The organism is Erwinia sp. SLM-02 (genome assembly GCF_037450285.1).
Classification (GTDB): domain Bacteria; phylum Pseudomonadota; class Gammaproteobacteria; order Enterobacterales; family Enterobacteriaceae; genus Erwinia.
Map to the genome: position 1 here is coordinate 1 of NZ_JAQISN010000006.1, position 56,868 is coordinate 56,868.

Sequence of the window (56,868 nt, forward strand, 5' to 3'; positions counted from 1 at the left end):
GCCTGGCGGCTTTAGCGCGGTGGTCCCACCTGACCCCATGCCGAACTCAGAAGTGAAACGCCGTAGCGCCGATGGTAGTGTGGGGTCTCCCCATGCGAGAGTAGGGAACTGCCAGGCATCAAATAAAGCAGAAGGCCACCCTTACGGGTGGCCTTTTTGCGTTTACGCACCTGATAATCCCCGCTTAATCTACTTTCTTTGCACCGACAGCCAGCGCTCAATGAAATCAGCAACCTCAGCGACGTTGTTTAAATCCAGACAAGGCATATCGAGCTTAATATTGACGTCGCTGGCAACAGCAATCGTCCATTGATCCAGCGGCAGGGGCAGCGGTTTACCCGAACCGGATCGGTGCAGCACAATTTTGGCGACCTCTTCCTGCTTAAATCCTTCCACCAGAATAAGATCTAATACCGAGGCATCCATTCTGCTGGCAAGATAATGTAGATCGAGCCTGTCCTGCTGTGGTGTTTCTGTCATTAAAGCCCAGCGTAACTGACTGGCCACCAGCACCTGGTCGGCCCCGGCTTTGCGCAACTCATAGCTGTCCTTCCCCGGTGTATCAATCTCCATCTGATGATGGGTGTGTTTGATCAGTCCGCAGCGGATACCTCGTGATTTAAGTTCGGGAATTAACTGTTTCAGGAGCGTGGTCTTACCCGTACCGCTCCATGCGGAGACTGACAGTAGTGGGATCGTCATACGAATTCCATTCAGTTTTTAAGATCTTCAGGGTTGTTAATATTATTGAAGGCTGCACCGGCGTTGCTGAACAGAACGCCGTGCCCACCGGCCTGCCGTAAAAAAAGCAGCAGTCTGCGTTCGCCGCGTTCAAGATACTCTCTAAGCGGTGTTGCCAGGCTGCGATGCATCAGAGCCAGTGCCGGATGATCCCGTTCCTCTGAGCAGGCCCACACGGCCAGCGCACAGTTTTTATTACGCCATAAATGCGTAACCAGATTGTCGGGTAGCAGCGGGGTATCGCAGGAAGAAAAAACCACCCATTCGGTCTCGGCCTGTTCCAGTGCGGCCAGCATCCCCGCCAGGGGACCGGGAAAATCAGGTAGGGTATCGACGATAACCGCAAAGCCACTCTGTTGATATGCCGCAAGGTTACGATTGGCATTAATCCATACAGTATCAACCTGGGGCTTTAAACGCTGTAGTACGTGGTGATAAAGCGGCTGCTGATGCCAGATAATCAGTCCTTTATCCTGGCCTCCCATTCTGCTGCCGCGGCCGCCAGCAAGAATCACTCCGGTGATAGCTGGAGGTTCAGAATTTGAGTTGATAGCCATTCTTTCTGTGTCCTATTCTCAAGTTTGGCGTGTAGCCTGATATCGTAACTGAAGTGCATTTATTCAGGGAACAACATTATGAAATGCCATCGTCTTAACGAACTTATTAGCCTGCTGCAGCCCGCGTGGCAGCAGGATCCCGATCTCAACCTTATGCAGTTTTTACAGAAAATGGCCAATGAAGCAGGGTTTAAGCAGCCGATTGAAGAACTTACAGATGACGTTCTTATCTATCATCTTAAGATGCGGGGCAGTGACAAAAGCGCGGAAATCCCCGGATTAAAGAAGGACTATGAAGAAGATTTCAAGACCGCCCTGCTTCGCGCTCGAGGTGTGATTAAAGATTAAATCTCCCCCTGTGGCCTAAGTCACAGGCATTTGATGATATTCTTAGCGGCTATACTCACGAACTTATCAATGAGCCTGCCGGATGACTGACGCTGCTTTTAACTTCCAAACGCTTACTCCTGATACCATCCTGGATGCATTATGGGAAACCGGCCTGCGGGTTGAATCCGGGCTAACAGCGCTGAATAGCTATGAAAACCGCGTTTACCAGTTTACGGATGAAGATAAGCGCCGCTACGTTGCCAAATTTTATCGGCCTCAGCGCTGGTCGCAGCAGCAGATTGAAGAAGAACATCAGTTCTCCGCCGAACTGCTGGCGGATGAAGTCCCCATTGCAGCACCGTTAAACCTGCAGGGGAAGATGCTGCATCAGCATCAGGGCTTCTGGTTCGCCGTTTTTCCCAGCCTGGGTGGCCGTCAGTATGAAACGGATAATTACGATCAGCTGGAATGGGTTGGCCGTTTCCTTGGCCGCATTCATCAGACAGGGCGCAGGGCGACTTTTCAACACCGGCCGACAATCGGCCTGTCGGAATATATCGATCGGCCTTTACAGACTCTGGCTAACAGCGCGCTGGTGCCGAGGGCGCTGAAGGACAGTTTATTAGTCAGTATCGAGCGGTTACGCACAACTTTACAAAACTGCTGGCATACTCAGTGGCGGCCTCTGCGTCTGCACGGAGATTGCCATCCGGGCAATATTCTGTGGCGGGATGGTCCACTTTTTGTTGATCTGGACGATGCACGTAATGGTCCTGCCGTGCAGGATTTATGGATGCTGATAAATGGCGACCGGCAAGAGCAGCGGATCCAGTGGGATATTCTACTGGAAGCCTACAGTGAGTTTTGTGAGTTTGATGCTCACGAATTGTCACTGATTGAGCCTTTACGTGCTATGCGGATGGTTTATTATCTGGCGTGGGTTGTTCGCCGATGGGATGACCCGGCTTTCCCAGGTAGTTTCCCGTGGATGACGGATGAGGATTTCTGGCGGCGTCAGATTTCCATATTTAATGAACAGGACAAGCTGCTGCAGGAGCCTCCTCTACAGCTGATGCCTGATTTCCAGGTGTAATCACCCTTTGGTACGCCTACTGAGTAGTAACTAGGAGAGAGTTTCACGATGAAAAAAATTTGGTTTGCACTTGTCGGTATGGTGCTGGCATTCAGCGCATCTGCTGCACAGTTCACCGATGGTCAGCAGTATGTCACGCTGGACAAACCCGCTTCCGGAGAGCCGCAGGTTCTGGAGTTCTTTTCATTCTTCTGCCCGCACTGTTATGAGTTTGAGCGTGTCTGGCACGTCAGCGATGCAGTAAAAAAAGGCCTGCCGGCTAATGCCAAAGTCACCAAATACCATGTTGAATTTTTAGGTGGCGACATGGGTAAAACCGTTACTCAGGCATGGGCTGTTGCGATGGCGCTGGGTGTTGAAGATAAAGTCACCGCGCCTATTTTTGACGGCATCCAGAAAACCCAGACGATCACCGATCCTGCCAGCCTGAAGGATACCTTCGTGAAAGCTGCCGGTATTAAGCCAGAGGATTATGATGCAGCATGGAACAGTTTCGTAGTGAAATCGCTGGTCGCTCAGCAGGAAAAAGCGGCAGCCGATGTGGATCTGCGTGGCGTTCCGGCGATGTTTGTTAACGGGAAATACATGGTTAACAACGGTGGTCTGGACACCAGTTCAATGGATAACTATGTTCAGCAGTATGCGAACGTGGTGAAATTCCTGATCGGCCAGAAGTAATTTCTCTTATTGAAGCGCCGGCGTTCATGCCGGCGTTTTTTTGCCTGTTTACTACCAACTATGACGAAATGAATTAAAATCAGTATCTGCCCGGTAACCCTCTTCCCCACTACCCCTTTAACTAATATCCACATAATAATAATTCCGCCAGGGCCATTTTCTTCTGTTGGAATTCATCGCAACATCATGATTAATAGCATTATATTTTTTTACTCTGTTATTCTTCTTTCACGAATAACAGTGAGTTATTGAATTTACACACAAACTTATCCACAGAATTTTTTGTCGAGGTATGACGCAAAACGGCAATTGTTCTGTGAATAATGACCATTGCGGTTTTATCTTTGATGTCGAGCTGTGGCATCCTTAACACCCATCCAAACTAATCAAGAACGTGACGACCTATGGCCCAAATTGCAGAAAACCCGCTGATCCTGGTAGATGGCTCTTCCTACCTGTACCGCGCTTACCATGCGTTCCCGCCGCTGACCAATAGTGCTGGTGAACCCACCGGGGCGATGTATGGCGTGCTGAACATGCTGCGCAGTCTGCTACTGCAATATAAGCCGAGCCATGTGGCGGTCGTCTTTGACGCTAAAGGCAAGACGTTCCGTGACGAGCTGTTTGAAGAGTACAAATCTCATCGTCCGCCGATGCCGGACGACCTGCGTGCACAGATAGAGCCGCTGCATACTATGGTGAAGGCTATGGGCCTGCCACTGCTGGCCGTCTCCGGGGTTGAAGCCGATGACGTAATCGGCACGCTGGCGCTGGCAGCTGAAAAAATGGGTAAACCCGTACTGATCAGTACCGGCGATAAAGATATGGCTCAGCTGGTTACGCCAAATATTACGCTGATCAACACGATGAACAATGCCATCCTCGGGCCTGAAGAGGTGAAGGAAAAATATGGTATTCCCCCCTCACTGATAATCGACTTCCTGGCGCTGATGGGAGATTCTTCGGACAATATTCCAGGCGTACCCGGCGTGGGGGAGAAAACGGCACAGGCGCTGCTTCAGGGGCTGGGTGGCATTAAGGATATTTATGCCAATCTCGATAGCGTGGCCGGTTTAACCTTCCGCGGTGCAAAAACCATGGCGGCCAAGCTGGAGCAGAATAAAGAGATGGCGCTGCTATCCTATCAGCTGGCAACCATCAAGACCGACGTTGAGCTGGATCAGACCTGTGACCAACTGACGGTAAACGAACCGGCGACGGAAGAACTGCTGGGCCTGTTTAAACAGTATGAGTTCCGCCGCTGGATCGTCGATCTGGAAGAAGGTAAATGGCTACAGGCTAAAGCGGGCGGCACCTCTTCGCCGAAAGCGAAAGCTGCGGCTGTAGCGGCAACCGCTGTTGAGGAGCCGCCGACCAGCGTACTGTCATCGGACGGTTACGTCACCATTCTGGATGAAGAAACCTTTGAAAGCTGGATGACAAAGCTTCAGCGTAGCGAGCTGTTTGCCTTTGACCTTGAAACGGATTCGCTGGATACGCTAAGTGCCAATATCGTGGGCCTGTCATTTGCCATTGCACCGGGAGAAGCGGCTTATCTGCCGGTGGCACATGATTATCTTGATGCTCCCGATCAGCTGGATCGCAACACTGTCCTGTCACGCCTCAAACCGCTGCTGGAAGATAATAATGCGCTTAAAGTGGGACAGAATCTCAAATACGACCGCGGCGTATTGAAGAACTATGATATTGAATTAAAAGGCATTCGTTTCGACACCATGCTGGAGTCCTATGCGCTTAACAGCGTTGCAGGGCGGCATGATATGGATACCCTGGCTTCGCGTTGGCTAAACCATAAAACGGTCACCTTTGAAGAGATTGCTGGTAAAGGTAAAAACCAGCTGACCTTTAACCAGATAGCGCTTGAGCAGGCTGCACACTATGCGGCAGAAGACGCCGACGTGACGCTACAGCTGCACCTGAAAATGTGGCCGGAACTGGAGAAAGAGCAGGGACCCAAAGCCGTTTTTGAGCAGGTCGAAATGCCGCTGGTGCCGGTTATCTCACGCATTGAGCGTAACGGGGTGCTCATCGACCAGAAAATACTGGCCGCGCATTCAAAAGAGCTGGGTACACGGCTGGCGGAACTGGAGCTGAAGGCGCATGAACTCGCCGGCGAACCGTTTAACCTCTCGTCGCCTAAGCAGCTGCAAACGATTCTGTTTGAAAAGCAGGGTATCAAACCCACCAAGAAAACCCCGGGCGGCGCACCGTCGACCAGCGAAGAAGTGCTTGCCGAGCTGGCACTGGATTATCCACTGCCGAAAGTCATCCTGGAGCACCGCGGCTTATCCAAGCTGAAGTCGACCTATACCGACAAGCTGCCGCAAATGATCAATCCGCTCTCTGGGCGCGTGCATACTTCCTACCACCAGACCGTGACTGCGACCGGAAGGCTCTCTTCCAGCGATCCTAACCTGCAAAATATTCCGGTGCGAAATGATGAAGGGCGCCGCATCCGGCAGGCCTTTGTTGCTCCGAAAGGGCACGTCATTGTCGCGGCCGACTATTCACAGATTGAATTGCGTATCATGGCCCACCTTTCCCAGGACAAAGGGCTGCTGACTGCGTTCGCCAATGAGCAGGATATCCACCGTGCGACCGCTGCTGAGGTCTTTGGCGTGGCGCTGGATAAGGTGAGCGGTGAACAACGACGTAGCGCGAAGGCGATTAACTTCGGTCTGATTTATGGTATGAGTGCCTTTGGTTTGTCGCGACAGCTGAATATCGGTGCCGGCGAAGCGAAAAAGTATATGGATCTCTACTTCGAACGCTATCCTGGGGTGCTGCAGTATATGGAGAGTACCCGTGAGCTGGCGGCTGAAAAGGGCTACGTTTCGACCCTGGACGGGCGTCGGCTGTATCTGCCGGATATCAAAGCCAGTAATGCTATACGTCGTAAGGCCGCGGAACGTGCGGCGATCAACGCCCCTATGCAGGGAACGGCAGCGGATATTATCAAACGAGCGATGATTGCCGTGGACGACTGGCTGCTCCAGCAGGCCGACCCGGCTGTGAAGATGATTATGCAGGTACACGATGAACTGGTCTTTGAAGTCAGGGCGGATGCCGTTGACGCGGCTTCGGATAAAATCCGTCAACTTATGGAGAACAGTATGAAACTGGATGTGCCGCTGAGAGTTGATGTCGGCGTTGGCGACAACTGGGATCAGGCGCATTAATCACGCGCAGCCAGGGCCGGGACAGTCTGCTTCCCGGCCGCAATCAGCGATAAGAAAATAATCTATTTAATCGTTTCAGCTTCTGACCCCGGGCAGCCTGTAGTTACCCGCAGTGCTAACCATTTCAGCTTAAAGCATTTTTTAAGTAATTAAGCTACAAAAAGGCCGTCATTCTGTGACGAATGTTGGATCCTGACTGTCGTTTTCTGAAAATTAACTACAAAAAACCCTTTTTAGCGCTCAAAAAATCATGTAGAGTTTATCGCGTAGGGTACAGAGGTAAGATGTTCTATCTTTCAGACCTTTTACTTCACGTAATCGGATTTGGCTGAATATTTTAGCCGCCCCAGTCGTTATGACTGGGGCGTTTTTTATTGGGCGTCGTACAGGATTTTGCGCAATTATTGCGCTGGTACAAGCAGCAGACCAGCATAAAGCTGACCTGCCGAAAGACGTGCGAAGGTGGGTTATTCGCTGATTTCGTCTTCTTCAGTCGCGGGTGGCAGCTCGCTGTACCAGGTATCCAGCTTCAGCTTCAGTTTATCCACGCCAATTTTCTTCAGCGATGAGAAAGCCTCAACGTCCACCGTGCCGAGGAAGCTTTTCGCTTCTTCACGAACGGCATTCAGCTGCGCTTTACGCGCCCCGGAAGCCAGTTTGTCGGCTTTGGTCAGCAGTATCAGCACTTCAATTCCGCTCTGTACGGCCCACATGACCATCTGACGGTCGAGATCCTTTAGCGGATGGCGGATATCCATCAGCACCACCAGACCTTTCAGGCACTGGCGTTTTTGCAGATATTCAGCCAGCGATCGCTGCCATTTCAGCTTCATCTCTTCCGGCACTTCGGCATAGCCATAGCCGGGCAGATCCACCAGTCGGTATCCCTCAGCCACCTGGAACAGGTTGATTAACTGTGTGCGGCCTGGTGTCTTACTGGTACGGGCAAGGCTTTTCTGATTTGTCAGCGTATTGAGCGCGCTGGATTTACCCGCGTTAGAACGCCCGGCAAAAGCAACCTCGATGCCGGTATCGGCTGGCAGATGGCGGATATCCGGGGCGCTGGTGACAAAATGGGTGACGTGATAATTCCAGCCAGACAAAATAAAATACTCCAGGGAAAAAAGTGAATTGCGTTGATTATACCCTGTATGATCGAAAAGCGCCCGATAAGACATAATACCCCTGGTATTCTCTGTGAGATATTTGCCATAAACCCTGGTGGTACTCTCTGCTTTTTGATCTGGCTTTTGAAAAAACATGTTTATTTTCATCGCGTTGTTTTTTTCATATTCAAAAAAAAACTAAAAATCAACGCGTAGCCTTGATAGTCGGACTGGTTAGTCTACATTTGATGGCAGAAACAGGCTGTTTCACTTCAGGATGAAGCGCTCAGTGAGCATCATGATGATGATGAGCAGGGAAAGGAAAGTGCGAAGGCATCGCACAACAGGATGGGAGCTCACCGGGATGTGGGCGCTTTGCAAAGGAAAACCGGGATGTTGGCTGCTAAAATGGATGCTGACACCGTCAGCCCTTCTGTGGAAGGTGCGAAAAAAGGCGACAGGGTGACCTGCCGCCTTTTTTCTTTCTCTGCTTTCTGCTAGATTCCGCCGCAATTCTATACTGAAGATAAACGTCTGAGAGCAGAAACCATGAAGCAACCTGCACGCACGCCACAGGGACAAAAACCTGCTGCAAAAAATAAGCGCAAAACCCGCGATGAACTGAATCAGGAAGCGCGCGATCGCAAGCGTGACAAAAAACGCAGCGGTAACGCGACCGGCAGCCGGTCCAATCCTGTTGCAGAGAGCCAGAAAACCGGCAGCGGTAGCAAAACGAAAGATCCGCGCATCGGCAGCAAAAAGCCCATCGCACTGGGCGGAGATGCCCCTGTCGCAAAACCGGTTAAGCCTGCAAAAGCACCCAAGGCACAGCCGGAGAAAAAACCGCGTCTGACGCCGCAGGAAGAACTGGCGATGCTGGAGAACGACGAACGGCTTGATGCCCTACTGGATCGTCTGGAGAGCGGTGAGTCGCTGTCTGCTGAAGATCAGGCATGGCTGGATCAGGCTCTGGACCGTATCGATGTACTGATGGAACAGCTGGGCATTGCTTTGGACGACGATGTAGAAGATGACGCTGCGGAAGAAGATATGTATCGCCTGCTGAAGGGCGGGAACTGATACCGTCATAAATTGAGGCAGGGCAATTCTGCTCTGCCTGTAATAATCGGTTTCTCTGCTGATGATTTGGCCTGGATCAATTATTGCGCTGATTCTGTTGTGCTGGCTGGGGTGGTTGTTCGTTAAACTACAGCGGCTATCACGCCTGAAAGCACGGCTGCGTAGCAGGATCGTCAGCCGGCCTCTCCCTGTCCCGCGACGGTCTGTCCGAAAGCGTATAAGGTAGGCGAGCATGCAGATGCAGAAAGCAGAATGGGATCTCCCGTTAATTCAGAAGTACAACACCTCCGGCCCGCGTTACACCTCTTATCCTACGGCCCTGGAATTTAATCAGGACTACGACGAACGCGCATTTTTACACGCGGCGTCGCGTTATCCCGATCGGGCACTGTCTCTCTATTTGCATATCCCGTTTTGCCATCAGCTGTGCTATTTCTGCGGCTGTAACAAACAGGTCACGCGCCAGCAGCATAAGGCGGATGCCTACCTGGATGCGCTGGTGCAGGAAATTGCGGCCCGCGCGCCGCTGTTCAGCCAGCGTACCGTCAGCCAGATGCACTGGGGAGGCGGTACGCCGACCTTTCTCACGAAGGCCCAAATAAGCCGTCTGCTGACCACTCTGCGCCAGCATTTTAATTTTGCCGCTGATGTTGAAATGTCGATTGAAGTTGACCCGCGTGAAATAGAGCTGGATGTGCTGGATCATCTGCGAGAGGGGGGATTCAACCGTCTGAGCATGGGCGTGCAGGACTTTAACAAGCAGGTCCAGCAAAGCGTTAATCGGGTGCAGGATGAGGCGATGATTTTTGCGCTGATGGCCCGTGCGCGCCAGCTTGGGTTCACCTCGACCAATATCGATCTGATCTACGGCCTGCCGCATCAGACGGCAGAGAGTTTTGCGTTTACCCTGCAAAAGGTGGCCGATCTTAACCCGGATCGTCTCAGCGTATTCAACTATGCCCATCTGCCGGAACTGTTCGCGGCCCAGCGTAAGATCCGTCTGGAAGATCTGCCCGACGCACAACAGAAGCTGGATATCCTGCAGCAGACGATTTCTTTCCTGACCGCTCAGGGCTATGAGTTTATCGGCATGGACCATTTCGCACGCCATGATGACGAACTGGCGATTGCGCAGCGTGCCGGAAAGCTACACCGTAATTTCCAGGGATATACCACTCAGGGAGACAGCGACCTGTTGGGTATGGGCGTTTCGGCCATTAGCATGATCGGGGATAGTTACGCGCAGAACCAGAAGGAGCTGAAGCATTACTACGCCGCGATTGAGCAGGACAGAACGGCGCTCTGGCGCGGGTTGCAGCTCACTGATGATGACTGCCTCAGACGCGATGTGATCAAGAGTCTGATGTGCAATTTCTCGCTGTCATATTCAGCGGTCGAAACGCAGTGGGGAATCGATTTTCAGCGCTACTTTGCTGACGATCTGCAGCAGCTGGAGCCGTTGATCGCCGACGGGCTGGTGGATAGCCACCAGAAGGGCCTTGAGATAACGCCTAAGGGACGATTGCTGGTAAGGAATATCTGTATGTGCTTTGACAGTTACCTACGCCAGAAGGCCCGCAGGCAGCAATTTTCGCGGGTGATCTAAATCAGCCTGTAAAAAAAAGGCGAGCCGCAGGCGGCTCGCCTTTTATCTATCCAATCGTCACCGAAGCGCCGTTACTCCATTCCCAGCTCTTTCAGTTTGCGGGTCAGCGTGTTGCGCCCCCAGCCCAGCAGGCGAGCGGCTTCCTGCTTGTGGCCCTGGGTATGACGTAGTGCGGTCGTCAGCAGCGTGCGTTCCATTTCCGGCTGTGCTTCCGACAGCAGGTTTTGATGACCGGAACGCAGCGCCCTGTCGGCCCACTGCGCCAGCAGCGTCGCCCAGCTGTCCGGCAGGGACTGGCTCGGGCTGTCCGGCGTAGAGGTTTCAAACAGCTCCGGGGGCAGATCCTGAATCAGTACTTCCTGTCCGGCTGCCATTACCGTCAGCCAGCGGCAGGTATTTTCCAGCTGGCGTACGTTGCCGGACCAGTGCAGCCGGGTCAGGGCGGTTTCCGTTTCCGGGTGCAGGATTTTTGCCTCTACGCCCAGTTCCCGGGCTGCCACCTGCAGGAAATAGCGCGCCAGACGGGGAATGTCTTCACGGCGTTCACGCAGCGGCGGCAAATGTACGCGGATAACGTTCAGGCGGTGGAATAAATCCTCACGGAATTTACCTTCCTGCACGCGCATTTCCAGGTTCTGGTGGGTCGCCGCGATAATGCGCACATCCACCTTCACCGGGGCATAGCCGCCCACGCGATAAAACTGCCCGTCGGCCAGGACGCGCAGCAGCCGGGTCTGAACATCCAGCGGCATATCGCCGATTTCATCAAGGAACAGCGTACCGCCGTCTGCCTGCTCGAAGCGGCCCTGGCGAATCTGATTGGCACCGGTAAATGCGCCTTTCTCATGGCCAAACAGCTCTGACTCAATCAAATCCTTGGGGATCGCCGCCATGTTCAGCGCAATAAAAGGGGCTTTTGCCCGCGGGCTGTGGCGGTGCAGCGCGTGCGCCACTAACTCTTTACCGGTACCGGATTCGCCGTTGATCAGGACGCTGATCGAGGAGCGTGAGAGGCGGCCGATAATGCGAAAGACATCCTGCATGGCCGGCGCTTCACCGATGATATCGGTCGTTGGCCCGCTGGCAGGTTGATTGCGCGGCTGCTGCTGCTCCTGATAGTGGCTGATAGCGCGCTCAACCAGCGCCACCGCTTCATCGATATCGAAGGGTTTAGGCAGGTAATCAAACGCACCCTGCTGGTAAGCACTGACGGCGGCATCCAGATCGGAATGGGCGGTCATGATGATCACCGGCAGCATTGGATGACGCTGTTTAATCTGTTTAAGCAGCGCCAGCCCGTCCATGCCGGGCATACGAATATCTGATAATAAAACGTCTGGGGTTTTGGTTGCGAGCGCATCCAGCACTTCATTGCCACTCTCAAACGTGACACAACTTAAACCGGCTCCAGTGAGCGCGCGTTCAAGCACCCAGCGGATGGAGCTATCGTCATCGACGATCCAAACTATCCCTCGTTGCATAGAAACCTCACTGGCGAATAGGCAGATAAACTGAGAACTCAGTGTGTCCGGGCCAACTGTTGAAATCTATCTTCCCGGAATGCTGGTCTATCAGGCTGCGGGCGATCGACAGCCCCAGCCCGGTGCCGCCTTCGCGGCCGCTGACCATCGGGTAAAACAGGGTATCCTGCAGCTGGGCCGGAATGCCCGGGCCGTCATCTTCAATATCGATGCGCGCCACCAGGCGGTATCGTGTACCGTGCAGCGTCAGTTGAAACGCCGTGCGGGTACGTAGCGTAATGGTTCCCCCTCCGTCACCCAGCGCCTGTAGCGCATTGCGGACGACGTTAAGCAAAACCTGTTCGATCTGGTCGGGGTCGTGCGGCAGCTCCGGCAGGCTGGGATCGTAATCCCGTACCAGAGAAACGTTATCGGGCAGTTCCATTGAAACCAGATTCACCACGCGTTCAGCAACCTGATGGATGCTCTGAGTCACGTGCATACCCGGCTGCTGCGGGCCCAAAAGACGATCAACCAGATTGCGCAGGCGGTCAGCCTGTTCAATGATGACTTTGGTGTATTCGGTTAAACCCGGGTCAGGGAGCGCTTTGGCCAGCAGCTGTGCTGCGCCGCGTAATCCTCCCAGCGGATTTTTAATCTCATGCGCCAGACCACGGACCAGGTCGCGGGCAGCAACCTGCTGCGCGTGCTGCAGCTGCTCCTGGCTCAGACGACGCTGATTATCCATCGGCGCCATTTCCATCAGAATCAGGCCATCCGGCAGGCGCTGTGCGGTCAGCGACATAATGTGGGCGCGACTGTCGACCACCAGGGTCACTTCGCTGTCGGTAAAGCCCTGACCTGCATCCAGGTTCTCGAGCATGACTTCAATATTCAGAGAGAAATAACCAATCAGTTCCGGTAACGGTGTACCAAAAAGCTTGCGGGAACTTTGCGCCAGCAACTGCTGTGCTGCGGGATTGGCATAATGAATCACCAGCTCGCTATCAACTAACAGAATGCTGTTGATCAGTGAATTGAGAATCTGCCCAGCATCGGGCAGAGCGCCAGTTGCCATAAAGCGTTCTCCTGAGTCATTCGTGCGCACTAATTTAGTGCATTATAGTCTTTTAACCCGGAAATCATCTTGTTAAACGATGAATTTGTGGAGAAAAAAGCCCATCCTAAGATGGGCTGAAAGTTTCCACGGCAACAAAATCCCAGGCGTTTATCGTGCTGGAGCATGGCGGGTTCCTTAATCTCACCCACAGGGCGATGCCATGCGGGTTCGGTCTTGGTTGCCGCCTCTCAGCGACAGGATATTCGCCGGGCTACTACTAATTAAACGCTGTAGTACAGTTCGAACTCAACTGGGTGCGGAGTCATACGCACGCGATCCATCTCTTCCTGACGCAGGGCGATGTAAGCATCGATAGCATCTTCGGTGAACACGCCACCACGGGTCAGGAACTCGCGGTCTTCGTTCAGTGCAGCCAGCGCTTCGTCCAGAGAACCGGCCACTTTTGGAATCTCAGCTTCTTCTTCCGGCGGCAGGTCGTACAGGTTTTTGTCCATTGCATCGCCAGGGTGGATCTTGTTGATGATGCCGTCCAGGCCAGCCATCAGCAGTGCAGCGAAGCACAGGTACGGGTTAGCCGCTGGATCCGGGAAGCGCGCTTCGATACGACGTGCTTTCGGGCTGGTAACCACTGGAATACGGATAGAAGCAGAACGGTTACGGGCAGAGTAAGCCAGCATAACTGGCGCTTCATAGCCTGGGACCAGACGCTTGTAGGAGTTGGTAGTTGGGTTCGCCAGGGCGTTGATCGCTTTAGCGTGCTTGATAACACCACCGATGTAGAACAGCGCCATTTCAGACAGGCCGCCGTATTTGTCGCCGGCGAACAGGTTGGTGCCGCCTTTAGACAGGGACATGTGGCAGTGCATACCGGAACCGTTATCACCAAACATTGGCTTAGGCATAAAGGTAGCGGTTTTGCCGTAAGCGTGAGCCACGTTGTGAACAACGTATTTGTAGATCTGAATTTCGTCCGCTTTTTTGGTCATGGTGTTGAAGCGGGTTGCCACTTCGTTCTGACCAGCGGTAGCCACTTCGTGGTGGTGCGCTTCAACGACCAGGCCCATCTGCTCCATGGTCAGACACATGGCAGAACGGATGTCCTGTGAAGAGTCGACCGGTGGCACCGGGAAGTAGCCGCCTTTCAGACCTGGACGGTGGCCTTTGTTGCCGCCTTCGTATTCTTTACCGGTGTTCCAGCAGGCTTCGATATCATCGATCGCTACGTGAGAACCGGAAGTGCTGCTGCCGAAACGAATGTCGTCGAACAGGAAGAACTCAGGTTCTGGTCCGAACAGCACGGTATCCGCGATGCCGGAAGAGCGCAGGAAGTCTTCTGCACGCTTAGCGATGGAACGCGGGTCACGGTCGTAGCCCTGCAGAGTGCCTGGCTCGAGGATGTCACAACGGATGATCAGGGTAGAGTCGGCGAAGAACGGATCGATCATCGCTGTAGTCGCGTCTGGCATCAGAACCATGTCGGATTCGTTGATGCCTTTCCAGCCACCAATCGAGGAACCGTCAAACATTTTGCCTTCTTCGAAGAAGTCAGCGTTAACCTGATGAGCGGGAATGGTCACGTGCTGCTCTTTACCTTTAGTGTCGGTAAAACGCAGGTCAACAAATTTGACTTCGTGTTCGTTCATCATCGACAGAACGTGTTCAGCGGACATACTTAACTCTCCTGGATTTTGTCATTGTCGTCGTGGTTAGAGAACTTTATGGTCGCGCTTTGCGTTAGCCGCGCTGACTCCTGAAATTAAAGTGCTCTGACAAGCTATCAACCGTTGTGGAAACTGGCATTTTTCGCTTACAGATACTAAGCGAAATCTATGCCAACTTTTTTATTCGGTGCAAAAAGCGCTATGATGCGCCCTCTCGGAAGACGAGGAATGCACCACGATGGAAAAGATGCACTATTTTAGTGCCATTGTATGATAACTGGGCACTGTTTTGGTGCAATCTTTCCGTGCAGTGCAATCTTTGCACTGTAAATGGTTCTAAATGCAATCCGAACAGTTATATTTCTATGAAATATGTGATCCTGTTCAGTCCTTCGATTAATCCGTGTACAATAGCGCGCTATTTCTAATGCCTGAGGCAAAGCTGTGATCGAAAATTTGCGTAACATCGCCATTATTGCCCACGTTGACCATGGTAAAACTACCCTGGTTGATAAGTTGCTGCAGCAGTCCGGGACCTTCGATGCCCGTACCGAAGCAACTGAACGCGTAATGGACTCCAACGATTTGGAGAAAGAGCGTGGGATTACCATCCTCGCAAAAAACACCGCCATTAAATGGAACGACTACCGCATCAACATCGTGGATACCCCAGGACACGCCGACTTCGGCGGTGAGGTTGAGCGTGTGATGTCAATGGTTGACTCGGTGCTGCTGGTTGTGGATGCAATGGATGGCCCTATGCCGCAAACCCGCTTCGTGACCAAGAAAGCGTTTGCTAATGGTCTGAAGCCGATTGTAGTTATCAACAAAGTTGACCGTCCTGGTGCGCGTCCTGACTGGGTTGTGGATCAGGTGTTTGACCTGTTCGTAAACCTGGACGCAACCGACGAGCAGCTGGACTTCCCGATTATCTACGCTTCGGCGTTGAACGGTATTGCGGGTCTGGATCACAGCGATATGGCGGAAGATATGACTCCGCTGTACGAAGCGATCGTGAAACACGTATCTCCACCACAGGTTGAGCTGGAAGCGCCACTGCAGATGCAAATCTCGCAGCTGGACTACAACAACTACCTGGGTGTAATCGGTATTGGTCGTATCAAGCGTGGTAAGGTTCGCCCTAACCAGCAGATCACTGTGATCGATAGCGAAGGTAAAACTCGCAACGCGAAAGTCGGTAAAGTTCTGACCCACATGGGCCTGGAGCGTATCGAAGCGACTGAAGCGGAAGCGGGCGACATCATCGCCATCACCGGTCTGGGTGAGCTGAACATCTCTGACACCATCTGCGATCCGCAGAACGTGGAAGCGCTGCCGGCCCTGAGCGTTGATGAACCAACCGTAACCATGTTCTTCTGCGTTAACACCTCTCCGTTCTGCGGTAAAGAAGGTAAGTATGTGACTTCTCGTCAGATCCTTGACCGTCTGAACAAAGAGCTGGTGCATAACGTGGCGCTGCGCGTTGAAGAAACGCCGGACGCCGATGCGTTCCGTGTTTCTGGTCGTGGTGAGCTGCACCTGTCAGTTCTGATCGAAAACATGCGTCGTGAAGGTTTCGAACTGGCGGTATCCCGTCCGAAAGTAATCTTCCGTGAATTCGAAGGCCGTAAGCAAGAGCCATTCGAAAACGTGACCCTCGACATCGAAGAGCAGCACCAGGGCTCCGTGATGCAGGCGATGGGTGAGCGTAAAGGCGACATGAAAAACATGGATCCGGATGGTAAAGGCCGCGTGCGTCTTGACTACGAGATCCCAAGCCGTGGTCTGATCGGTTTCCGTAACGAATTCATGACCATGACTTCCGGTACCGGCCTGCTGTACTCCACCTTCAGCCATTACGACGACATTCGTCCGGGCGAAGTGGGCCAGCGCCAGAACGGCGTACTGATCTCTAACGGCCAGGGTAAAGCGGTAGCCTTCGCCCTGTTCAGCCTGCAGGATCGCGGTAAGCTGTTCCTGGGTCACGGTGCAGAAGTGTATGAAGGCCAGATCATCGGTATTCACTCACGTTCTAACGATCTGACCGTGAACTGCCTGACCGGTAAAAAACTGACTAACATGCGTGCTTCCGGTACTGACGAAGCCACCACTCTGGTTCCACCACAGAAAATGACTCTGGAGCAGGCTCTGGAATTCATCGATGATGACGAACTGGTAGAAGTGACTCCGCAGTCGGTACGTATTCGTAAACGTCACCTGACTGAGAACGATCGCAAACGCGCAAACCGCGGACCGAAAGAGTCTTAATACGTCGATTCAGTTAAGTAAAGGCCGGAGCAATCCGGCCTTTTTTTTGTCCACAGTTTCCTACCGTTACCTGTTCAGCCTCCGGTTTTACCGCTAGAGTAAATAACTCAGCGGAACAAAAGGAGAGGCTATGCTGTATATCTTTGATCTGGGTAACGTCATTGTAGATATTGATTTCAGGCGGGTTTTGGGTGCCTGGAGCGATCTCGGCCGCGTACCGCTGGCCACGCTGCAAAGCCGCTTTCATATGGGCGAGCCTTTTTTCCAGCACGAACGCGGTGAAATCAGCGACGAGCAGTTTGCGGCAAAAATGTGTGAGCAGCTGGATATTGCCCTCGGATTTGAGCAGTTCGCTGCCGGCTGGCAGGCCGTATTTGTCGGCGTACGCCCGGAAGTGATAGCCATCATGCACAGACTGCGGGAGCAGGGCGATCGCGTTGTCATCTTGTCTAACACCAACCGGCTGCACTGTGAATTCTGGCCGACCGAATATCCTGAAGTCAGAAACGCCGCTGATAAAATTTACCTTTCTCAGGAAATGGGACTGCGTAAGCCGGACCCTGAAATTTTCCAGCGCCTGCTGAACGAAGAAGAAGCCTCCGCCCAGGATGCGATTTTCCTTGATGATAATCTTGAAAACGTTGAGGCCGCGCGCGCATTGGGCATTCACAGTGTGCATGTGACCGATGCCAGCGTGGTGCCGGCCTTCTTTGCTGACCGTAAATAGACGTGCGCTTGCTTAACCACGCCCGGCACCGCCTGCATGCTTTTTGGCAGTATTTAAAACTGCTGTGGCGGCGTACGGATGAAGACGGTATGACCATGCTGGCAGGTCATCTCGCCTATGTGTCACTGCTGTCTCTGGTTCCGCTGGTGGCGGTCGTATTTTCACTGTTTGCTGCGTTTCCGATGTTTTCAGAGGTCAGTACGCAGATTAAGGATTTCGTCTTTAGCAACTTTGTTCCTGCTGCGGGGACAACCATCCAGAACTACCTTGAACAGTTCGTGGCTAATGTTAATAAAATGACGACGGTCGGCGTGGGTGGGCTAATCGTGACCGCGCTGCTGCTGATGTATTCCATTGATTCTGCGCTAAATACCATCTGGCGAAGTAAAAGGACGCGGCCGCTGATCTATTCCTTTGCTATCTACTGGATGATCCTGACTCTGGGGCCGCTGCTGGTGGGAGCAAGCCTGGCGATAAGCTCTTATTTGCTCTCCCTCCACTGGGCGACAGTCAGTGGTGTTTCCTGGGCGATAGACGTCATGCTGCGGGTTTTCCCCCTGCTGCTTTCCTGTCTTTCATTCTGGTTACTCTACAGCATCGTGCCCACCACTGAAGTTGCAGGACGCGATGCGCTTGTCGGGGCACTGATTGCGGGCGTACTGTTTGAGCTGGGTAAAAAGTGTTTTGCCCTCTATGTTACGATGTTCCCCTCGTACCAGTTGATTTATGGGGTCCTGGCCGTGATACCCATTATTTTCCTGTGGGTTTACTGGACCTGGTGTATCGTACTGTTAGGCGCAGAAATCACGGCTTCGCTGGGTGACTACCGTCAGCTGAAACAAGAAGAACAAGAAAAAGAGAACGAGGAACTATGATTGCCTTAATTCAACGGGTGCTTGCTGCCAGCGTCGCGGTATCAGGCGAAACCATCGGGGAAATCGGACCAGGGCTGCTTGTACTGCTTGGTGTGGAAAAAGGGGACACTCCTGAGAGTGCGCGTAAGTTGTCCAGTAAAGTGCTCGGCTACCGTATTTTCGGCGACGAGAACGATAAAATGAACCTGAACGTGCAGCAGGCAAAGGGCAGCGTACTGGTGGTTTCACAGTTTACGCTGGCGGCCGATACGCAAAAGGGTCTGCGCCCCAGCTTTTCAGGGGGTGCCGAGCCAGCGGAGGCTGAAAAACTTTATGAGTATTTCACCTCCTGCTGCCGTGAACAGGGGATAACGACGGAAACCGGGAAATTCGCCGCTGATATGCAGGTGTCTCTGGTGAATGATGGTCCGGTAACCTTCTGGTTGCAGGTTTGACGCCGCTGGCCGAACGGCAAAGGAACAGCCTGGCAAGCGCAGACAGAGAGAATCATTTTATGTATCACCTCCGGGTGCCAGAAACCGCTGAAGAGTTAGATACCTACTATCAGTTCCGCTGGGAGATGCTGCGTAAACCGCTGCATCAGCCAATGGGATCGGAGCGCGACGCCTGGGATGCCCTGGCGCATCACCAGATGGTGGTAGATGAGCAGGGGCAGCCGGTTGCCGTCGGCAGGCTGTACATCAATGCGGATAACGAAGCGGCGATTCGCTTTCTTGCGGTCCACCCTTCTGTGCAGGGAAAGGGACTGGGAACGCTGGTGGCAATGACGCTGGAATCCGTTGCCAGGCAGGAAGGCGTTAAGCGGGTGGTGTGTAGCGCCCGTGAAGATGCCGTCGATTTCTTCTCCAAGCTTGGCTATCTCAATCAAGGCGAGATCACCGCGCCGCAAACCACGCCGGTGCGCCACTTTTTAATGATTAAACCGGTCGTCACGCTCGACGATATTCTGCACCGCGCAGACTGGTGCGGCCAGCTGCAGCAGGCGTGGTATGAACATATCCCTCTGAGCGAAAAGATGGGCGTGCGCATCCTGCAGTATACCGGGCAGAAATTTATCACCACCATGCCTGAGACCGGTAATCAGAACCCTCATCATACGTTGTTTGCCGGCAGTCTGTTCTCTCTCGCCACGCTGACCGGTTGGGGGCTCATCTGGCTGCTGCTGCGTGAGCGTCATCTGGGAGGGACTATCATCCTGGCTGATGCCCATATTCGCTATAGCAAACCCATCAGCGGCAAACCCGGCGCGATTGCTGATTTGGGATCGCTCAGCGGTGATTTGGATCGCCTTGCCCGCGGCCGTAAAGCGCGAGTGCAGCTGGAAGTTGAGCTGTTTGGTAATGATGAATCGGGCGCGGTATTTGAGGGTGTCTACATCGTTTTACCTGCCGATCCGGAGGGACCGCTGGAATCAGGAGGTTCAGGGCAGTCGTTATACTGACCTGAATGACGAGTCAAAGTATGAGCCGACCAACCTGGTCGGTTTTTTTTATAGTGAATTATTCTGCATGAAAATAACATTCTCTCTTTAGGTATAATACGATTGATTTTTTTTGCATTTAGCTAAATATATTTTTATTTATAATAAAAGTTAGCTATAACTATATGTTTTTTATAATTTATCACATACTATTCTTGTTTTTATTTTATGTTTTATCTGTTTTTTATGGGGTCGTATTTTATATTCAACCTGGTTATTTGATGTGTATTATTGTTTTTTTGTGCTTTTTTATTGCTTTCATTATTTTTTTTCTTTGTTTTTAATTCCGTTTTATAACGGTGTTTTATATCGCATTTGTTATTATCAAATAAATTCAATTCTATTTAACCCCTTTGCTTGGTAAATTGAATAAAGCATAGCAAATGAAATGCGATGTTGTTTTTTAATCCCATATCAAGGATGTAATTAAATGAAATTGAACAAAATTCTGATCTCAATGGGCATGGCCTTAGCATGTGTATCCACAGCATCACTTGCAGCTTATTCGGGCAATCCGACAGACGGTCAAATTAACTTTAAAGGATCGCTAGTTAATTCAGCCTGTGGTCTGGCGGCTACCTCCAGCCCGGTTGAAGTCGATTTTGCAGAGATTCCAACTTCTGCGCTGAAGAATGGTGCAAGGGCCGGTAACATTAAGAAAGATATCGAGCTGCAGGATTGCGATCTTACTGTCGCTCAGCACGCTACTGTTACCTATACTCCTAATACTGAAAATACCAGTGATTCCTCATTGGCGGCGATGCTTTCAGGTACAGCAAAAGGTGCAGGTATTGGCTTGACCGATAACGGCAATAAAGATGTTGTATGGGGACAGGCTTCTGCGCCAGTTAATCTGAACAGTGGAAAATCAGTCATTCCATTTATGGCGTATGTGAAGGCAGATGGCTCATCTGCCGGCGTCACCCCGGGTGATTTTAACTCACAAATCAGCTTCCGCATCGATTATCAATAATACTGTAGTGGTTAACGCAGGGTTTTTCTCTGCGTTAACCGCCTTTATTCGGCCAGCAACAGGCAGAGGAAAGATGAGTTTGCGCAAATGGATTTGCTTTGCCCTGTTATATAGCTTTATCACCATTACGCCAGCGGCATCTACACCGGACAGTACCCCGGGTGAAATGAGGTTGAATGGCGAAATTATTGAGGCCGCGTGTGAGATAGAATTTCAGGATCGCGAACAATGGATTGAATTTGGTCAGATTACCGCACATGAAATTTTGAGCCGCTCAGGAAACAACCTGACGCACGCTTTCCATATACGCCTGACGGACTGTTCGCTACAGAGCCAAATCTACCCTGGTCTTTACTATCGCAGTGCGAAAATAACCTTCAATAGTGATAAGGTCAGAGAAGGAAATGAACTTATTGGTATTACAGGAGACGCGAAAGGATTCGGTATTCGCCTGAGCGACGCTAATGGAAAAAGAGTGAGGCTGGGGGTACCCACGTCTGATTTTCCGTTAAACGACGGCGTTAACACGCTTAACTTTAAGGCCACTATAGTGCCTTTAAGCAGTAATATTCTGTCGGGTGAGTTTTACGCCACTGTTAGATTCTTTATGGATTATTTTTAATAAAAGTCTCAACTGAAATGAATTGAGTGAGGCAAGGATGACTCCTTTAATAATTCCGTGCATATCTTTTGTTGTTTGAAGTATGTGGGGTTGGGAAGATAATTTAATGTTATTTTTTATTAACAGCAGATACAAATTATCCATAGCGAATCTGATATTGTGCTTAATTGTTCACTCTTCCATGGCAATCGGTGATTCAGTTGAATTCAGCGTGGATGCGCTGGAAGCATCCGATCGTGGAAACGTTGACCTTTCCCGTTTTGCCGAGAAAAACTACGTTGCACCCGCAAGGTATCTCCTGGATATAAAGATTAACGGTCGATTTTATAAACAGGATAAAGTGACCTACATTGTCTCTCCTGATGATAAAAACAAAACCCTCGCGTGCCTGACACCGAATATGGTTGAAGCGCTGGCTCTGAAAGAGAAGGCGTTAAAACTGGTGAGAAAAATAGATGATAATTGTTTAGATATTACAACCATACCCAGTGCAAACATTGCTAACCAGGACGGTGCGCTGGATATCACTATTCCACAGGCATGGATGAAATATTCCGATCCTGACTGGGTGCCGCCAGAGCGCTGGGATAACGGTGTACCTGGTCTGCTGCTGGATTACAGTATCAGCGGGCAAACTACCCGCCGCGTAAAGAATGGATCGGGTTCAACCACCAGCTTCTCTGCTTACGGTCAGACGGGGGTGAATCTTGGTGCGTGGCGCCTGCGTGCGCAGTATCAGGGCGATTATTCCGGCAGTGAGCATGAGCATAATTTCGAATTTAACCAGATTTATGCTTACCGCCCTCTGCCCATGCAGGCGGCAAAAATAACCCTTGGGGAAATTTATTCTAATTCAAAAGTGTTTGATACCGTGCGCTTTACCGGCATCAATCTTGCCAGCGATGAACGTATGCTGCCTCCGAACCTGCAGGGCTATGCTCCACAGGTTCGTGGTATTGCCAAAAGTAATGCAAAGGTGACGGTCAGCCAGAGCGGGCGCACTATTTATGAAACAACGGTCCCCGCCGGGCCATTTAATATCCAGGATTTGAACTCTTCCGTCCGGGGTGAACTGGATGTCAAGGTTGAAGAACAGGATGGTTCTGTAACAACATTCAAAGTTAATACGGCAAATATCCCGTACCTGACGCGCCCCGGTTACATACGGTATAACACCTCTGTTGGCCGTCCTTCACAGTATGACCATAAAATTCAGGGCCCTGCTTTTTATACCGGCGATTTCTCATGGGGATTAAATAATTCATGGTCGGTATACGGAGGGGTCTTACTCTCCGGGAGCCATTATAACGCCTGGTCAACGGGTATTGGGCGCGATCTCGATGTTCTTGGCGCCGTTTCCGCCGATGTCACACAGTCGATCAGCAAATTACCGGGTGAGAATTCACAAACCGGTATGTCATTTAAGCTTAGCTACGCGAAAACCTTCGATGAATACAACAGTACGATTACGTTTGCAGGGTATCGATTCTCGCAGAAAAAATACAGAACCCAGTCCCAGTACCTGGACGATCGCTACAGCGATTATGAAAACTGGGGTCGTGATAAAGAGATGTATACCATCACGGGTAATAAAACATTCTGGGCTGACGATCCGGATAAGATGACCACGGTCTTTCTGACCTATACCCATCAGAATTACTGGGATAAAGAGAGCCAGGATCGCTACGGTCTGTCTGCATCCCGGACATTCAGCATCGCCGGAATGCGCGGCATCACGACTAACCTGTCGCTATTCCGTTCGAGCTACCAGGGGCGCAAGGATGACAGCCTGTCCTTTTCGATTTCTATGCCGATCGGTGACAGTCGTTGGGCGGGATACGACCTGCAGATGCAGGGACGAAGAAATACGCAGATGGCTTCCTATAGCGATAACACTGACTACAACAACTTATGGCGTGTTCGGGCGGGTGCCGATCAGGGTGGTAAAGCCAGCGTAGATGGCTATTACCAGCATCGTGCGGCAATGGCACAGCTTGATACGAATATTAGCTACCAGCAGGATAATTATATCTCTGTAGGGGGAACGGCTCGCGGCGGTATCACTGCGACCCGCTATGGCGCAGCGATACATAATAGTTCGGCGACGCAGGATACGGCACGCATCATGGTAGACACCGGTAGCGTGACGGGCATTCCCCTTAACAATAAGCAGACACGAACAAACCTGTTCGGGATTGGTGTCGTGCCTGACGTTGCGAGTTACAACAGCTTTGACACCCGCATAGATGTTGATGCGCTGGGAGAGGATGTTGAAGTTTCGCATGCCATTGCAACAGCAACCTTTACCGAAGGCGCTATTGGCTATGAGAAATTCTCCATGGCCCAGGGGGAAAGGATAATGGCGCAGTTACGTTTGCACAATGGCGAATCACCGCCGTTTGGTGCTGAGGTGCTGAATGATGATGGTGTTAGCGTCGCGATGATCATGGACGGCGGTATTGCTTACTTATCTGGTATTAAACCGGGAGAGAAACTCTCCGCCGTCTGGGAAGGAAAGAAACAATGCACGCTTCATATCCCGGAAAAGCTGACGCAAAAGCAGGCGCAAATTTTATTACCATGCCAATAGAATCGTAACAGGAACACGCGCACGACCTAACAGGATTACTACTATGCGAAAAAATATTTCATCCCTCAATATAGCAACATTAATGGCAGGCTTGTTTGTGAGCATGGGGCCGGCTCATGCCGGTATTTCTCTGGATCGTACCAGGATGATCCTCACAGGGAAAAGTATTTCTACCAGTGCGAACCTGACAAATACCAGCCCTGACGTTCCCTTTCTGGCACAATCATGGATTGAAGATGACAAGGGAAATAAAATTACCTCACCGCTTTTGGTATTGCCTGCCCTGCAGCGCATTGATGGTGGGCAGAAAGGTGTGGTCAGAGTGACTAAAACCAATGGCATTGATGCGCTTCCTCAGGATCGCGAATCTATTTTTTATCTCAACGTCAGGGAAATACCACCAAAGCCTAAAAAAGCCAACGTGCTACAGTTATCGATGCAGTCGAGGATAAAGTTGTTTTATCGACCGACGGCAATCATCCCGGATAAGAAAAGCGAAGTTTGGCAAAGTAAATTAGCCTTTAAGAAAGAAGGGAATAAGTTTGTTGCGGATAATCCCACGCCGTATTTTATTACCGTAATTGGACTGGCCAGAGGAGCCTTTACCAAAGGAGGTGAGCGTATTACAACATTTCCTGGCATCATGGTGCCGCCTAAGTCGACATTAGATATTCCTGTCACAAATGTTAATGTGAATGAGTTTTCTATGATGTATGTAAATGACTATGGGGGACATCCTGAAATACGATACCGCTGTGAGGGGACCATTTGCCATTCGCTGCCTGATGACCAGGTAAAAAAATAGCCTGGATCGCTGTTTTTCCGCGTACAAAGAGGGATGTTTTAATGATTACCCGAGCGCTAATATTTTCAGCAATCATGTTCAGCAGCGGCGTCTACGCCACCTACTCCCCCGTGCATCGGGATTTACATGACGTTGAGGGTGAAAATGGTGTGGTTCATTTTCATGGATCCGTTTTGACTTCTGCCTGCATCCTGGCCAGCGACTCTCAGGAACAGGATATCGATATGGGAGAGGTCAGTGCCCGGTTATTTCACCAGGCCGGGGATCGTTCTCAGCGGGTGATTTTTGCGATCAGAATGAAGGATTGTCTGGCTGGTGCACACGGATTCGTTGACGATGTTCCCGGCCAGATGACCGGAACAAATGTCCGAACCTATATCTCCGATGAACGGGTTATTTCGCTCACTTTTGCTGGCGAACCTGACGTGGCTAACCCCGATTTGCTGATGGTCAGAGGAGGGGTACGCGGTCTTGGGCTTCGCCTTATGGACAGCAAAGGCAATGTCCTTCCTCTGAATCAGACCCAGCGGCCTTACCTGTTGACACCGGGAGACAATACGCTGTCATTTATGGCATCTCTGGAGTCAACGCAGAGATATGTCGGTGCAGGAAGTTACTATGGAATGGTTCGTCTGATGATGGAGTATTTATGATGAACAGGCCTGCCAGACATAAAATATTCCGACGCGCAGTGCGGTATGGATTATTATCGACTTTGTTAATGTCTTTCTCCGCATTGGCTTATGATGAGGGCGAGATTACACCAGAAATACCCGGTGGGTTTAAATATAATGTTGCTATTTCAGAAATGGATTTGAGTTCGAGCGAAGTCGGTACGGAAGTCAGGAGAAACTGGGATATGGGCGGCAGGTATACCGTTGATATACACTGTAGCCAACCCATGAATGATCTTCCACGCTATTATACGGCCACGACGACGATGATGCCTTCATTAACGTCTGGGTACCTTTCCCTGAACGAATACATCGATGTCAAGGTCGAAGTATTCATGATAAGCGGTAACAATTCACAGGGTGATTTTGTAACGGTTCCTTTTACAGGAAGGCCTAATAATGTATCTGAATCCTGCGTCCCGCCCTCTTCTCATGTTATCAGGGATACCAAGTCTGGCTCAGAAGGTAGACTCAGTTTTGTAATTAAAAAGCAGTTAATAAACGGCTTGAATCTGGAAGGAACTGAGTTAGTCAGGCTTTATGGCCGCCTGGGTTATGCGCCCGTGACTCTTTTCCCTTTGGCGACAATTACGATTACCTCCGGCATTATTACCGTCCCGGATAAATGCATCGTCAATCAGGGTGAGCCTATTGTTATTCCCTTTGATGATATTCCAGGGTCCGGGGTAGATGCGAATAACACCAAATATCGCAAAGATGTTCCTATTCGCGTTAAGTGCGAAGGTGGGAGTTTTTCTACCGGAAATCTTAATATTAAAATGGGTATTCAACCGGCCGGTTCAGGATTAGCCAGCTTTAACCCTGATTATCTGGGTACCACGGGGGCAGGTCTCGATCGCAGTAACCTGGGAGTGGCGTTATGGGATAAGTCAGGAACCCCTGTTTTACCAAACCATTTTTACAACATTGACCAGTTCGACAACAATCAGGGTAAATGGAACCTCACCGCGTCACCCGTTATAAAAAAGGGCGCTGAAGTCCCTGAAGGCGATTATGAATCTAATGCCAGCGTTGTTGCAGAATTTCAGTAGGGAAGCATGAAATGATGAGGCTATGCCGTTGGTTAATCCTGTTACTACCCGCTGTCGCAATCGGGCAGGCTATCGCTGCCACGACAACCTACGGTGGCTTAATCGGAGGGGCGCTTAAATTTACGGGAACAGTGGTGGCTCTACCCTGTGCCATCGCGCCGGGAGATGAGCAGTTGGCGGTTGATTTTAAACAAATCGCGTTAAAGGATCTGATTAATGATAGAAAAACAAAGCCGATCCCTTTCGCCCTTCATCTGATTAACTGCAACTCGATTGTGTATAAATCGGTGACCATTACCTTTTCGGGTACTGAAAGTGTCCAGTTACCGAATCATTTAGTCATTACCCCTGATGAGGCCGGGGATATGTCTGCCGTTGCGGTAGGCCTCCAGATGAAGAACGGCAGCCCAATAACGCTGAACAAGAGTACGCCGGCAATTGAGCTCTCTCAGAGCAGTATGACCCTCGATTTTTCTGCTTTTGTGGAAGGCGATACTGAGCAGTTGAAATCAGGGAAGGTCGCATTCGGGCCGTTTACCTCCGTAGCGCAATACATTTTAAATTATCAGTAAGTAGAAAAGGCTTCGTTGTATGTTAAATCCCCTCTCTTTACCCGGGCGTAAGGGGTTATGGCCGGGAAGATATTGCGCGTTACGAAACACTCTGTACTTCCTGGTTTTCCTTTTTTTTGGGGCTGCACTGCACTGGTACCAGCCGAACATGGGGGGGAGCGGCCTGGCAATACCCGTTAATATGATGGCGTGGATGACGGTTTGCGTCTTTATGGTCTTGCTTTCAGTATGGCCGCTAGCCCCCTATTCTTTGCGTTTCAGCACGGCATCCCTCTGGTTTGGCTGTGGGTTAGCGATCCTGGTGCTGCTCTCCTTGTGTACAAAACCGATCTGGCGAGAAAACGCCGCGCTGACAACCATGGCCATGGTCGGCAGCATATTCTTTTATCTGGCGCTGCTTCAGCTCAGGATCCGGCGCGTTGACACCTGTTGGCTGGTAACGGCAATCGTTCTGGGGACTTTTTTGGAATGTTTACTGTGCCTTGTACAGTACTTCCATTTGCCTGCCGCGCAGTGGTGGGAATTTTCAACGCTTCGATCGGCCAGACCTTACGGTATTTTTCAGCAGATCAACGTACTGGCAAGTTTCGTGGCGACAGGCGTATCGGCCTTATTGTTTCTGGCATTCTCTTCTCCCTACCGAACCTTACTTTCACAGGGTCGGTTTGCCTTTTGGCATCGTGCAGGTTGTTTCTTCCTGTTTGCACTATTTGGTCTGGTTCTTCAGCTCTGTCAGTCTCAGATCGGCTACCTCGCTACCGCAATCGTCATCATCTGCTTTTGCTGCTGGTTTCACCAACAGACACCCAGGCTGCTATGGATTATCGCTGCCATCCTCTCGGGAATAGTGCTTGGTAAGCTCATGCAGCTCCAGATGATGACCCCGGATATCAATCATCTACAAAGTACGCATATTCGCTGGGTGTATATTATCGACAGCCTGCGCATGTTTATTGAAAAACCGCTGCTGGGCTGGGGGGTAGGAGGATTCGAATACAGTTTCCTGCATCGTTTTGGCGGGGCCGAGACCTTTGTGTCACAGGGCGCGGCCGTTCATCCTCATAATGAAATTCTGCTGTGGCTGGTTGAAGGCGGGAGCCTGGCTCTGCTGGCTATGGCCGCAATTATTTATGGTGGCGCCGTTATTGTTCGGGGAGCCTACCGACGTAAAAGGCTGCCTCTGCTGGCGATAGCCTTTCCGGTCCTGTTACATATGATGACCGAATACCCCATTTACCAGTCTGCTTCCCACTGGTTAATGCTCTTAATCCTGCTGCGCTGTGTCGATAATCCCCGCCGTTATGTCAGGGTGTCGCCCGGCATCATATCCGGTGGGCGTATACTGGTCGGGGCAATCTCGGTGATATGCCTGATCCTGCTGGCGGGATCCTGGCAGCTTGAGGTCAGACTGACCCGGATTGAGCGTGAAGGGAGGCAGGCAGAGCTTTCAGCTCAGGCTCGTCCCTTAGGGGAACTATTGCTGAGCGATCGCTATCACTTTGACCAGCATATTGGCGATCTGCTGCATTTTAATCAGTCGGGTGATAACGCCTGGCTAATACACTTCGAACACTGGGCGAGCCGTTATTCCAATGTTCACCCTGATGCAAATATCTATGATTCAAGAATAAATATCGCCCGGCAGCTTAATGACACCGGGCAGCAGATTAAGCTACGGGATCAGGCACGCTGGCTGTTCCCTCACGATCCGCGTTTTACCAGCCAGTAGTCGCTATCAGTTAGCACTGCGGATTTCACCGTTAGTCATCCGCTGATTAACGGAGGCGTCAGCCGAGGTGGCGGAGAGCGTAGCATTAACCGTGGGCTTTAACGGTATATTCTGCTGCAGCAAAGCCTGACCGCTGAGACGCAGGCTGCCTTTTCCCTGTGCCAGCGCTGGCCATCCCCAGTTCTGCAACAGACTGAACGCCACCTGACGCCCATTCAGGCTAAAGGATGTGGCTCTGTCTGGCTGCTGGCTGATGCTGGCCTTGCCTTCCAGCATGCCATCACCGCTGAATGCGCTCATTTCCGTGATATTAATATTGCCGTCGTCTGCGGCAAGGGTGAGCGACGGATGACGCAAATCAACGCGATTGAAGGTGGCTTCAGCCGCGTTCAGGCTGATATTACCCGCCCAGATACCCCACTGATGGCTGCGGGCCAGCAGCAGATTGCTGCCGGTTCCTTCCAGCGACGTCATCTGGAAAGGGAATGCCGGATCGATATCGATAATCAGATTGCGATTGGCGCTGAATTTCTTTATTTCAACGCTATCCAGCCAGCCCGGCAGCATTTGCATCCAGCGATCGCGCCAGGTTGAGGGGAGGGTGTATTCCAGACCGGCAATAACCACTTCATCCAGACTCAGCTTTTTATCGCTGCGGTTCCAGTTACCCTGTGCACGGATCAGGCCGTTAACCCAGCGTGAGCTGAACTGCGAAAGCTCAACGCCCTGCGGAGAAAAGTCCAGGTTGGCTATCGGGTCATCCAGCTGCAGGCTGCCGTTAACAAAACTGCTGGCGTTCATCGCCAGCGATCCGCCATCGCTCTGCCAGTCACCGTGGATCAACGTCATATTTTTAAGGACTAAATCCAGATCGGTTACCGCCCAGTCGCGCCCTTCCAGCCGGGCATCGGTGACATCAACTCTGCCCAGTCGCACCTTAGGAAGGGACAGCAACGGCTGTAAAAAATCACTCAGCGTTTTATCACTTTGCAGACGAATGCTGTTCAGGCGCAGACTGGAAATCTGCCAGTTACCGGCCGCATCCCGGCGGGCATTCGCCGTTGCTGAACCGCGCGCGACATCCGCGCCCAGATTGCTAATCGTCCATTCCCGGCCCTTCACATTGCCTTCAATAAGCGCATTAGCCGCCGGTATGCCATTCAGCACCAGCGATCCGGCACTGATCTGAAAGCTTGTCTGATAATCCGGGCGTTCAGCCGCCTGGGGCTGCCAGGGAATAATGCCGCCATCCACCCGCTGGGCCTGTAATGACCAGCTATCCTGAGAGCGATTAAGCGCCATCTGACTCAGCTGGAGCCTGTCGGCCTGCAAAGAAACCGGTGGGCTGCCGTTATTCAGATTTAACGTTCCCTGGTTCAGCCGGATGCTGGAGAAATGAAGTGGGTTGCTGAATTGTTTGAGGCTCAGACCGAGGTCGACGCGTTTGGCGACCAGCGTTGCGGGCTGACCATCGCGGCCAAAGGCAACGTTATCCAGCAGGAGGTGGCTGGGATTTGAAAAGTCGTGCTCAATTTTAGTCATGGATAGCTGATAGGCGGTGTCATCGCTGATCTGGCGGCTAATCCATCCTGCACCCCACTGGGTTTGCAGCAGCACATAAAGGGCGACGATGGCCAGCAGCAGCACCAGCAGCAGCGTGAGCAGAACTTTTCCGAAAAACTTCATGGCAACCATCCCGTGGAAAATCGGTAATGGCTTGTTATGCCTGATTTATCGCCATTTCTCAACCGGGAAGGCAATGACAGGGCGGAAATTATCCGCCCTGTCGGCGTACGGCTATGACCGCTGCGGAATTATTTTTCCTGCGGGAACACCAGATTCAGAACAATAGCAGTGATCCCGCCCGCCGCGATGCCGGAAGAGAGCAGGGTTTTCAGCCAGTCAGGGGCGAACTGCAGGATCAGTGGCTGCTGGGAGACACCGAGGCCCACCGCCAGCGACAGGGCAATAATCATAATTGCGCGGCGGTTTAGCGGCTCGCGTGACACGATGCGCACGCCGGAAGCGGCGATCGTACCGAACATAACAATCGTTGCGCCACCGAGTACCGGTTCAGGGATATGCTGCACGAAACCACTCACGGCGGGGAACAGGCCCAGCACAATCAGCATCAGCGCCACAACAAAACCCACGTAGCGGCTGGCAACGCCGGTCAGCTGGATCACGCCGTTATTCTGCCCAAAGCAGGAGTTTGGAAAAGTATTAAACAGTGCGGATACGCAGGAGTTAAGGCCGTTGGCCAGTACGCCGCCCTTCAGCCGCTTCATATACAGCGGGCCACTGACGGGCTGCTCCGAAACGTCTGAGGTGGCGGTAATGTCGCCAATGGTTTCCAGAGAGGTCACCATAAATACCAGCATCAGCGGAATCAGCAGATTCCAGTCGATACCCAGTCCGTAATAGAACGGCATCGGGATCGCCACCAGTGAGGTATTCGTTGGCGTTGTATCGGCCGGCAGCATGCCCAGCGCCCACGCCAGCAGATAGCCAACGGCCATGGCGATGACCAGCGAGGCAACGCGCAGATAAGGATTACGCTGGCGATTCAGCAGAATAATGACCGCCAGAACGGCGCCGGCCAGCAGCAGATTTTTGGGTGCGCCGAAGGTATGGTCGTTCATTGCTGCATAACCGCCGCCGATGGAGGTCAGACCGACCTGAATCAGCGACAGGCCAATAATCATCACCACAATACCGGAAACCAGCGGAGTAATAACCCGACGAGCCAGATGCAGAACGCGGGACAGGGCCATTTCCGTGCAGGAGGCGAGCATCAGCGTACCGAACAGGGCGGCCATCATGGTCGGGACATCAGCCCCGCCGTTTTTCAGCGCCAGCCCGCCCATAATCAGCGGCGAGACAAAGTTAAAGCTGGTCCCCTGAATAGACAGCAGTCCGGACCCTACCGGTCCCCAGGTTTTGATCTGCAGAATGGATGCCACGCCTGACGCAAACAGGGACATGCTGATGATGTGCTGCGTATCCTGTGCGGGTAAGCCGAGCGCCTGACAAATCAGCATGGCTGGCGTGATAACCGCAACGAACATAGCCAGCAGGTGCTGACATGCGGCAAACAGCGTCTGAGGGAGCGGTGGGCGGTCTTCAAGACGGTAAATTAACTCACTTTTGCTCACCGAAGCAGGTTGGCGAGCAGCGGCATCATGGGCATCAACGGACATGTTCAGGGTTCCAGGGGTAATAAAGTGGCGATTTTAATCTTCTGTCGTTGAAAAGCAAACGTTTGCTGATGACAGAATTCGATGAGGGTGCCGGTGGGTCAAAGCCGGTATTTCACGCGTTGGTATAGCGTTCGGTTTCAGGAAGCCAGCGTTCAATCAAGGCCTGCGCCTGCTGGGGATAGTGCTGGTGAATATGGCGAGCGACACGCTGAACTTCCGGGATCATCGCGCCATCGCGCAGCAGGTCGGCGACCTTGAATTCGGCACTGCCAGTCTGACGTGTGCCCAGCAGTTCACCCGGGCCGCGGATTTCGAGATCGCACTGGGCAATAACAAAGCCGTCATTGCTGTCGCGCAGAACCTGCAGGCGTTTTTGTGCCGTTTTGCTGAGCGGGGCTTTATACAGCAAGACGCAGTGAGAGGCGACCGCGCCGCGCCCGACGCGCCCGCGCAGCTGGTGCAGCTGAGCCAGACCCAGACGTTCCGGGTTTTCAACAATCATCAGGCTGGCGTTGGGGACATCAACGCCAACCTCAATCACAGTCGTGGCGATCAGCAACTGAATTTCACCGGCCTTAAATGCCTGCATCACGGCCTGTTTCTCTGCCGGTTTCATCCGTCCATGCACCAGGCCAACCTGCAATTCCGGCAGCGCCAGCTTCAGCTCTTCCCAGGTCGCTTCCGCCGCCTGCGCTTCCAGCAGCTCAGACTCCTCAATCAGGGTACATACCCAGTACGCCTGCCGGCCTTCGGTACTGCAGGCGCTTTTAACACGAGCGATAATATCTGCCCGGCGCGTATCCGGGATGGCTACGGTGGTCACGGGGGTTCTGCCCGGCGGCAGTTCATCAATGGTTGAGGTGTCGAGATCGGCATAAGCGGTCATCGCCAGGGTGCGAGGAATGGGCGTGGCGGTCATAATCAGCTGATGCGGATGGAATCCCTGCTCTTCGCCTTTTTCCCACAGCGCCAGGCGCTGGTGGACGCCAAAGCGATGCTGTTCATCAATGATGACCAGCGCCAGGCCGTTAAACTGTACCTGCTCCTGAAATATCGCGTGCGTCCCGACAATCATCGACACCTGCCCGCTGGCAATCGCTTCCTGCTGGGCAAGACGAGCCTTACCTTTCTGTTTGCCAGCCAGCCAGCCAACCTCAATGCCCAGCGGAGCAAACCACTGGCGGAAGTTATTTGCATGCTGTTCAGCCAGCAGTTCAGTTGGCGCCATCAGCGCAACCTGTTTACCCCAGGCAATCACATTCAGTGCCGCCAGGGCCGCCACCAGCGTTTTACCGGAGCCAACATCACCCTGTACCAGGCGCATCATCGGATAATCTTTTGCGAGGTCCGCCTCTATCTCACGGCCAACGCGCTGTTGAGCGCCCGTAGGGCGAAACGGAAGCGCAGCCAGTAATTTATCGCTCAGCGCGTGGCGAGGCGCCATGGCAAGCGCGTGATAGCGCTGGGCTCCGGCGCGAACCGCCAGCATGCTGAGGTTGTGGGCCAGCAGCTCTTCCATTATCAACCGGCGCTGGGCAGGGTGCGTGCCGCTGTCGAGATCGGTCAGGGCGATGTCCGGCGGTGGACGGTGCAGCGTGCGTAGCGCTTCCGGTAGCCCAATCAGCCCCTGGCTCAGTTCCGGCGGCAGCAGTTCAGCGATGGCGCAGGTATCCAGCAGAGCCAGCGCCTGGTCGGTCAGGTTGCGCAGCGTAGCCTGACGAATACCCTCGGTGGTGGAGTAAACCGGCGTCAGCGTTTCCTGCAGCCCGGTGACACCCTGTTCTCCCTGAATCTTATATTCAGGATGAATGATTTCTGCCCCGCGCTGACCACGTTTGATTTCGCCATAGGCCGTCACGCGTCGCCCGACGGCAAGGCTGTTTTTCATCCCGGCATTAAAGTTGAAGAAGCGCAGCGTCAGCACGCCGGTGCCATCGCTAATCTGGCAGGTCAGCATGCGGCGGCGACCAAAGCTGATGTCGCAGTGCAGCACGTCACCTTCAACGGTGGCAAAGATGCCCGGTAGCAGATCGTTAATCGTATAGAGTTGGGTACGGTCTTCATAACGCATCGGGAGATGCAGCAGCAGATCCTGAACGGTAAGCAGGCCGATTTTAGCCAGCTTTGCTGCCTGACTGGCGCCCACGCCGGTGAGCGTGTTCAGCGGAATGGCATCCAGCAGGCGGCCCTGCATTATTTCATCGCCTTTGACTGCATGGTTGCCCACCACTCCGGGTCCGCTTCCACTTCGCCACGGTTGTTGATAATGGGGTAGGGCAAACCTTTCTGCTTCGCGACCCGCGCCAGGACCGGATAGCCGCCTTCAAACAGCAGACGCTGCTGCTCGGCGTAAGGCAGGGTGCTTTCATGGCGCCGGTACATGCCTGCATTCTGGCGCTGACGCTGAGCCTCGTACAGGATCAGTGCCGATGCCACGGAGACGTTCAGCGACTGCACCATACCAATCATTGGAATGATGATATCCTGGTCGGCAAGCTCCAGTGCTTCCTGGGTGATACCGGTTTTTTCCTGACCCATCAAAATACAGGTGGGGCGGGTATAATCGATTTCACGAAAATCGACGGCTTTATCCGACAGGTTGGTGGCCAGAATTTGCATATCCTGGCTTTTGAGATGCTGCACGGCTTCAGAAATGGTTCGGTGAGTTTTTACCTGTACCCAGCTGTTGCTACCGGCAGCAGATGACACCATGGTGCGCATACGGCTCCCGGGCCAGACGGCATGCACTTCATGCACGCCGACGGCATCGGCAGTTCGGATCACCGCAGAAACGTTATGGGGTTTATGAACCTGCTCCATACAGACCGTCAGATCGTGCTGGCGCGCGGCAAGCATCTCACGGATACGGGCATAACGTTGTGCATTCATGCGAAGAATAACTCCCTGAAAATGGTAATTCCGTCGCGGTACGATAAATCGACGATCGGGTGAAAGGCGACTAAAGCGGAGCCGTACTCCGCTTTAGTCCTTAGTTGCGGTTACGATGCACCTTGATGACATCCGGCATTACGCGGATTTTACGCATAATGTTAGCCAGATGAACGCGATCGCGTGCCGTCAGGCGGATAAAGGCGCTGTATACGCGGCCATCTTTCTCTTCGGTATTCAGGCTCTGAATATTAGAACCCGCGGTATTAATTGCCGCAGTCAGATTGGCCAGCGCACCCTGGTGGTTAAACATATCCACTTTGATTTCCGCAACAAACTCCTGCTCGGTGTCCTTGTCCCATTCGACGGCCATAAATTTCTCAGGCTCTTTCTGGTAGCCGCGGATATTGCGGCAGGATTCGTGGTGGACCACCAGACCTTTGCCCGGGCTTACGTGGGCTACAATCGGGTCACCGGGAATCGGACGACAGCATTTAGCGAAGGTAATCAGTACCCCGTCAGCACCTTTGATCGGCAGCTTGCTGCGAGAAGAGGATGACGTTGGCGTTTCAACCGGAGCGGCGTCGCTGTGCTGTAGATTTTTCGCCACGACCACGCTCATTGCGTTACCGAGGCCAATTTCCGCCAGCAGATCGTCAAGCGTCGCAAGCTTCATCCGTTCCAGCTCGTGCTGGACATTGGCTTCCGGTATTTCTGCCAGCTTGCGGCTGCCGCCGAGAGCATGGTTAAGCAGGCGTCGGCCAAGGCTGACGGAATCATCACGCTTCAGGTTTTTCAGCAGCTGGCGAATTTTGGCACGCGCTTTCGAGCTGACGACAAAGTTCAGCCATGCCGCATTCGGACGCGCGCCCGGCGCGGTAATAATTTCGACCGTTTGTCCGCTGGTCAGCGATTGAGACAGTGGGTAAGGCTGGCGATCGACGCGGGCCCCAACGCAGGCATGGCCGATATCCGTGTGCACCGCATAGGCGAAATCGACCGGCGTTGCGCCGGCGGGAAGCTCAACGATGCGGCCTTCCGGGGTGAAGACGTAAATCTCGTCCGGGAACAGGTCGGATTTAACGCTTTCAATAAATTCAAATGAACTACCGGCACTTTGCTGCAGTTCCAGCAGGCTTTGCAGCCAGCGCTGGGCGCGAATTTGTGCGGTGGTGCTGCTTTCGCCCTGTTCTTTATAAGCCCAGTGCGCCGCCACCCCCATTTCTGCCATCTGATCCATATCTTCGGTACGGATCTGCACTTCCACCGGCACGCCGTGCGGGCCGATCATCGAGGTATGCAGCGACTGATAGCCGTTAGCTTTGGGAATAGCGATGTAGTCTTTTACCCGCCCCGGACGTGGCTTATACAGGCTGTGCATCTGGCCCAGAACGCGGTAACAGGTATCCATATCGTGCACAATTACCCGAAAAGCGTAGATATCCATAATGGAATGGAAGCGCTGTTCTTTCAGGTGCATTTTGCAATAGATGGAGTAGAGGTGTTTCTCGCGACCGCTTACACGGCAGGGTATACCGGCCTCCTGCAGGCGACCGTCAATTTCAGAGAGGATCTTCTGAATCATCTCTTTACGGTTGCCGCGCGCGGCCTTCACCACTTCTTTGATCACCCGATAGCGATTAGGATACAGGGCTTCAAAGCCCAGCTCTTCCAGCTCGGTTTTCAAATGATGAATACCCAGACGGTGCGCCAGAGGACTGTAAATTTCCAGCGTTTCCAGCGCAATGCGCCGCCGCTTATCCGGACGTAAAGAACCCAGCGTGCGCATGTTATGCGTACGGTCGGCCAGCTTGATCAGAATGACGCGAATATCCTGTACCATCGCCATGATCATCTTGCGGAAGTTCTCCGCCTGCGCTTCTTTTTTGTCGCGGAATTTCAGCTTATCAAGTTTGGATACGCCTTCGACCAGCTCAGCAACGCTTTTGCCGAACAGCTGTTCCATATCCTGATAGGTAGCGGGGGTGTCTTCGATAACATCGTGAAGCAGCGCGGCCATGAGCGTTTCATGGTCGAGCTTCATCTCTGCCAGGATGCAGGCAACGGCGACAGGGTGAGTAATGTAGGGTTCACCGCTGGAGCGTGTCTGTCCCTCGTGAGCATCACGTGCGACAAGATAAGCTTGCTTGAGGCGCTTTATTTGCTCCTCAGGCAAGTATTTTTCAATCAGTTGATTGAGGCTTTCAAACAGATACAAGGCGAGCCTTCAGATCCGATTAACGACGACCTTCAGCGATAGCAGTAACAGCCTGAATTTCAGCGGCTTCCTGCTCTTGCTGTTCCTGACGATCGCGCACGTCAAGGATCTGATTAGTGATCAGACCCTCTTCGATTTCGCGCAGTGCGATAACGGTAGATTTATCGTTTTCTTCTGGAACCAGTGGATCTTTACCACCAACCTGCATCTGACGTGCGCGACGTGCTGCCACCAGAACCAGGTCAAAACGGTTACCAATTTTTTCTACTGCGTCCTGTACGGTTACGCGTGCCATAAGTGTGATACTCCACGGGTGAAGAAATGACTGGGCATCATACTGAGTTGTCCTCAGTCTGCCAATAGTTTGCTAATTAAAGCATCGTGGCGGGCTTTTTGACGGCCCATGCGCAGACGCTCGGCGCGAATGATGGTCTTCAGATCGGACAGCGCCAGATCGAAATCATCGTTCACGATTAAATAATCGTATTCAGCATAGTGGCTCATTTCTGCCACAGCCTGTTCCATACGCCTGGTTATCACCTCTTCGCTGTCCTGCCCGCGCCCACGAAGGCGACGATCAAGTTCATCTTTCGACGGTGGCAACACGAAAATGCTACGCGAGGCGGGCATTTTCTGGCGAATCTGCTTGGCGCCCTGCCAGTCGATATCAAGAAAAACATCAACGCCGGTAGCCAGAACTTGCTCAATCGCCTTGCGGGAGGTTCCGTAATAATTACCGAACACCTCGGCATGTTCCAGAAAGGCATCTTCGCTAATCATGGAACGAAACTCATCGTGGTTAACGAAGTAGTAATGTTCGCCGTGATTTTCACCCGGCCGCACGCCGCGAGTAGTATGCGAAATAGAGACCTGCGTGTCGTACAGCGGTTGCGTTTTTAACAGTGCCTGAATCAGACTGGATTTACCCGCGCCGCTGGGGGCGGAAACAATATATAGCGTGCCTTGAGCCATGATTATTCTTGATATGCCAATAAAGCGGAGTCTACTTCCTGCACAGTATACACATGTGCAGCCCTTCATGCAGCGTTTCGGCTGAGCAATGCGCCATTTTATCCGAAAACGGACAGCATCACGCAAAATACTGCTTTTAAACGCGCCGTTGCAGCAAAAGTCTCAGAGCCTGTTTCCATAATCCTGATTTGCCTCTCGTCAGTCCCATCCTGCTGCGCTTTACTCCAGTCTGTCAGTGGTTCAATTGGGAGAGGCAGGGATGCGATATCTGTTATTAGCGATCGGGCTATGGGGTGCATTTTCGCACGCGCAATGTCCTGTCTGGACGCCAGCGCGGCAGAGTGTGGAAATGGCTGCGCTGGAAAAACAGCTACGGCAGTGGGATGACGCCTATTATCGTCAGGGAGCGGGGCTGGTGACCGACGAGCGCTACGACGCTTTGCAGTCAAGGCTGCAAAACTGGCAGCGTTGCTTTCACCCTGACAGCGATTTACGCCAGCCTCAGCTATCCACGAACGGAAAAATTCTCCATCCCATCGCCCACGTAGGGGTGAAAAAGCTCAGGGATAAGCAGGACGTCGCTGACTGGATGGAGAACCGGCGTGATTTGTGGGTGCAACCGAAAATAGACGGTGTTGCCGTTACGCTGGTCTATCAGGATGGCCGGTTGCAGCAGGCGATTAGCCGCGGCGATGGCCTGCGTGGCGAAGACTGGACGGAAAAAGCCCGACGGATACCCGCCATACCGCAATCCATTCCATTTCGTGAGGGGCAGGCTGTGTTCCAGGGAGAACTTTACCTGATGATGAACGGTCACCGGCAGGCGCAGCACGGTGGTAAAAATGCCCGTTCAAAGGTTGCTGGAGCGCTGATGGCAAAACAGCATACCGATGTGCTGGGCAATCTTGGGTTATTTATCTGGGCCTGGCCGGATGGTCCGCCAACCCTGGCGCAGCGCCTTACAGGTATACGCGATGCTGGATTTACCGATATTAGTCCCTGGACCCGCCCAGTTCAGGATGCCGGTGCCGTTCAGAAGTGGCGTAAGCGCTGGTACGAAACGCCGTTACCTTTTGTGACCGACGGAGTCGTTGTTCACAGCGCTCCCGGATTGCAAGGGAGACAGTGGATGCCCGATCTCGGCAACTGGGCCGTAGCCTGGAAATATCCACCGCCACAGGTAAGCAGCGAGGTTAGGGAGGTGATATTCACCATCGGGCGCAGTGGGAAAATCAGCGTAGTGCTGGACCTTGAACCCGTGCAGCTGGATGACAAGCGTGTAAGCCGGGTAAGTATCGGTTCGCTGGATCGCTGGCGTGAAAAAGACATTGTCCCCGGCGATCAGGTGAGTATCAGCCTGGCGGGGCAGGGGATCCCGCGGCTGGATGAGGTGAGCTGGCGTGTAGCCGAGCGCCACTATCCGCATCCTCCCGATCGGCGGCAATACACGATGTTGAGCTGTTTCCAACCCGTTGAGGGCTGCAAAGCGCAATTTCTATCCCGCCTGGAGTGGCTTGGTGGCAAACAGGCACTCAACTTCACGGGGATTGGCCGCCGCAGCTGGCAGCGGTTGATACAGGCTGGCAGCCTGGACCATCTTTTCTCGTGGATGGCGCTGTCTGAAGAAAGGCTTCAGGCAGCTATCGGTGTTAACCGACATGTTGCCCATCTTTTCTGGCAGCAGTTTCAGTTGAGCCACCGACAGCCTTTTAAACGCTGGGTCAGGGCGCTCGGCGTTCCCATCCCGGAGTCTGCGTTGGGGACACTGACCGATGATAGCTGGGAACCGCTGCTTACCCGGACAACAGAGCAGTGGCAACAATTACCGGGAGTGGGAAAAAAGCTGGCACGCCAGATTAGTCTTTTCCTTAACCATCCTGATGTGCTGAAGTTAATAGCCGGGCTGAGGGAATCAGTGAACGGATCATCACCCTCAGTACCGGGGGGGATCAGTGGTCACCGTGTGGATAATTGAAAACGGGCAAACCCAGTTTGAAACGCAGCGCCAGTAAACGGGCAAGAAATCCGCAAACTAGCGTAATGATAACCACGGTTTCCATCGCCAGTGCGGTTTTTAACAGCAGGATGTAGACCCAGCCCGATGCAAAGGCGATCCCCGCGTACAGTTCTTTTTGAAAAACTAGCGGTATACGATTGCAAAACATATCGCGCAGAACTCCGCCGAAGACGCCCGTGACGACGGCACTGATGGCGGCAATAATTCCCGCGTGCCCCATATCCAGAGCAACCTGAGCACCCAGTATTGAGAATACCACCAGTCCTAATGCATCCAGCACCAGGAATACCTTACGTAAATGGGGCATCAGAGGCGCTGCCAGTGTCGTAATGACCGCAGCGGCAGCAACAATCATAATGTATTCAGGGTGTTTCACCCATCCCAGAGGGTAGTGGCCCAGCAGCATATCGCGCACCGATCCACCACCGATTGCCGTGACCGATGCAATGATGATAACGCCGAACATGTCCATCTTGCGGCGACCTGCTGCAAGTGCGCCGGTCATCGCTTCTGCAGTAATACCTATAATGTAAAGCACGGTGAGTAACATGGTCTGCTCCTGGATAGAGGCCGCAAGCCTAAGGTGTTATCCGCCTTGCGGCGACTGAAATTTTCTCAGGGAGAGACGAGCGTATTAGTTTTAATAATTTACCTGAGTTTTTATAATGATGTGACTTTTATTATCTCAATGAATTTACTGATTATTTTTGGTGGCTTCTTTTCTTTTGTTCGCTTTTTCGCATGAGTAAAATCTATTGATTGCATACCTCCTGATGTCGTTGGGCAATCACGCACTGTGAGACAGAACACCCCCACGTTGGGGCCAGTGAAGAAGCCCTGAGGAATAAATACATAATGGCGTTATTAGAATTGGTAAATAGTTGCGGCAAATATTGATTGAGGCGTGATAATGCGCCGTTTTATTATTAATCAGGTGCCCGACGTTGGTTATTTTTTTGACCTTTCTGGCTGTTCCAGGTAGAAAAATGTATACTCCTCAATTAATCTCATTAGGATAGACATTCTATGAGGTGTTAATTACAGGAGGTGTTTTTTTATTGGTGTAATTAGTTGAAAACGTAATTCAATAGGGGGGTTACTGAAACATTGCCCACCATCGGAGAGATATATTTTTCGGATTCTGATCTAAAACCATCTTGTTATGATTCAGTAAATACTTGGTTATGGCGGTTTCCTTAACACTGGACAGTGTTAATGTGTCATTTTACTAAGCGTGGTAGGTTGAAAGACGATAAAACGTTAACGTGTTATCGAATCACAGGAAGGATTTTGATGATATTTTATCGGGAGGGAGTATGCACAACAGACACACAGTGACCATATCTGATGACCATCCACATATTTTGTATTCGCTTAAAATGCTTTTTTCTGGCAATGACCGGTTTCTAATAACGAATGAAACAACGTGTGGTAAAGATTTGCTGGCGGCGTTGTCTGCCAGGCCGACAGATATTGTAATCACCGATTTTTCTTTAGGTTCTGACCGATCGACAATCGATGGCTTCACCAAGCTACGCGCTTTACATGGCCGTTTTCCTGATGTAAAAATCGTCTTACTGACCTCACAAAAAAACACGGCAATACTGAGAAAGGCCAGTGATTATGGTGTCAGAGCGGTCATAAGCAAGAGTGACAACGTGGAAGAAACCGTGTCAGCATGCCATCACATCATCAGCCAGCCGGACTGCTATTATTCATCCTCATTTAGCTATCTCAAAGCCCCTGCCAGTAAAGGCAGTGAGCGAGGCAGTACCTTGACGCCTAAAGAGCTGGAAGTCGTCAGATTGTTTTCATCAGGTTACTCGCTTGCAGAGATTGCGCAGAGGCAGAACCGGACCATCAGCACTATTTCCACGCAAAAGTACAATGCCATGCGGCGTCTGGGTGTATCATCAAATATTGAGCTGATTCGATATGCCTATGCTCAGGGGTTGATTTAACGTTTAATTCTTTGAGAAAATATAATAATTTTTTGGATTAAAGTTTCCACAAATTTTTTATTTATTGGTTTTTTTATTTCAATGAATGTCGGCTGCAGTGTGTTTTTTGTCTCGTGATAATTAAATGCGCAAAGTTGAATTCTATCAGGGAATTATTACCGTTATTGTGTAGTCGCAGGGGTGAAGTCGTCCTAATGACTTTCATGATACAGATGTTGTTGATAAGGTAGAGGAATTCTTTCGTTGTAACAACAGAGTTGAAAAATTAAAAAATGCTTAAAAGCGTTTCAATAAAGAACAGGGTTATTATAAAAATGAAATGGAATTATCCTATGAGTCATCTTAATCGCCACATAGTCACTGATTTTTAAAATCATATCGGAAACGCATTGATCCTAATATTGACAGGCCAGTAGCCTGCACGGCTACTGGCAGCGATCAGTTCTTTTTAACAAATTCTGATTTCAATTTCATCGGTCCGAATCCGTCAATTTTACAATCAATATTATGATCGCCCTCTACCAGTCGGATGCTTTTTACTTTAGTACCAATTTTTAGCGGCGTTGAACTTCCTTTAACTTTCAGATCCTTAATCACAGTGACGCTATCGCCATCCGCCAGCAAATTGCCGTTGGCATCTTTCACGACCAGGCCTTCTTCGGCACTTCCTTCGGCACCCTCAGCCCATACATGACCGCATTCCGGGCAGTTAAGCATATCTCCATCCTGCCAGCTGTACTCAGAGTGACACTTAGGGCAGGGAGGTAAAGTTTGCATGATTGAGCCTCAAATAAATCCATAATAAAAGAAGGGTGATAGTTTACCCTGTGAAGCTTTCTCTTCCTACCATAAAAAAACGCTATAAGCTGGCTTATAGCGTTGAGATGTTGGCTACTAATATGTAGATTCAGAAAACCTACTCAATGTTCTGAATTTGCTCACGCATCTGCTCAATCAACACCTTCAGTTCAATCGCTGATGCGGTGATGTCTGCATTAATCGATTTGGAACCCAGCGTATTGGACTCGCGGTTAAACTCCTGCATCATAAAGTCCAGACGGCGGCCAACTGCCTCTTTCTTCTTCAGAATGTTGTAGGTTTCTTTTACGTGCGCTTCCAGACGATCCAGTTCTTCCGCAACGTCCACGCGCTGTGCCAGCATCACCAGCTCCTGCTCCAGACGGTTATTCTCCAGCTGTACCTGCGCTTCTTCAAGCCGGGTCACCAGACGTTCGCGCTGCCACTTTAACACATCGGGCATGTGGGTACGGACCTTGCTGACTTCTGTACTGACGCCCTGCAGACGTTGTTCAATCAGGGTCTTCAGTGCAGCGCCCTCAGTCTCGCGTGCGGTAATAAAATCGTCGATGGCACCGTCGAGCAGGGTTAAAAGCTGGGCGGAGATCGCATCCAGATCCTGTTCTTCTGCCGACATCACACCGGGCCAGCGCAGGATATCGACCGGATTAATTTCACCCTCGTCGCTTTGCATTTTTACCCAGTTAGCGGCCTGTACCAGCTGAATCGCCAGCTTTTCATTCAGCACCAGGGCGCTCTGCGCGCTGGGATCGGCGTCGAACCGCAGATTGACTTCCACTTTACCGCGCGTCAGTCGGTTACGGATGCGCTCACGGATAGCAGGCTCCAGCCCACGAAATTGTTCTGGCAGACGGATATAGGTTTCAAGATAGCGCTGGTTAACGGAACGCAGCTCCCAGGCGGCGCTGCCCCAATCGCCTTTGGTTTCACGGCGTGCGTAGGCGGTCATACTGCGGATCATTTTGCGTACTCGCTTAAGAGAAAGATGCCGGAAGTATAACGGTGCAGGCGCTGGCTTAACAGGTGTTCAGTCAAATGTCAGCGCAATGGCTGACGTTTTATCAACCACAGATTAAGATGTTAAGAATTATCCGCCCAGAGTGCCGGGCCACCCGGCCGCTACTGTTATTTACCAGGAGAGTTCATGTCTGCCCGTTTATTTTATTCTTCCTTTTTACTCTTAGCGCTCACGGGATGCAGTGTGCCAGGCAAGGTGACGAGCACAGCGGTACCGGCATGTCCGGTCGGTGAGGCGATGCAGCAGACCACGCTCTATTTCGGCCTGAACAGGCCACACGGGCAGGCGATTACCGATGCCGAGTGGCAAACGTTTGTTGATAAGGACGTGACCCCGCGTTTTAAAGATGGCCTGACCGTATTCGCTGCGAAGGGTCAGTGGCTGGGTAACGACGGGAAGCTTGCCCGTGAAGAGAGCCGGGCACTCATGCTGATTCATGCCACGGATCGGAGCAGTGAGCAGGGAATTGAAGCACTGCGGGCGATTTACAAACAGCGATTTGCTCAGGATTCGGTCATGCGGGTTGATACGCCAGCCTGCGTGGCTTTCTGATCGGCGTTGACTCAACAACCAGCCCGACACCGTGGTGCCGGGCTGAACGTTTACAGCACCAGTCCGGCAAAGGCGGCGGAAAGCAAGCTGACCAGGGTGGAGCCATAAATCAGCTTCAGGCCGAAGCGTGATACCACATTCCCCTGCTGCTCATTAAGCCCCTTGATGGCGCCGGCAACGATGCCAATCGAAGCAAAGTTAGCAAATGAAATAAGGAACACGGACAGGATCCCCAGCCCGCGCGGTGACAGTTCGGCAGCGATTTTTTTCAGTTCGATCATCGCAACAAACTCGTTGGTCACCAGCTTGGTTGCCATAATACTGGCGGCCTTGAGGGCGTCGGCCGGTGGAATGCCAATCAGCCAGGCGAACGGCCAGAAAATATAGCCAAGGATTTGCTGGAAGCTGATGCCAAACACGGCGGCAAAAAGGGCATTCACCGCGGTAATCAGAGCAATGAAGCCAATCAGCATGGCCAGGATAATCATGGCAACTTTGAAACCGGCCAATATATATTCGCCCAGCATCTCAAAGAAGCTCTGATCCTCATGCATTTTTTCCAGCCGGATTTCAGGCTCATCGCCCACCGGGGTCGGGTTAATAACCGACAGGATGATAAAGGTGCTGAACATATTGAGCACCAGCGCCGCCACGACATAGCGCGGTTCAATCATCGACATATAGGCACCGACAATCGACAGCGAGACGGTCGACATGGCTGCTGCGGCCATCGAATAGAGGCGACGCTGGGAAATCTCTGCCAGGATACCCTTGTAGGCAATAAAGTTCTCGGACTGCCCGAGGATGAGGGTACTGACGGCGTTGAAGGATTCCAGCTTGCCCATGCCGTTAATTTTGGACAGCACGGTGCCCACAAACCGGATCAGCAGCGGCAGGATTTTCAGGTGCTGTAGAATACCGATCAGCGCTGAAATGAAGACGATCGGGCAGAGTACCCCCAGGAAGATAAACGCCAGACCCTGTGAGCTCATGTTGCCAAACACAAAGTCGGTCCCCTGGGCTGCATATTTCAGCAGCGTTTCGAAGAAGCCGGACACGGCACTCACCACGCTCAGCCCGCTGGATGCGTGCAGGAAGAACCAGGCCAGGGCGCCTTCGATAACAATCAGCTGCAGCAGCACGCGCGGACGGATTTTTCTGCGATCGGCACTGAACAGCAGCGCCAGGCTGAGGATAATGGCCAGGGCCAGAATAAAATGTAAAACAGCAGACATACGGACGGTCCCGCGTGAAGAGTCAATAAAGAGGGGCATTTAGCCATATATCGATTCTTTTTACACCCTGTTCCCGATTATCTTGCTGTTTTAAACGTTGATTATCTGCCTGTTGCATAACAGCGTGCGGATGACGGTACCTGCGATAGGCATTCACGGGTGAAATCCGTATAATGCGCAGCCAATTATAAAGCTAGCCGGAGAATACACTATGCGTCCATCAGGCCGTAGCGCACATCAGGTGCGTCCCGTTACCCTGACCCGTCATTACACCAAACATGCAGAAGGCTCTGTGCTGGTTGAATTCGGTGATACCAAAGTATTATGTACCGCAACAATTGAAGAAGGCGTACCTCGCTTTCTGAAAGGCCAGGGACAGGGATGGGTTACGGCGGAATACGGCATGTTGCCGCGTGCGACTCACAGCCGTAACGCCCGCGAAGCGGCGAAAGGCAAGCAGGGCGGCCGTACGCTGGAGATCCAACGTCTGATCGCCCGCTCGCTGCGCGCGGCGCTGGATCTGAAAGCGCTGGGTGAATTTACCATTACCCTGGACTGTGACGTGTTGCAGGCCGACGGCGGCACGCGTACCGCGTCAATCACCGGTGCCTGCGTGGCGTTGGCCGATGCGCTGAACCACCTTGTTGCTATCGGCAAGCTGAAGGCTAATCCAATGAAAGGGATGGTTGCAGCTATCTCCGTTGGCATTGTGAACGGCGAAGCGCTGTGCGATCTGGAGTATGTGGAAGATTCCGCTGCCGAAACGGATATGAATGTGGTGATGACCGAAGATGGCCGCATGATTGAAGTGCAGGGCACCGCAGAGGGCGAACCGTTCAGCCATGAAGAGCTGCTCAAGCTGCTTGAGTTAGCCCGGGGCGGCATTGACACACTGGTACAGGCGCAGAAAGCGGCGCTGACTAACTGATTTTTCCAGGCGACCCGAGAGTCGCCTTTTTTTTGCCTGAATATTGAGGAATGACAACATGAAAGCCTGGCAGCGCCAATTTATCGAATTCGCCATCAACAAGCAGGTGCTGAAGTTTGGTGAGTTCACGCTAAAGTCAGGGCGTAAAAGCCCGTATTTCTTTAACGCCGGCCTGTTCAACACCGGGCGCGATCTGGCCCTGTTGGGCCGTTTTTATGCGCAGGCCCTGGTAGATTCAGGCATTGATTTCGATCTGCTATTTGGCCCGGCCTATAAAGGGATCCCGATTGCCACCACCACGGCAGTAGCGCTGGCGGATCATCACGATCGCGATGTGCCGTACTGCTTTAACCGTAAAGAAGCGAAAGATCATGGTGAAGGCGGCACACTGGTCGGTAGCCCGCTGCAGGGTAAAGTGATGCTGGTTGATGACGTAATCACCGCGGGAACGGCAATCCGTGAATCGATGGAGATCATCGCGGCTAATCAGGCCAGCCTGGCGGGGGTACTGATTTCCCTCGACCGTCAGGAACGCGGGCGCGGTAGCGTTTCGGCGATTCAGGAAGTTGAGCGGGATTACGGCTGTAAGGTGATTTCGATTATCACGCTGAAAGAGTTAATCAGCTATCTGGAAGAGCAACCTGAGCTTGCCGATCACCTCGCGGCAGTGCGCGCCTACCGCAGTGAATACGGTATCTGAACGATCGGCTGACGGAATGACAACCGATACGGACTGGCCTCATCGCGAGGCCAGTCCACTTTGGCTTATACCAGCTGCATCGCGAACAGCGGCCAGCGAACCTCGAATTCCGCCGTTGGACGATAGCGAAACTCTGAACGCACAAAACGTGAAAGTAGCCCCTCGCAAAACGCCAGTAGCTGGCTGGCCAGCAGCGTTTCATCGGTCGTGAACCCTTCGCCTTCACGCATTTTCTTCTCGCGCATGACCTGGCGAATCTGCACTTCTATGCGTTCAAACAGCTGGTTAATTCGCCCCTGCAGGCGATCCTGTTCGAACATCAGCGCATGACCGGTCAGGATACGTGTTAAACCCGGATTACGCTCACCAAAGCCCAGAATCAACTGCGTGATAAGACGCAAACGCGTCAGCGTTTCTTTCTCGTCTTTCAAAATCAGATTGATGCGCGTAATCAGGCTGTCTTCAATAAATTCAATCAGGCTGTCAAACATCTTGGTCTTGCTGGGGAAATGGCGGTACAGCGCCGCTTCTGAAACGCCGACATTTGCCGCCAGTTTTGCGGTTGTTATCCGCTGACTGCCATCACTGGACTCCAGCATCTGCGCCAGTGCCTGCAGGATTTCCTCGCGCCTGTTCCTTTTCGCACTCTTTTTTTCAACCATGTCTTAAAAGACCCCTGAAAACATCACCATAAACGAGCACAAGCCCACGCAACATCCGTAAGCCTGACGGCTCACGGCGAAAAAAGGGGTTTCGTTGTTGCGGGAGCGATAGAGAGTTACTGGCGACCAGAATGGCCAAAACCGCCTTCACCACGTACGCTGGTATCAAAATCGTTGACCAGGTTGAATTCAGCCTGCACAACGGGAACAAACACCATCTGAGCAATACGCTCGCCGGGTTGAATAGTAAATGCGTCCTGGCCACGGTTCCATACGGAAACCATCAGCTGTCCCTGGTAGTCAGAATCAATCAAGCCGACCAGATTTCCCAGTACCACACCATGCTTATGACCCAGGCCGGAACGCGGCAGAATAACCGCTGCCAGCGTTGGATCGGCAATATGAATTGCTAACCCGGTGGGTACCAGCGTCGTTTGCCCCGGCTGCAGGTCAAAAGCGCTGTCAAGGCAGGCGCGCAGATCGAGCCCGGCAGATCCAGAGGTGGCGTAGGTCGGCAGAGGAAATTCGTTGCCGACACGCGGATCTAAAATCTTAACGTCGATTTTTTTCATCATAATGGATGACTATCTCGTCTAGTAACTGTTGGCCAAGGAGAGACTTATCGCTGAGCGGTAAGACTTTGTCTCCTTCCTGCCAAAAAAGGTGAAGAGCATTGGAATCGCTATTGAAACCCTGCCCGGCTTTGGCAACATTATTGGCGCAGATCAAGTCCAGATTCTTGCGCGCCCGTTTTTGTTGTGCGTATTCTTCCACATTCTGGGTTTCAGCAGCAAATCCTACCACGTAGGGACGTCCCTCCGCTAAAGCCGCAACGCCGGCGACAATATCAGGGTTTTTCACCATTTTCAGGGTAATTTCATCGCCCTGCTTTTTGATTTTTTCTTCAGCAACCGTGGCGGCACGATAATCGGCCACCGCGGCACAGCCGATAAAAATATGCTGCCGCGCGGCCCGTTCCATAACGGCCTGCTGCATTTCAAGCGCGGTGATGACATCAATGCGTTTGACCCACGGCGGCGTAGGTAGCTCAACGGGGCCAGCCACCAGCGTGACGCTGGCACCGCGTTTTGCCGCAGCGGCGGCGATGGCAAACCCCATCTTACCGGAGCTGTGATTGCTGATGAAGCGCACCGGGTCCAGTGCTTCGCGAGTCGGGCCCGCGGTAATCATAATATGCAGATGTTGCAGGTCGTTGACCGGTGTGGCCCAGCTGACCGCCAGATCGACAATCGCCAGCGGGTCGAGCATGCGCCCTGGCCCGATATCGCCGCAGGCCTGGCTGCCGCTGTCCGGTCCCCAGATCAGTACGCCGCGCTGCGCCAGCTGCTGAAGATTATGCTGAGTGGGCAGCGCACGATACATCTGCTGGTTCATGGCCGGGACAATCGCGATGGGCGCTGCCGTTGCCAGGCACAGCGTGGTAACGAGGTCGTTGGCCATTCCGGCCGTGACGCGGGCAATGAGATCGGCCGTTGCCGGGGCCAGAATCACCAGGTCCGCCCATTTCCCCAGTTCAATATGGCCCATCGCTGCTTCAGCGGCCGGGTCGAGCAAATCGTCTGAGACCGGAAAGCCGGAAACGGCCTGTAAGCTTAATGGGGTGATAAAGGCCTTAGCCGCATCCGTCATTACCACGCGGACTTCTGCCCCACGATCGCGGAGCCTGCGTACCAGTTCCGGCGTTTTATAGGCGGCAATACCGCCGCTGACGCCCAGAACAATCCGCTTTCCCGATAATCCCATCATCTGCCTTTCGCCTTCTGTTGAGCCTGCCAGGTACTGTTGTACCGCAATGAGGAATATTTTATCACATTCAGTCAGGCTGGTTATTTTTCGCCTCGGTACCTTTGCGATCTGCCTCGTAAAGCTCACGGACAGCGATAGAAAACTACTGTATATAATGCCATGCTTTTGCGTATTCAGGCAAGGAGACGCAGAAGATGGGAAATAAGTGGCAGGGGTTACCCCCGCGTGAAAAGCTGATCAAATTCGGCGCGGCAGCGCTAAGTGATTGTGAACTGCTGGCTATTTTTTTACGCACCGGCACGCGCGGGGTGCATGTGATGGAACTGTCGCAGCGCTTAATCGATCATTTTGGGTCGCTGTATCGGCTGATGCATGCGACGAAGGAGGAGTTTAAGGCGGTCGGTGGGATAGGCACCGCCAAGTATGCCCAGATCCATGCCGTTGCGCAGCTGGCGCGGCGCTGCTTTACCTGTCAGGAAGCCCTCAAGAGCCACACGGTAAACAGTTCAGAGCAAATGCTGGATTTTTTACACAGTTCACTGGCTCATCGGGAACGCGAAATTTTTCAGGTAGTCTTTTTTGATAATCAGCATCGCGTTATCCATACCTGCGAAATGTTCAGCGGCACTATCAACAGCGTGGAAGTGCATCCAAGGGAAATTGTACGCGAAGCGTTAAAACGCAATGCTGCGGCGCTGATTCTGGCACATAATCATCCCTCCGGGCTGGCGAAACCAAGCCGTGCCGATCGTGATATCACGCAGCAAATTGTGCGTGCCTGTACGCTGCTTAATATTCGCGTACTGGACCACATCGTGATTGGGCGAGGTGAGTATGTCTCTTTTGCCGAGCTGGGCTGGATGTGAAAAATCGCCTTTTACGGCCCTGAAGTACGAATGTCGGGGCGATTCGTGTACAAAAACAGGCTGTTTCACAGGCAATTAAGACAGTTACAGGCGATCCACAGGGATCTTTATCTGTTCGGGACTTGAGCACTCGCGCTACAGGGCGTATACTACGCCACCTTTGAGAATCTCGGGTTTGGCGTTTGAGCCTGCTCAGCGGGTTCACATAGAACTCGCCTGGATGGGCTATTAGTCTGACGAGGCGGCCAAAACCTTATTTTTAAAGCTCGAGCTGATTTGATTTTTGGAGAATAGACATGTCACGAGTCTGCCAAGTAACTGGCAAGCGTCCGGTGACGGGTAACAACCGTTCCCACGCAATGAACGCGACGAAACGCCGTTTCCTGCCGAACCTGCACTCTCACCGTTTTTGGGTTGAGGGCGAAAAGCGCTTCGTTACACTACGCGTATCTGCCAAAGGCATGCGTGTAATTGATAAAAAGGGTATTGAGACGGTTCTGGCCGATCTGCGTACCCGCGGTGAGAAGTACTAAGGTAAGGAACTGAAACATGGCTAAAGGTATTCGTGAGAAGATCAAGCTGGTTTCTTCTGCTGGTACAGGTCACTTCTATACCACCACGAAGAACAAGCGTACTAAGCCGGAAAAACTGGAACTGAAGAAATTCGATCCGGTTGTCCGCCAGCACGTGATCTACAAAGAAGCTAAGATTAAGTAATTAATCTCAGTTGAAAAACCCGGCTCCGGCCGGGTTTTTTTGTTTCTGAGTTTTGTATTAGAGTACTGCGTCATCATGTTGAACAGCCAACGGGAGCGGGAAAATGCCAGAATTGCCAGAAGTAGAAACCAGCCGACGCGGAATTGAGCCACATCTGGTCGGCGCGACGATTCTGCACGCCGTGGTGCGTAACTCCCGCCTGCGCTGGCCTGTTTCACACGAAATTCATGCCCTTAGCGACCAGCCGGTGCTGAGCGTTCAGCGGCGTGCTAAATACCTGCTGCTGGAGCTGCCAACCGGGTGGATTATTATCCATCTGGGGATGTCCGGCAGCCTGCGTATGCTGCCACACGAACTCCCGCCGGCGAAGCATGATCACGTTGATCTGGTGATGAGCAACGGCAAGGTGCTGCGCTATACCGATCCGCGCCGCTTTGGTGCCTGGCTGTGGTGCACTGACCTCGCAGCCAGTTCAGTTCTCTCCCATCTCGGTCCTGAACCGCTGGAGGAGAGTTTTAACGGCGCCTATCTGTTTGCCAAATCTCGCGGCAAGCGTACGGCCATCAAACCCTGGCTGATGGATAACAAGCTGGTGGTGGGGGTGGGCAACATATACGCCAGTGAATCCCTGTTCGTTGCCGGGATCCATCCCGATCGTCCAGCCATGGCGCTGAGTGAGTCGGAAGCGGATCTGCTGGTGGCAACAATCAAGGCCGTGCTGCTGCGTTCAATCGAACAGGGCGGCACCACGCTGCGTGATTTTCTGCAGACCGACGGAAAGCCGGGCTACTTTGCTCAGGAACTACAGGTTTATGGGCGGGCAGGAGAGCCGTGCCGCGTGTGCGGCACGCCGATTGAAAGCAGTAAACACGCCCAGAGAAGCACCTTCTTCTGTCCGCGCTGCCAGAAATAGACTCAGAGCTTCGCCTGCAGGGCCAGATACACCGGCTCCGGCAGGAAGGCTTTGACCTCACCGCCGTGGCGTGCGACTTCCTTCATCAGCGATGACGAGATAAACGAATACTCTTCAGAAGGCATCAGGAAAACACTTTCCAGAGTCGGCAGCAGATGGCGGTTCATATGCGCCAGCTGCAGCTCGTATTCGAAGTCGGATACGGCCCGTAATCCTCGCACCAGCACGTTGGCCTGCTGAGATTTGGCGAAGTTGGCCATTAAATCGCTGAAGCCGACGACCTCCACATTATCCAGATGCGCCGTCACTTCCGTGGCCAGGGCAACGCGCTCTTCCAGCGTGAACATGGGCTTTTTGCTGGGGCTGGCCGCCACCGCCAGAACGATGCGGTCAAACATCAGCGCGGCGCGCGTCACGATATCCAGATGGCCGTTGGTCATCGGATCGAAGGTACCGGGGTAAATGGCTTTAGTGCTCATAGTCTGCCGTTCCTGGATGCGTGATTGAGAGCCCACAGGGCCGTATATTTATTGAACGTATACTGTGCATTGACTACGGCCAGCAGCCAGCCCTGTTTGCCGTCAAGAAAACCGGCGCGCAGCACCAGGGTTTTCAGGAAGGCACCTGCAGTATGGCCGAATATTGCGGCGATGCCGCAGCGTTTACCCTGCAGATGGCGCTGTTTAGCCCAGGCCTCCGCGTAGGCGAACTGCTTCCACTGGAAATCAGAAAAATCACGGCAGGTCAGATGCAGAAGATCCCCCTGCAGGGGACGTACCGCCGCGCGTGCGGTTTCCAGGGATTCATGCACCTGATTATCGTTGTAGCGATAACTGCGGGGATAAAGGCGTGTTACCCGATCGGGATACCAGCCGCTATGACGCATAAACCGGCCGAGGAACAGATTACGTCGGGCAATGCTGTACACCGTCTCCGAAGCGGGTTGTTCAAGTACCTGCTCAATGCTGCGACGCAGCTCAGGCGTGACGCGCTCGTCGGTATCGATCATCAAAATCATCGCATGGCTGGCATAGCTCTGCGCCAGCTGGCGCTGTTTGCCATAGCCGTGCCATTGCGTGGAATGAAAAACGCGAGCGCCATGACGTTCCGCGATTTCTGCGGTACCGTCGCTGCTGCCGGAGTCGAGAAGAATAATTTCATCTGCCCAGCTGACGGACGTCAGACATTCCGGCAGGAGCTCTGCCGCATTTTTTGCAATCAGGACTACCGACAGCGGCTGGCGAGTGTGCATTTAGTGATTCCGCTGTGGCAGGTGAGGCTCCAGCAAATGGAGCAGGCGCTGGAGTGCGCCCTGATTCTGGTGCAGAACATCAACCGCATGGCGACCGTAATAGAGGCGATAGTCCTCGTCGGTCAGCAGCGTGCCAATCTCTTTATCCAGCGAGTCGGCATCGGTCACGGTGATCAGGCCGTCGGCCTGCTGCAGTCGGGAGCAGATATCTTTGAAATTAAAGGTGTGTGGCCCCATCAGCACCGGAATGGCATGAGCCGCAGGCTCCAGCGGATTATGACCACCGCGCTCCACCAGACTGCCGCCCACGAACGCCAGATCGGCAATCCCGTACAGCAACATCAGTTCGCCCATGGTATCGCCGATCACCACCTGCGTACTGCCGGAGGGGATTTCTCCGCTGCTGCGCAGCGTATAGCTCATTCCGGCCTTCTGCGTCAGGTTACGCGCGGTATCGAAGCGTTCCGGGTGCCGCGGCACGAGGATCAACAACAGCGTCGGGAAGCGGGCCAGCAGCTTGCGGTGCGCATCCAGAATAATACTCTCTTCACCTTCATGGGTGCTGGTCGCTATCCATACCGGACGATGCGGCGCCCACTGGCGGCGCAGCGTAATGGCGCGCGCTGCCAGCTCAGGAGTGACGGAGATATCGAACTTGAGGCTGCCGGTTACCGCCAGGTGCGAACGTTTCAGCCCGAGGGCAACGAAGCGTTCGCCGTCTTCCTGGTTCTGTGCCGCAATCAGGGTAATTTGCTGCAGCAGGCGCTTCATAAACTTGGCGATTTTTTGATAGCCTTTCGCCGAACGTTCGGACAGGCGGGCATTGGCGATCACCAGGGGAATTTTACGCGCGTGCAGCAGGGAGATCATATTCGGCCAGAGTTCGGTTTCCATGATGATAACCAGTCGGGGATTGACGGTATCCAGGAAGCGATTCATCGCGCCGGGTAAATCATAGGGCAGGTAAACATGATGAACGTCTTTGCCAAACGCTGAGCTGGCGCGTTCAGACCCCGTAGGCGTCATAGTCGTTACCACAATCGGCAGATCGGGATAGCGATGGCGCAGCGCACGAACCAGGGGTATGGCGGCCAGGGTTTCACCGACGGAAACCGAATGCAGCAGGATCCCATCAGGTTTTACTTTACCTTTGCAGAAACCATAGCGTTCAGCCCATCGCAGGCGATAGGCAGGCGCTTTCCGGCCGCGTAACCAGAGACGGAGCCAGATGAAGGGCTGAATGAGATACAGTAAAACGGTATAAATGGTAATCATCACATTGTTTTTTCAGGTGAAAAGAGACTTATGCCCAGAGATTGCCGAAAAAAGGAATAATAGGGCATGTTATCAGATAAGTGATGCTGTCTCACAGTACTTCATTACCGGGCCACATAAGCTGATGATCACGACAGTCAATTAACGCTGTTGGGCCTTAGTGGTTCACTCTCTGGAAATGATAGAGGTAAAGCAGACGTATGTGCCACACCAGTAATTTATACCACTGAGTCAGGCCACGAGCGTTACGCATCATACGCTGGGGAGTGCGGGTCCGCAGGAGATCGTGGATCATTGTGCGGCGGGCATCGGCATCTGGCTCGCGGCGGATAGCATGGCAGACGCTGAGTGCCTCGCGCGTGATTTGCGCATGAAAAGAACGACAGACAGGTACCTGGTGCTGATAGCGGTGATTAATGTCGTCCAGCAGAGCACAAATCCGCAGGTAATGGCGTTGATACCGGACATTTTGCCTACCGTGACGTTTGCGATGGCTGACGGACTCATGATGTATCCTGTAGCGATACAGCAAGGCATCGCAATAGCGAACGCTCCGCGCGTTAAACATAAATTCCGTCGTCCACGGTATATCCTGATGATGCAGGCCGGGGATAAAGCGCAGATGGCAGGATTTAATCAGCGAAAGGCGGTAAACGCCCAGCCAGACGACATGCAGATAACGGCGTGTTTTGAGTGCCCGGTTAAGCCATTCAGTTCCTGAAAGAGAAGGGGTTGATCGTAGCCGCTCAAACGGAATTAAAGGGATGCCATCATTATCATTAGCGTGAATACGCCGCGCATTACACTGGGCGGCATCAAGGTCGTCGGCTAATACCATTTCCATCAGTGTCTGGTACATTTGCGGTTCAAGAATATCGTCCGCGTCGGGAAAGGTGACATATTTTCCCCGTGCCTGCTGCAGGCCAGTATTCCGTGCCCGTGACACGCCGCCATTAGCCTGATGAAGCACACGCATATGCGCTACGCTGCTGGCATACTTCTCCGCAGATTCTCCGGAGCCATCGGTTGAACCATCATCGACAATGATAATCTCAAGCTGTTGGAAGGTTTGTGCCAGCAGCGATTCTATAAAAGGCTTAAAAAAAGCACCGGCATTATACAGAGGAACGATCACCGTGAGCAGTGGGGGTGGTTGCATGTAAGAGTCCATTCTCTAAGTTTTTTCTTATTTCGATAATTTTCATAGTGTTAGTCGGTAGTATGGCTGGCTGGGGATTCTTTTTTTGACGTTAGATGTGCTATTTAATATTACCTGCTGTCTGAGTGCTTAGCGGGTGCACTATCAGATACCGCCAGTGCGTGGTTAAAGACACGCGGTTTATGCTCTCGACGGATTGAGATGTTTTAAAAACTGGTTGAAGAGGGGCTGGGATCTACTCTTTGGCATCGGTGAAAAGATCGGGCGAGAACCGTCGTCTGAAAAATTGAATGAAAAACATTTTGATTATTCGTCGTGACAATATTGGCGATCTGGTGTGTACCACGCCGCTGATCGAAGGTGCTAAATCCGCCTGGCCCGATGCCAGCGTCTATTTACTGATCAATTCCGTTAGCCAGGACGTGGTCAGAAACAATCCGCATATCGAAAAGACTTTTATCTACCGCAAAGCCAAGCATCGTAAGAAAAATGAGAGCAAGTTCAGCGTTTATCTCGACCGGCTTAAAATTTTTATGCGGCTGCGCCGTATCCGTTTTGATGCGGTGATTCTGGCGAACCCCAATCCCTGCGTATACAGCCTTCGGCTGGCGAAAATGGCGGGAGCGAAGCATATTATTGGCGCTGATACCGGCGACCGGGCGATTAATGTTCCTTTTCGACCTGCGGATTTCATCGGTCAGCATCAGGTAGAGCGGACGTTCAGCTATCTTTCTGCCATCACCGACCAAAAGATAACGATCCCTCCGGTGCGGATCTGGCTGAGCGAG

At 52.5% G+C, this 56,868-nt stretch carries 54 protein-coding genes and 1 rRNA gene (1 of these 55 only partly in view); 31 read left to right on the top strand and 24 right to left on the bottom strand.

The window, feature by feature from the left end; genetic code table 11:
• The first annotated feature begins 1 nt into the window (after position 1).
• Positions 2 to 117 (top strand): 5S ribosomal RNA (gene rrf, locus PGH32_RS23050).
• A 72-nt stretch (positions 118 to 189) separates the two neighbouring features.
• Here rrf and mobB read toward each other — a convergent pair.
• Together mobB and mobA are read right to left on the bottom strand one after the other, a co-directional pair.
• On the bottom strand, positions 190 to 702 hold the full coding sequence (gene mobB / locus PGH32_RS23055) for a molybdopterin-guanine dinucleotide biosynthesis protein MobB (protein WP_337895310.1): 513 nt from the start codon (positions 700 to 702) through the stop codon (positions 190 to 192).
• Positions 703 to 713: 11 nt separating this feature from the next.
• Positions 714 to 1,298, bottom strand: a complete 585-nt coding sequence (gene mobA, locus PGH32_RS23060; protein ID WP_314425886.1) for a molybdenum cofactor guanylyltransferase MobA — start codon at positions 1,296 to 1,298, stop codon at positions 714 to 716.
• A gap of 78 nt (positions 1,299 to 1,376) precedes the next feature.
• On the opposite strand from mobA, the gene PGH32_RS23065 reads away from it, so the two are divergent.
• From PGH32_RS23065 to PGH32_RS24755, 5 genes are all read left to right on the top strand, one after another.
• Positions 1,377 to 1,646: a YihD family protein gene (locus tag PGH32_RS23065; RefSeq protein ID WP_314425884.1), complete on the top strand. Its 270-nt coding sequence runs from the start codon at positions 1,377 to 1,379 to the stop codon at positions 1,644 to 1,646.
• Between the two features lie 82 nt (positions 1,647 to 1,728).
• Positions 1,729 to 2,721: a serine/threonine protein kinase gene (locus tag PGH32_RS23070; RefSeq protein ID WP_337895311.1), complete on the top strand. Its 993-nt coding sequence runs from the start codon at positions 1,729 to 1,731 to the stop codon at positions 2,719 to 2,721.
• A gap of 48 nt (positions 2,722 to 2,769) precedes the next feature.
• The gene (gene dsbA / locus PGH32_RS23075) at positions 2,770 to 3,399 is read left to right on the top strand and encodes a thiol:disulfide interchange protein DsbA (RefSeq protein ID WP_205067625.1); all 630 of its coding nucleotides are present in this window, start codon (positions 2,770 to 2,772) and stop codon (positions 3,397 to 3,399) included.
• 404 nt (positions 3,400 to 3,803) lie between these two features.
• On the top strand, positions 3,804 to 6,599 hold the full coding sequence (gene polA / locus PGH32_RS23080; protein ID WP_314425876.1) for a DNA polymerase I: 2,796 nt from the start codon (positions 3,804 to 3,806) through the stop codon (positions 6,597 to 6,599).
• Between the two features lie 284 nt (positions 6,600 to 6,883).
• Positions 6,884 to 6,931 (top strand): spot 42 RNA, inhibition of DNA synthesis, encoded by a 48-nt coding sequence (locus tag PGH32_RS24755; protein WP_071892919.1) that lies wholly within the window; start codon positions 6,884 to 6,886, stop codon positions 6,929 to 6,931.
• Between the two features lie 135 nt (positions 6,932 to 7,066).
• On the opposite strand, the gene yihA is transcribed toward PGH32_RS24755, so the two are convergent.
• Complete coding sequence (gene yihA / locus PGH32_RS23085) at positions 7,067 to 7,702, bottom strand: ribosome biogenesis GTP-binding protein YihA/YsxC (protein WP_314425873.1); 636 nt, start codon at positions 7,700 to 7,702, stop codon at positions 7,067 to 7,069.
• 552 nt (positions 7,703 to 8,254) lie between these two features.
• Here yihA and yihI point away from each other — a divergent pair.
• Entirely contained in the window at positions 8,255 to 8,785 is a 531-nt protein-coding gene (gene yihI, locus PGH32_RS23090) for a Der GTPase-activating protein YihI (RefSeq protein WP_314425870.1), read from the top strand.
• A gap of 232 nt (positions 8,786 to 9,017) precedes the next feature.
• Positions 9,018 to 10,391 carry an oxygen-independent coproporphyrinogen III oxidase gene (gene hemN / locus PGH32_RS23095; protein WP_337895312.1) on the top strand — a complete coding sequence of 458 codons (1,374 nt, stop codon included), beginning with the start codon at positions 9,018 to 9,020 and terminating at the stop codon, positions 10,389 to 10,391.
• A gap of 71 nt (positions 10,392 to 10,462) precedes the next feature.
• On the opposite strand, the gene glnG is transcribed toward hemN, so the two are convergent.
• From glnG to glnA, 3 genes are all read right to left on the bottom strand, one after another.
• The gene (glnG, locus tag PGH32_RS23100) at positions 10,463 to 11,872 is read right to left on the bottom strand and encodes a nitrogen regulation protein NR(I) (protein WP_105594403.1); all 1,410 of its coding nucleotides are present in this window, start codon (positions 11,870 to 11,872) and stop codon (positions 10,463 to 10,465) included.
• Between the two features lie 7 nt (positions 11,873 to 11,879).
• Positions 11,880 to 12,929, bottom strand: coding sequence for a nitrogen regulation protein NR(II) (gene glnL, locus PGH32_RS23105; protein ID WP_337895314.1), 1,050 nt, complete (start codon positions 12,927 to 12,929; stop codon positions 11,880 to 11,882).
• 263 nt (positions 12,930 to 13,192) lie between these two features.
• A complete protein-coding gene (glnA, locus tag PGH32_RS23110; protein ID WP_314425862.1) occupies positions 13,193 to 14,602 on the bottom strand; it encodes a glutamate--ammonia ligase in 1,410 nt (469 codons plus the stop codon).
• 435 nt (positions 14,603 to 15,037) lie between these two features.
• Here glnA and typA point away from each other — a divergent pair, with 435 nt between their 5' ends.
• From typA to PGH32_RS23175, 13 genes are all read left to right on the top strand, one after another.
• On the top strand, positions 15,038 to 16,861 hold the full coding sequence (gene typA, locus PGH32_RS23115) for a ribosome-dependent GTPase TypA (protein WP_314425860.1): 1,824 nt from the start codon (positions 15,038 to 15,040) through the stop codon (positions 16,859 to 16,861).
• A 130-nt stretch (positions 16,862 to 16,991) separates the two neighbouring features.
• Positions 16,992 to 17,588: a glucose-1-phosphatase gene (gene yihX, locus PGH32_RS23120; RefSeq protein ID WP_314425857.1), complete on the top strand. Its 597-nt coding sequence runs from the start codon at positions 16,992 to 16,994 to the stop codon at positions 17,586 to 17,588.
• A gap of 2 nt (positions 17,589 to 17,590) precedes the next feature.
• Positions 17,591 to 18,463: a virulence factor BrkB family protein gene (locus PGH32_RS23125; protein ID WP_314425854.1), complete on the top strand. Its 873-nt coding sequence runs from the start codon at positions 17,591 to 17,593 to the stop codon at positions 18,461 to 18,463.
• Complete coding sequence (gene dtd / locus PGH32_RS23130) at positions 18,460 to 18,897, top strand: D-aminoacyl-tRNA deacylase (protein ID WP_337895315.1); 438 nt, start codon at positions 18,460 to 18,462, stop codon at positions 18,895 to 18,897. Before PGH32_RS23125 ends, dtd begins: the two co-directional genes overlap by 4 nt.
• 59 nt (positions 18,898 to 18,956) lie before the next feature.
• Complete coding sequence (gene fabY, locus PGH32_RS23135; RefSeq protein WP_314425851.1) at positions 18,957 to 19,904, top strand: fatty acid biosynthesis protein FabY; 948 nt, start codon at positions 18,957 to 18,959, stop codon at positions 19,902 to 19,904.
• Positions 19,905 to 20,373: 469 nt separating this feature from the next.
• A complete protein-coding gene (locus PGH32_RS23140) occupies positions 20,374 to 20,916 on the top strand; it encodes a fimbrial protein (RefSeq protein ID WP_443112826.1) in 543 nt (180 codons plus the stop codon).
• The gene (locus PGH32_RS23145; RefSeq protein WP_337895316.1) at positions 20,846 to 21,538 is read left to right on the top strand and encodes a fimbrial protein; all 693 of its coding nucleotides are present in this window, start codon (positions 20,846 to 20,848) and stop codon (positions 21,536 to 21,538) included. Before PGH32_RS23140 ends, PGH32_RS23145 begins: the two co-directional genes overlap by 71 nt.
• Positions 21,539 to 21,644: 106 nt before the next feature.
• Positions 21,645 to 24,128, top strand: coding sequence for a fimbria/pilus outer membrane usher protein (locus PGH32_RS23150; RefSeq protein WP_337895317.1), 2,484 nt, complete (start codon positions 21,645 to 21,647; stop codon positions 24,126 to 24,128).
• 82 nt (positions 24,129 to 24,210) lie between these two features.
• Positions 24,211 to 24,933, top strand: a complete 723-nt coding sequence (locus PGH32_RS23155) for a fimbrial biogenesis chaperone (protein WP_314425911.1) — start codon at positions 24,211 to 24,213, stop codon at positions 24,931 to 24,933.
• A 41-nt stretch (positions 24,934 to 24,974) separates the two neighbouring features.
• Positions 24,975 to 25,586, top strand: a complete 612-nt coding sequence (locus tag PGH32_RS23160; protein WP_337895318.1) for a fimbrial protein — start codon at positions 24,975 to 24,977, stop codon at positions 25,584 to 25,586.
• Positions 25,583 to 26,659 (top strand): fimbrial protein, encoded by a 1,077-nt coding sequence (locus PGH32_RS23165; RefSeq protein WP_337895319.1) that lies wholly within the window; start codon positions 25,583 to 25,585, stop codon positions 26,657 to 26,659. The genes PGH32_RS23160 and PGH32_RS23165 overlap by 4 nt, the downstream gene beginning before the upstream one ends.
• A gap of 11 nt (positions 26,660 to 26,670) precedes the next feature.
• Positions 26,671 to 27,231, top strand: a complete 561-nt coding sequence (locus PGH32_RS23170) for a fimbrial protein (protein WP_337895320.1) — start codon at positions 26,671 to 26,673, stop codon at positions 27,229 to 27,231.
• A gap of 19 nt (positions 27,232 to 27,250) precedes the next feature.
• Positions 27,251 to 28,960: a PglL family O-oligosaccharyltransferase gene (locus PGH32_RS23175; RefSeq protein ID WP_337895321.1), complete on the top strand. Its 1,710-nt coding sequence runs from the start codon at positions 27,251 to 27,253 to the stop codon at positions 28,958 to 28,960.
• A gap of 6 nt (positions 28,961 to 28,966) precedes the next feature.
• On the opposite strand, the gene PGH32_RS23180 is transcribed toward PGH32_RS23175, so the two are convergent.
• From PGH32_RS23180 to gmk, 7 genes are all read right to left on the bottom strand, one after another.
• On the bottom strand, positions 28,967 to 30,646 hold the full coding sequence (locus tag PGH32_RS23180; protein ID WP_337895322.1) for an AsmA family protein: 1,680 nt from the start codon (positions 30,644 to 30,646) through the stop codon (positions 28,967 to 28,969).
• Positions 30,647 to 30,774: 128 nt separating this feature from the next.
• Positions 30,775 to 32,160, bottom strand: a complete 1,386-nt coding sequence (locus tag PGH32_RS23185) for a nucleobase:cation symporter-2 family protein (RefSeq protein ID WP_314425832.1) — start codon at positions 32,158 to 32,160, stop codon at positions 30,775 to 30,777.
• Positions 32,161 to 32,272: 112 nt separating this feature from the next.
• Complete coding sequence (gene recG / locus PGH32_RS23190) at positions 32,273 to 34,354, bottom strand: ATP-dependent DNA helicase RecG (protein ID WP_314425908.1); 2,082 nt, start codon at positions 34,352 to 34,354, stop codon at positions 32,273 to 32,275.
• Positions 34,354 to 35,049 carry a tRNA (guanosine(18)-2'-O)-methyltransferase TrmH gene (gene trmH, locus PGH32_RS23195; protein WP_314425829.1) on the bottom strand — a complete coding sequence of 232 codons (696 nt, stop codon included), beginning with the start codon at positions 35,047 to 35,049 and terminating at the stop codon, positions 34,354 to 34,356. The genes recG and trmH overlap by 1 nt, the downstream gene beginning before the upstream one ends.
• A 100-nt stretch (positions 35,050 to 35,149) precedes the next feature.
• A complete protein-coding gene (gene spoT, locus PGH32_RS23200; RefSeq protein WP_314425827.1) occupies positions 35,150 to 37,267 on the bottom strand; it encodes a bifunctional GTP diphosphokinase/guanosine-3',5'-bis pyrophosphate 3'-pyrophosphohydrolase in 2,118 nt (705 codons plus the stop codon).
• A 19-nt stretch (positions 37,268 to 37,286) separates the two neighbouring features.
• Positions 37,287 to 37,562: a DNA-directed RNA polymerase subunit omega gene (gene rpoZ, locus PGH32_RS23205; protein WP_105594422.1), complete on the bottom strand. Its 276-nt coding sequence runs from the start codon at positions 37,560 to 37,562 to the stop codon at positions 37,287 to 37,289.
• Between the two features lie 53 nt (positions 37,563 to 37,615).
• Positions 37,616 to 38,239, bottom strand: a complete 624-nt coding sequence (gene gmk, locus PGH32_RS23210; protein ID WP_314425823.1) for a guanylate kinase — start codon at positions 38,237 to 38,239, stop codon at positions 37,616 to 37,618.
• Between the two features lie 259 nt (positions 38,240 to 38,498).
• Here gmk and ligB point away from each other — a divergent pair, with 259 nt between their 5' ends.
• Positions 38,499 to 40,214, top strand: coding sequence for an NAD-dependent DNA ligase LigB (gene ligB, locus PGH32_RS23215; protein ID WP_337895323.1), 1,716 nt, complete (start codon positions 38,499 to 38,501; stop codon positions 40,212 to 40,214).
• Here ligB and PGH32_RS23220 read toward each other — a convergent pair.
• Positions 40,189 to 40,806 (bottom strand): trimeric intracellular cation channel family protein, encoded by a 618-nt coding sequence (locus PGH32_RS23220; protein ID WP_314425818.1) that lies wholly within the window; start codon positions 40,804 to 40,806, stop codon positions 40,189 to 40,191. The genes ligB and PGH32_RS23220 overlap by 26 nt on opposite strands.
• 766 nt (positions 40,807 to 41,572) lie before the next feature.
• Here PGH32_RS23220 and PGH32_RS23225 point away from each other — a divergent pair.
• Complete coding sequence (locus PGH32_RS23225; protein ID WP_337895324.1) at positions 41,573 to 42,217, top strand: response regulator transcription factor; 645 nt, start codon at positions 41,573 to 41,575, stop codon at positions 42,215 to 42,217.
• A gap of 438 nt (positions 42,218 to 42,655) precedes the next feature.
• On the opposite strand, the gene PGH32_RS23230 is transcribed toward PGH32_RS23225, so the two are convergent.
• Together PGH32_RS23230 and PGH32_RS23235 are read right to left on the bottom strand one after the other, a co-directional pair.
• The gene (locus PGH32_RS23230; protein ID WP_314425814.1) at positions 42,656 to 42,994 is read right to left on the bottom strand and encodes a zinc ribbon domain-containing protein YjdM; all 339 of its coding nucleotides are present in this window, start codon (positions 42,992 to 42,994) and stop codon (positions 42,656 to 42,658) included.
• Positions 42,995 to 43,133: 139 nt separating this feature from the next.
• On the bottom strand, positions 43,134 to 43,997 hold the full coding sequence (locus PGH32_RS23235) for a YicC/YloC family endoribonuclease (RefSeq protein ID WP_337895325.1): 864 nt from the start codon (positions 43,995 to 43,997) through the stop codon (positions 43,134 to 43,136).
• Positions 43,998 to 44,180: 183 nt separating this feature from the next.
• On the opposite strand from PGH32_RS23235, the gene PGH32_RS23240 reads away from it, so the two are divergent.
• A complete protein-coding gene (locus PGH32_RS23240; protein WP_337895326.1) occupies positions 44,181 to 44,606 on the top strand; it encodes a DUF3574 domain-containing protein in 426 nt (141 codons plus the stop codon).
• 50 nt (positions 44,607 to 44,656) lie between these two features.
• On the opposite strand, the gene PGH32_RS23245 is transcribed toward PGH32_RS23240, so the two are convergent.
• Positions 44,657 to 45,841, bottom strand: a complete 1,185-nt coding sequence (locus PGH32_RS23245; protein WP_337895327.1) for a NupC/NupG family nucleoside CNT transporter — start codon at positions 45,839 to 45,841, stop codon at positions 44,657 to 44,659.
• 211 nt (positions 45,842 to 46,052) lie between these two features.
• Between PGH32_RS23245 and rph the strand changes: the two genes are divergently transcribed.
• Both rph and pyrE read left to right on the top strand, forming a co-directional pair.
• Positions 46,053 to 46,769, top strand: a complete 717-nt coding sequence (rph, locus tag PGH32_RS23250) for a ribonuclease PH (RefSeq protein WP_314425807.1) — start codon at positions 46,053 to 46,055, stop codon at positions 46,767 to 46,769.
• 58 nt (positions 46,770 to 46,827) lie between these two features.
• On the top strand, positions 46,828 to 47,469 hold the full coding sequence (pyrE, locus tag PGH32_RS23255; RefSeq protein WP_314425804.1) for an orotate phosphoribosyltransferase: 642 nt from the start codon (positions 46,828 to 46,830) through the stop codon (positions 47,467 to 47,469).
• 65 nt (positions 47,470 to 47,534) lie between these two features.
• Here pyrE and slmA read toward each other — a convergent pair whose 3' ends face one another.
• The 3 genes from slmA to coaBC form a co-directional block, all read right to left on the bottom strand.
• Positions 47,535 to 48,131, bottom strand: a complete 597-nt coding sequence (gene slmA, locus PGH32_RS23260) for a nucleoid occlusion factor SlmA (protein WP_337895328.1) — start codon at positions 48,129 to 48,131, stop codon at positions 47,535 to 47,537.
• Positions 48,132 to 48,247: 116 nt separating this feature from the next.
• Positions 48,248 to 48,706: a dUTP diphosphatase gene (dut, locus tag PGH32_RS23265; RefSeq protein WP_314425800.1), complete on the bottom strand. Its 459-nt coding sequence runs from the start codon at positions 48,704 to 48,706 to the stop codon at positions 48,248 to 48,250.
• On the bottom strand, positions 48,684 to 49,895 hold the full coding sequence (gene coaBC / locus PGH32_RS23270) for a bifunctional phosphopantothenoylcysteine decarboxylase/phosphopantothenate--cysteine ligase CoaBC (protein ID WP_337895357.1): 1,212 nt from the start codon (positions 49,893 to 49,895) through the stop codon (positions 48,684 to 48,686). The genes dut and coaBC overlap by 23 nt, the downstream gene beginning before the upstream one ends.
• Positions 49,896 to 50,092: 197 nt before the next feature.
• Between coaBC and radC the strand changes: the two genes are divergently transcribed.
• From radC to mutM, 4 genes are all read left to right on the top strand, one after another.
• Positions 50,093 to 50,764: a RadC family protein gene (radC, locus tag PGH32_RS23275; RefSeq protein WP_314425798.1), complete on the top strand. Its 672-nt coding sequence runs from the start codon at positions 50,093 to 50,095 to the stop codon at positions 50,762 to 50,764.
• A gap of 296 nt (positions 50,765 to 51,060) precedes the next feature.
• A complete protein-coding gene (rpmB, locus tag PGH32_RS23280) occupies positions 51,061 to 51,297 on the top strand; it encodes a 50S ribosomal protein L28 (protein ID WP_105594435.1) in 237 nt (78 codons plus the stop codon).
• Positions 51,298 to 51,313: 16 nt separating this feature from the next.
• Complete coding sequence (rpmG, locus tag PGH32_RS23285; RefSeq protein WP_001051798.1) at positions 51,314 to 51,481, top strand: 50S ribosomal protein L33; 168 nt, start codon at positions 51,314 to 51,316, stop codon at positions 51,479 to 51,481.
• 103 nt (positions 51,482 to 51,584) lie between these two features.
• Positions 51,585 to 52,394, top strand: a complete 810-nt coding sequence (mutM, locus tag PGH32_RS23290; RefSeq protein WP_314425782.1) for a bifunctional DNA-formamidopyrimidine glycosylase/DNA-(apurinic or apyrimidinic site) lyase — start codon at positions 51,585 to 51,587, stop codon at positions 52,392 to 52,394.
• A gap of 2 nt (positions 52,395 to 52,396) precedes the next feature.
• On the opposite strand, the gene coaD is transcribed toward mutM, so the two are convergent.
• The 4 genes from coaD to PGH32_RS23310 all read right to left on the bottom strand — a co-directional run bounded on the left by coaD (position 52,397) and on the right by PGH32_RS23310 (position 56,092).
• Positions 52,397 to 52,873 (bottom strand): pantetheine-phosphate adenylyltransferase, encoded by a 477-nt coding sequence (gene coaD / locus PGH32_RS23295; protein WP_314425779.1) that lies wholly within the window; start codon positions 52,871 to 52,873, stop codon positions 52,397 to 52,399.
• On the bottom strand, positions 52,870 to 53,646 hold the full coding sequence (locus PGH32_RS23300; RefSeq protein WP_314425776.1) for a glycosyltransferase family 2 protein: 777 nt from the start codon (positions 53,644 to 53,646) through the stop codon (positions 52,870 to 52,872). The genes coaD and PGH32_RS23300 overlap by 4 nt, the downstream gene beginning before the upstream one ends.
• Positions 53,647 to 54,921: a lipid IV(A) 3-deoxy-D-manno-octulosonic acid transferase gene (gene waaA, locus PGH32_RS23305; protein ID WP_314425901.1), complete on the bottom strand. Its 1,275-nt coding sequence runs from the start codon at positions 54,919 to 54,921 to the stop codon at positions 53,647 to 53,649.
• Between the two features lie 157 nt (positions 54,922 to 55,078).
• Positions 55,079 to 56,092, bottom strand: coding sequence for a glycosyltransferase (locus tag PGH32_RS23310; RefSeq protein WP_337895329.1), 1,014 nt, complete (start codon positions 56,090 to 56,092; stop codon positions 55,079 to 55,081).
• Between the two features lie 278 nt (positions 56,093 to 56,370).
• Between PGH32_RS23310 and PGH32_RS23315 the strand changes: the two genes are divergently transcribed.
• A protein-coding gene (locus PGH32_RS23315) for a glycosyltransferase family 9 protein (RefSeq protein ID WP_337895330.1) crosses the window boundary here: on the top strand, positions 56,371 to 56,868 show its 5' portion. It continues 519 nt past the right edge of the window; only the first 498 of its 1,017 coding nucleotides appear in the window; its start codon is at positions 56,371 to 56,373; its stop codon lies off the right edge, out of view.

What these genes read in the sequence shown, in the direction of transcription:
- mobB (WP_337895310.1), bottom strand. Translation starts at nt 702, where the DNA reads ATGACGATCCCACTACTGTCAGTCTCCGCATGGAGCGGTACGGGTAAG.
- mobA (WP_314425886.1), bottom strand. Translation starts at nt 1,298, where the DNA reads ATGGCTATCAACTCAAATTCTGAACCTCCAGCTATCACCGGAGTGATT.
- PGH32_RS23065 (WP_314425884.1), top strand. Translation starts at nt 1,377, where the DNA reads ATGAAATGCCATCGTCTTAACGAACTTATTAGCCTGCTGCAGCCCGCG.
- PGH32_RS23070 (WP_337895311.1), top strand. Translation starts at nt 1,729, where the DNA reads ATGACTGACGCTGCTTTTAACTTCCAAACGCTTACTCCTGATACCATC.
- dsbA (WP_205067625.1), top strand. Translation starts at nt 2,770, where the DNA reads ATGAAAAAAATTTGGTTTGCACTTGTCGGTATGGTGCTGGCATTCAGC.
- polA (WP_314425876.1), top strand. Translation starts at nt 3,804, where the DNA reads ATGGCCCAAATTGCAGAAAACCCGCTGATCCTGGTAGATGGCTCTTCC.
- yihI (WP_314425870.1), top strand. Translation starts at nt 8,255, where the DNA reads ATGAAGCAACCTGCACGCACGCCACAGGGACAAAAACCTGCTGCAAAA.
- hemN (WP_337895312.1), top strand. Translation starts at nt 9,018, where the DNA reads ATGCAGATGCAGAAAGCAGAATGGGATCTCCCGTTAATTCAGAAGTAC.
- glnG (WP_105594403.1), bottom strand. Translation starts at nt 11,872, where the DNA reads ATGCAACGAGGGATAGTTTGGATCGTCGATGACGATAGCTCCATCCGC.
- glnL (WP_337895314.1), bottom strand. Translation starts at nt 12,929, where the DNA reads ATGGCAACTGGCGCTCTGCCCGATGCTGGGCAGATTCTCAATTCACTG.
- glnA (WP_314425862.1), bottom strand. Translation starts at nt 14,602, where the DNA reads ATGTCCGCTGAACACGTTCTGTCGATGATGAACGAACACGAAGTCAAA.
- yihX (WP_314425857.1), top strand. Translation starts at nt 16,992, where the DNA reads ATGCTGTATATCTTTGATCTGGGTAACGTCATTGTAGATATTGATTTC.
- dtd (WP_337895315.1), top strand. Translation starts at nt 18,460, where the DNA reads ATGATTGCCTTAATTCAACGGGTGCTTGCTGCCAGCGTCGCGGTATCA.
- fabY (WP_314425851.1), top strand. Translation starts at nt 18,957, where the DNA reads ATGTATCACCTCCGGGTGCCAGAAACCGCTGAAGAGTTAGATACCTAC.
- PGH32_RS23140 (WP_443112826.1), top strand. Translation starts at nt 20,374, where the DNA reads ATGAAATTGAACAAAATTCTGATCTCAATGGGCATGGCCTTAGCATGT.
- PGH32_RS23145 (WP_337895316.1), top strand. Translation starts at nt 20,846, where the DNA reads ATGGCTCATCTGCCGGCGTCACCCCGGGTGATTTTAACTCACAAATCA.
- PGH32_RS23150 (WP_337895317.1), top strand. Translation starts at nt 21,645, where the DNA reads ATGTTATTTTTTATTAACAGCAGATACAAATTATCCATAGCGAATCTG.
- PGH32_RS23155 (WP_314425911.1), top strand. Translation starts at nt 24,211, where the DNA reads ATGGCAGGCTTGTTTGTGAGCATGGGGCCGGCTCATGCCGGTATTTCT.
- PGH32_RS23160 (WP_337895318.1), top strand. Translation starts at nt 24,975, where the DNA reads ATGATTACCCGAGCGCTAATATTTTCAGCAATCATGTTCAGCAGCGGC.
- PGH32_RS23165 (WP_337895319.1), top strand. Translation starts at nt 25,583, where the DNA reads ATGATGAACAGGCCTGCCAGACATAAAATATTCCGACGCGCAGTGCGG.
- PGH32_RS23170 (WP_337895320.1), top strand. Translation starts at nt 26,671, where the DNA reads ATGATGAGGCTATGCCGTTGGTTAATCCTGTTACTACCCGCTGTCGCA.
- PGH32_RS23175 (WP_337895321.1), top strand. Translation starts at nt 27,251, where the DNA reads ATGTTAAATCCCCTCTCTTTACCCGGGCGTAAGGGGTTATGGCCGGGA.
- PGH32_RS23180 (WP_337895322.1), bottom strand. Translation starts at nt 30,646, where the DNA reads ATGAAGTTTTTCGGAAAAGTTCTGCTCACGCTGCTGCTGGTGCTGCTG.
- PGH32_RS23185 (WP_314425832.1), bottom strand. Translation starts at nt 32,160, where the DNA reads ATGTCCGTTGATGCCCATGATGCCGCTGCTCGCCAACCTGCTTCGGTG.
- recG (WP_314425908.1), bottom strand. Translation starts at nt 34,354, where the DNA reads ATGCAGGGCCGCCTGCTGGATGCCATTCCGCTGAACACGCTCACCGGC.
- trmH (WP_314425829.1), bottom strand. Translation starts at nt 35,049, where the DNA reads ATGAATGCACAACGTTATGCCCGTATCCGTGAGATGCTTGCCGCGCGC.
- rpoZ (WP_105594422.1), bottom strand. Translation starts at nt 37,562, where the DNA reads ATGGCACGCGTAACCGTACAGGACGCAGTAGAAAAAATTGGTAACCGT.
- gmk (WP_314425823.1), bottom strand. Translation starts at nt 38,239, where the DNA reads ATGGCTCAAGGCACGCTATATATTGTTTCCGCCCCCAGCGGCGCGGGT.
- ligB (WP_337895323.1), top strand. Translation starts at nt 38,499, where the DNA reads ATGCGATATCTGTTATTAGCGATCGGGCTATGGGGTGCATTTTCGCAC.
- PGH32_RS23220 (WP_314425818.1), bottom strand. Translation starts at nt 40,806, where the DNA reads ATGTTACTCACCGTGCTTTACATTATAGGTATTACTGCAGAAGCGATG.
- PGH32_RS23225 (WP_337895324.1), top strand. Translation starts at nt 41,573, where the DNA reads ATGCACAACAGACACACAGTGACCATATCTGATGACCATCCACATATT.
- PGH32_RS23230 (WP_314425814.1), bottom strand. Translation starts at nt 42,994, where the DNA reads ATGCAAACTTTACCTCCCTGCCCTAAGTGTCACTCTGAGTACAGCTGG.
- PGH32_RS23235 (WP_337895325.1), bottom strand. Translation starts at nt 43,997, where the DNA reads ATGATCCGCAGTATGACCGCCTACGCACGCCGTGAAACCAAAGGCGAT.
- PGH32_RS23240 (WP_337895326.1), top strand. Translation starts at nt 44,181, where the DNA reads ATGTCTGCCCGTTTATTTTATTCTTCCTTTTTACTCTTAGCGCTCACG.
- PGH32_RS23245 (WP_337895327.1), bottom strand. Translation starts at nt 45,841, where the DNA reads ATGTCTGCTGTTTTACATTTTATTCTGGCCCTGGCCATTATCCTCAGC.
- rph (WP_314425807.1), top strand. Translation starts at nt 46,053, where the DNA reads ATGCGTCCATCAGGCCGTAGCGCACATCAGGTGCGTCCCGTTACCCTG.
- pyrE (WP_314425804.1), top strand. Translation starts at nt 46,828, where the DNA reads ATGAAAGCCTGGCAGCGCCAATTTATCGAATTCGCCATCAACAAGCAG.
- slmA (WP_337895328.1), bottom strand. Translation starts at nt 48,131, where the DNA reads ATGGTTGAAAAAAAGAGTGCGAAAAGGAACAGGCGCGAGGAAATCCTG.
- dut (WP_314425800.1), bottom strand. Translation starts at nt 48,706, where the DNA reads ATGATGAAAAAAATCGACGTTAAGATTTTAGATCCGCGTGTCGGCAAC.
- coaBC (WP_337895357.1), bottom strand. Translation starts at nt 49,895, where the DNA reads ATGGGATTATCGGGAAAGCGGATTGTTCTGGGCGTCAGCGGCGGTATT.
- radC (WP_314425798.1), top strand. Translation starts at nt 50,093, where the DNA reads ATGGGAAATAAGTGGCAGGGGTTACCCCCGCGTGAAAAGCTGATCAAA.
- rpmB (WP_105594435.1), top strand. Translation starts at nt 51,061, where the DNA reads ATGTCACGAGTCTGCCAAGTAACTGGCAAGCGTCCGGTGACGGGTAAC.
- rpmG (WP_001051798.1), top strand. Translation starts at nt 51,314, where the DNA reads ATGGCTAAAGGTATTCGTGAGAAGATCAAGCTGGTTTCTTCTGCTGGT.
- mutM (WP_314425782.1), top strand. Translation starts at nt 51,585, where the DNA reads ATGCCAGAATTGCCAGAAGTAGAAACCAGCCGACGCGGAATTGAGCCA.
- coaD (WP_314425779.1), bottom strand. Translation starts at nt 52,873, where the DNA reads ATGAGCACTAAAGCCATTTACCCCGGTACCTTCGATCCGATGACCAAC.
- PGH32_RS23300 (WP_314425776.1), bottom strand. Translation starts at nt 53,646, where the DNA reads ATGCACACTCGCCAGCCGCTGTCGGTAGTCCTGATTGCAAAAAATGCG.
- waaA (WP_314425901.1), bottom strand. Translation starts at nt 54,921, where the DNA reads ATGATTACCATTTATACCGTTTTACTGTATCTCATTCAGCCCTTCATC.
- PGH32_RS23310 (WP_337895329.1), bottom strand. Translation starts at nt 56,092, where the DNA reads ATGGACTCTTACATGCAACCACCCCCACTGCTCACGGTGATCGTTCCT.